We start from the raw sequence: 57,671 nt of genomic DNA on the forward strand, positions 1-57,671 counted from the left end.
CGTCGCTATATTCGTCGGATTACCGATCTCATTGCTGGCAGTGATGATGCAGCGAGCGAAACCATCCTTGCCGCAGCCATGCAAATGGCGATGTATGTTTTCGATGACAACGATACCCCCATCCACCAGCAATCCCAGCGACAGAATGAGCGCGAACAGGGTGATCCGGTTGATGGTCTGCCCGAGCAGCCAGCCTATGCCCAGCACCATACCCAAGGTAAGCGGCACCGTCAAAATAACGATACCCGCCTCCCGCCAACCGAGGAATATCATCAGGATAACCGCGACGACCGCGACGGCGATGCTGAGGTGCTCGAAAAGGGTACTGACTGCATCGTCGGCACGGGCGCCGTAATCGCGGGTGACAGAAACATGCACACCTTCCGGCAGCGCCTCCCGCTCCAGACGATCCAGTTTCGCCTTGATCGCGTCCGCGACGGTCACGGCATTGGTCCCCGGGCGTTTGGCGAGGGTAATGGTAACCGCCGGCATGGTCGTGCCCGCCGGCAGGCCGACCCGGTTTGCACGCCCAAGGGTATTGCTGGTCGCAATGTGATTTTCCGCGGCACCTTCTTCCACCCGGGCCACATCCTTCAGAAATATCGGTTGCCCATCATGGCTGCCGATAATGAGGTCACCGACCCCCCGCGCCGAACCTATCGCCCCATTGATGCGCAGGGGAATTTCCTGATTGTCATGCACCAGGTGGCCACCCGGAAGAATGACATTGCTCCCCTTCAGCGCCTGCTGGATATCCTGCAGACTGAGGCCGACACCGGAGAGCTTGGCCGGATTCAGCCACACATTGATGGCCAGAGGACTGCCGCCGATCACTTCAGCGTTTGCCACATCCGGCACACTCTGCAGCCGGTTCATCAACCGCACACCGACCTGGCGCAATGCCAAAGGCGTCATCTGGCTGGAGCTCAGAGTCACCGACATGATCGGAACATCATTGATGCCTATGGATTTAACCAGGGGCTGTTCCGTACCGGGGGGCATTTTGTCCATATTTCGGCTGAGCTGGTTGTAGACTTCCAGCAGGCTTTTTTCTTCGTTGGCACCGACCTGAAACTCGACGGTGACCACCCCCATATCATTGATTGCGTAACCATAGGTGTGATGGACACCAGGCAAGGATGCCATCAGGCCTTCCAGGGGCCGTACCACCAGATGGTGAATTTCCTCGCTGTCAGAGCCGGGCCGCATGATGAAAATTTCAGCAGCGGGCACCACGATTTCCGGGTTATACAGACGCGGCGTGACAAGAACCGCCAGGGCCCCGAACAGGGCAATGGCCACCATGATCAACACCGTGATCTTGGACTGATAAAACGACTGAGCGAGCCGCCCTGCCAGATTTTGCCGCTGCTCGGACTCAGCCATGGGTAGCTCCCTCTGGCTCGATGTGATCTCCGTTATTCACGGCGGCAAGATTGCCCACGACCACCGTCTCTCCCGCACTCAGCCCCGAAAGAATTTCCACACCCTCCGGCGTGCTCGGACCCGGTCGCACCATGCGATAATGCGCGACACCTTGCGCGTCAACGACAAAAACACCGGGGATTCCAGCCCGATCCAGCAAGGCAGCCGCTGGCACCGTCATCACCTGCCGCTGGGTGACCGGCACTTCCACGCTGACATAGTCACCAGCCTGTAGCGTACTGTCGGCGGGCAGGCTGAGTTTGACCGTATGGGCATGGGTCATCGCGTCCGCAGCCCCGACCAAATCCAGAACCGTTGCGGGAACACGTTTTCCATCGACGAGGACCGCGATTTTCTGACCGATCTGGAGGCTGTGATACAGCGTCCCGCTGACACTGCACTGGACTTCCAGTCGGGAAGTGTCCGCTAGGGCCAGAATGGGCTGACCGGGTGACGCGAGGTCTCCGTTCTGCAGGAACTTGCGTGTGATGATCCCGGAGAAGGGCGCCGTTACCCGGGCATAGCGCAGTTGTGACTGTGCCGTGCCGACCCCACCGCGGGCGGCTGCAACACGGGCCTGCGCCATACCATAGGCCGACTTTACCTGGTCCCACTGTTGCTTGGGAATAGCCTTCTGAGCGTACAGGACCTTGAACCGCTCATAATTGGAGCGGGCGTCGGTGAGCGCCGCCTGAGCCTCAGCCAGTCCCGCCTGCGCCTGCTGCACCTGCCCCACGACATCCGTCGGATCTACCTCAAAAAGCAGTTGTCCCGCCCGTACCGACTGTCCATCACGCACACTCATGGAGTGGATGTAACCACTCAGACGCGAACTGAGCTGCACCTGCTGATGGGCAACGACCGTACCCGGCACACGGGCGTAGGCAGCCATACCTTGATTCCGTATCTGCAGGACGGGCGCAGAGACTTTACCCTGCGCCAGGGGCGCCTCGGGAGGCGATTTACTGCAGGCGGCGAGGCTTGCCACAGCGAATATCAGGGCCGCGATCCGCGCGGTTTGCTTCCAGGTGTTCATTGGGAGACTCCTTCTGCGGCGGGCGCGCTGCCCACACCGACGATTTCCTGAGGGTTCAGTTTGCCGATGGCCAGCAACAGGGCGCCACGCTCTGTCGCTTCGGCATAACGGGCGGAGACAAGCTCGGCACGCGTCTGATCCAGCTCCGCCTGTCCGCGCAGCAGGCCCGTCACCGTCTCTATACCGTTTTCGTAACGCAGGCGCACCATATGCTGCGCCTCCTCCATCTGCCGGACCGCAAGCTCCCGCATCCTGACACGCAACGCAGCCTCCTGCGCACTACGCCAAACCTGCGCCACCTCCAAACGCAACTTATCCTGCGCCTCCTGTAACGCGGCCAGAGTCTGCTCGCGCTTCGCTCGGGCGCGATCCAAACTGCCACCCCGCGCGAAGTCGAGCACATTCCAGGTTACTTCTCCACCTACCGTGTAGGACGGCGCCGCATTGCCGAGAGTGCGGCCATTCCATTCCTGATTGGCCATCGCGTTGATATGCGGCAGATAGGCGGCGCGGGCGATGCCGATACCTTCCTGCGCCGCTTTGACCTGATGGCGGAGGGCGACGATACCCGCATTCTGAGCCATCGCATCGCTCTGCAGGCTGCTGAGCGGCGCCGCAGGCAATATGGGCCGGACAGGACCGTCCACGGTGAGCGTCTTTTCTTCCGGCCAGCCGATCAACGTGGCAAGATTATCCAGGGCGTTGGCCCGAGCATTCCGCGCACTTTCGACGGCCAGTTCCGCCTTTTCCAGATAGACCTCCGCGGATAACAGATCGCTTTTTATCAGTACCCCGCGCGCGAGCAGGGAGCGGCTGGTCTTGACATACGAAGCGGCTGCCCGCTTGGCTTTATCCGCCACCTCAATAGCCGTGTCCGCGGCGACCACGCCGTCATAGGCCTTGAGGACAGCGTAAACCAGCTTCTGCCGGGCCATGGTATTTCCGCTCCGGGCAGCCTCGAGCATGGCCCGCGCCTGATCGATGCGCCCCCGGATTTCCCCGCCATTCCAGATCGGAATTTCCATTTGCAGCTTGGTACCGAAATTATGGTAGCCACCCGGTTGATCCAGCCCTGTCGGCGCCACACCCAGCGCATTCGGGGCGAATTGTCCCGCGCCAAAATCGTTGAACGTTGCCTGCCGCTGCGACAGCTTCATGCCGAACACCGTCAGGGCATTGTTCGACTGGCTGGCAGAGAAAGAGGCCGCGAGCTTAGGAAGCAAGTGACCACGCGCCTCGGAAACTGCGCCCCGGGCCTCTGCTTGTCGGGCATGCGCCACGAGCATCTCCGGGTTTTGTCTCAGGGCAAGATCAACGCACTGATTGAAGTCCAGGGCTGCGGCGGGTAGCGACGCACCGGTACCCATGAGCAGGACGATGAAAATGGAACGTGTTTTTTTATGAGGATGAAAGGGCATATCTTTCCTCGCCGCAACAGACGACACCGAAGCTTGGACAACCCAATGCTGCAAAGTCCGCGCAACACCAGCATGAATCCCCACTGCGGATGAACCGTCGATCCCGACCGGGCATCGATGGCTGCGTCCACAGTGGCGCACATAAGAACATCAGAATATTATTCTATAATGTATCTTACGCGCATTCAAGCGCTCTCTAAGGGCCGGGGTTCCACCCTTCCTGCCATCCGGTACTATGTGGCAGTGTTCAACGGACGCTGCAGAAAACATCGCTCATCATGGAAATCAGGCGCAGGGTACGGGGGTCACCTACACGGTAATACACCTTGTTGGCATCCTTGCGGGCACGAAGAATGTCTTTCTCACGCAAAATAGCGAGATGTTGGGAGATGTTGCTCTGGGTAGTGCCGACGGCGGACACGATATCCTGCACACTCATCTCTTCCGATCCCAGCACGCACAAAACCTTGAGACGCAACGGGTGCGCCATAGCCTTCAGGGAACGGGAGGCCTGTTCAATATCCTCTTCACGGGTTGGTAACTGTTCCATAATCATGCCTCTTGGTGTATAGTATCTTATTGACTTCGCTTATAATTACCAAAAACCGCGGTGCTTGCGGTCACCTTGCCTTTTGTTGTCCATCCGCATAGAATCCACCACAAGCGGGTGTAGTTCAATGGCAGAACCTGAGCTTCCCAAGCTCATGGCGTGGGTTCGATTCCCATCACCCGCTCCACTACAAATCAAGGGTTTAGGCTAACTGCTTAGGCCCTTTTTCTTTGCCGTGGGGCACTTGGTGGGACACCAAGCCATAACAAATCGTAACCACCTATAATGAACAATAACTCTATATGCTGATTTTGGGAAGCGAATAGAACCGACTTTTTCACCCTTCTACTGTCCCATGAGTGCCCCATATCATGCTTACTGGTGAACTTACAATAACTATTTCATCTTGTTACGTTATGCATGCTTGCGCTTGCCTAGCTCATGTTGCGCTTTCTGCCGTGTTGCCATAACCCTACAAAAGCAGTTACGGTCCGGCAAGGGCTGGGAAAGCCCCTGATAGCGACCATGGTTTTTGGTAATTTGCGCGATGATGTAGCCGACGAGAAGTATCCAGGGGGAGCGTCCAAGGTACTGCTCCGCAGTCTGGCGGGCTATCCGTAATCCTCTGCGAACATTCTCGATTCCGCGCTCCACCTTTTTTGAGCCGCATGCATGGGCGTCAGATAAATCTGGGTCTGGCCCGCATGTTTCGTGCTCCGGCCTAAGGTAACAGCGGCATGCCCAGCTCTTTCAGAAATTCGTTGTGTTTCGCAGTCGCTTGCTGGATGGCCTTCTCGATGTTCACCAAGTTTGCGTGCGTCGCCGTCAGGTCAATTTCCTCCTCGTCTACTGCTGTGCTGATATACCGCGAAATATTGAGATTGAAGTCGTTTTTCTCAATCTCCGCCATGTCCACGCGGCGGGCGTAGCGCGGTTCTTCCGTGCGGAACTGGTAGGTTTCGATGATCTTGGCGATGTGCTCGTCCGAAAGATGGTTCTGGCGTTTGCCTTTCACAAAGTGCTCTGCGGCGTTGATGAACAGCACGTCGTCGGGCTTCTTGCACTTCTTCAGCACGAGGATGCAGACCGGGATGCCGGTGGAATAAAACAGGTTCGCGGGCAAGCCGATGACGGTGTCGATATGGCCGTCCTTGAGCAGTTTGGTGCGGATGCGTTCCTCGGCCCCGCCCCGGAACAGCACCCCGTGCGGCAGGATGATCGCCATCACCCCTTCGTCTTTCAGATAATGGAAGCCGTGCAGCAGGAAGGCAAAGTCGGCGGCGGACTTGGGCGCGAGGCCGTGGCTTTTGAAGCGCACATCGTCGGCCAGCGCGTCGGTGGGCTCCCAGCGGTAGCTGAAAGGCGGGTTGGCGACGACGGCGTCGAAGCTCGGCTTCCTGGCCGGGTTCTGCTCGCGCAGCATGTCCCACTCGTTGAGCAGGGTGTCGCCGTGGAAGATCTCGAACTCGGTGTCCTTCACCCCGTGCAGCAGCATGTTCATGCGCGCGAGGTTGTAGGTGGTGATGTTCTTTTCCTGGCCGTAGATTTTGCCGATGCTGCCGCCCGCCTGGTTCACCTTCTTGCGCACATTCAGCAGCAGCGAGCCGGAGCCGCAGGCGAAGTCCAGCACGCTGTCCAGCCGCTTCTTCGTCCCGGTTTTCGGCTCCTGGCTGTCCAGCGTGACGATGGCGGAAAGAATGTCGGAAATCTGCTGCGGGGTGTAGAATTCGCCCGCCTTCTTGCCACTGCCTGCGGCAAACTGGCCGATCAGGTATTCGTAGGCATCGCCCAGCGCGTCGATGTTCGTGGAGAACGCCGCCAGCCCTTCGGCGATCTTCTGGATGATGGTGCAGAGCTTGGCGTTACGGTCGCTGTAGCTCTTGCCCAGCTTGGGCGAGCTCAGATCAATTTCGGAGAACAGCCCCTGGAAAGTGCTCTCAAAAGACTCTGTCTCTATGTATTTGAAGCCAGCCTGCAAGGTGTCTAGCAGGTCCGGGTTCTGAGTGCGAGCCAGGTTAGCGATGCTATTCCAGAGGTGCGCGGGCTGGATGACGTAATGCACCTTGCGCCGCATCTGCTTCTCGAAGGCCGGAATGTCGTCCACGTTGTTCGCATACCAGAGCGCCAGCGGCACCTTGCGCGCGTCGCCGCCCACATCCGGGTAATCGCGCCCCAGTTCCTTCTTCGCCGCCGTCTCGTAGTTGTCGGAGAGGTAGCGCAAAAAGAGGAAGGACAGCATGTAGTCGCGGAAGTCGTCCGCATCCATCGCCCCGCGCAGTTGGTCGGCGATGCTCCAGAGGGTGTTGCCCAATTGTTTTTGATTTTGTTCGGTCATGGTTTGAGCGTTTTCTCGGTGTTTGCCTGTTGGCGAAGTTCATCTGCCGAGATGCGCTGCATCCGCCCGTCCTTGACGATCACAAGGTTCGTCTCAGTCTGGATCGCTGTCTTGCGCGCATGTTGGGCGGCCCGCCGCAACGCTCCCAAGGATGCGCGCAGGTCGGGGTCTTTGGCATTGGAAATGTCTTTAGTGCTCATCGGTTTTCTCCCCATTGCAAGAGAGTCGGCTCTTCGCCGACATTGTCATCCTCGGGTGCTACAGGAAACAGTTTCGGATTGAAGGGGTAGCGATTCAGGAAGGCGCGGAAAATTCTCCGAAAGTGCGCTTTATTCTCTTCCATCATTTCTCGTGGCTCGTAAAGCGAATAATCGCCGTGACTCATAAGGTCAATCATCCGCTTGGACAGCGCTTCGTCTAGATCGCCTGCCACCCTGATACATTCGGCCCAGTCCTCAAGCCCCAAGAAGATGGAAGTCTGCTCCATCACTCTGCGCATCATGTTGAAGTGATGTGTATAGAGTGCACCACTCTTTTGTGCTTCATCTAACTCAATAATGCTCGCCAAATGGTGAAGGAATGGCGTGGCAGATGTATCTACTAGCGAATAACTGCCAGTGGGGGCATTTCTCAGAAAATATCGGAACGCCTTCCCTTTAAATTCGTTGCACAGCACGTTGAAGAACAAGGTATGGTGCGTCGAGATCACCGTCTTGAGCTTACTGCCCGGCCGTTTGAGCAATTGCGCTAGATGGTTGGCTACCGCAATTGCGTTGTGCTCATCCAACGATGAAATCGGGTCGTCGATGTAAACATATTTCACCCACTGATAAGCCTCCGCACCATCTAGCGCCAGTTGCACGATGGCGAGGAAGAAGCACCAGACAAAGATGTTTTCTTCACCGCGCGAGACCTTGATATGGGTCTTTTCCTCAAACGCAAACCTTTGCATGAGTTTTTTAGAGCCTGGAACATAGTTCTCATTTTTGACTCTTCGCGAAAAAACAACATCCCATTTCTCGTAGTCGATGCGGAAATCGAAATCCGCATAGCGTTGCAGCAGCGGGCGGATGCGGTTGTCCATTTCCAACTCGGCTAAGCCGGCGAAAAAGCGCGACGCCGCATTGAGTGTGAGCCTGTGGTCGTTATCGCCTTCAAAGTCATTCTCCCAATGGAACAGGTCTTCGGTGAAGGCGTTGAAGTAGAGTGTGTCGCGAGCATCACCTTGCTTGCCGATGTCCTTGAAGGCCATCGACAGCCGCGTCTTACCGGTGCCGTTGTAGGCATAAAGCAGGATGGCTTTCTTGTTCTCCAGCTCGCCGCGCAAATGGGCGGCCAGCTTTGGCAAGTCGGCGAAGGGCTGGCCCGGCTTCATGCGGGCACCTCGTCCAGCATCGGGAATAGCTGCTGCATCAGCCATTTTTTACAGGTCTTGAGCATGGCCAGTTTTGTAGGTTGGTCGGCCATCAGTCCAGTGTCCCGTCCATGATCTGCCAAGCCTTACGATAGGTGCCACCGACCGGCCCCAAGGCCTGAAGCCAGTCCCGTTCCGTCAGCGCGGAGAGTCGCTGACGAATTGTCGGCAGAGACGTCGTGGCATCCAGTTTCAACACCTTGGCCAGTGGCGTCGCCGCCTTGCGCGGCACTCCAAGCAAACGCAAGGCGATGGCTTCGTCCGTGGCCACCCCGTAAAACACCTGCGATGGCAGGTTGGCCAGCCGGGTGTGTTCGTCGTCGGAGAGGTTAGATGCGGTAATCGCTAGCAGTGCGTTCAGGCCCCAGGAAGATGTCTGCGCAAGCTTGCCGAAGAGGTTCTGCCCGCATTTGGTGAGTGCTGTCACTTCGTCGTAACCCTCTTTGCGGAAATGGCGGGCGGCGATGGTGGTGATTTCCTCACCATTGACCCAATCCTTGAGGATGAGCGCGAGCTTGTCCCCGTCCGGTGCCCTGCCGCCCAGAACAGTTTCCAAATTCTCACGCAGCTCAGGAACACGCAGAAGCACGCCCATCATGTCCTGCAAGGTACGGTCGCCCTCACGGAACAGCCGCTCCCGATTCCACGAATCCGGCCCGATGTCGCCTTTATGCGTGAGAACAGTCTTGATGCTCTGCAATGAAAAGCCAGTGCTGTCCACCAGCTTCAACGGTTGTTGCGGGCGGACCATGTCATCGACATAGGTTCGAATCCCGTCCAGCAGATGACGGGCAAGCTGACTATCAGCGGTGCGCAACTTCTCGAAGCCCAGTGTGCCGCGCAGCACCTGCTCGATCTGATCGGCAAAGTTGGACGGCGCACCCATTTGCCGATAGGTGTGAACGAGATATTGCAAGAAGCTCGACCACTCCGGGCGGCTATAAACAATTCTTCCAAGATCAGACAACTCACCAGATGCAGCCTGCGCCAATTGAATCAGGGCGGAATTCAGATCACCAGTGTTGCTGTTGATGAATTCGCGACGTTGTGCCACTTCGCTTTCATCTTTGGCCACCAACGCCACTACCCCCAGTTGCCCCTGAGACACACGACCGGCGCGGCCAGCGATGTTCCAGAAATCCTCCGGAGGCATGGTTTGCCCATAAGGGTATTGCGTGGCGGCCATCACCACCCCGCTGACAGGGAAGTTCACACCCTGAGCAATGGTCGTGGTTGCAGCCAGCACATCGAGCTGCCCTTTTTCGAACAACCACTCCATGAGCATACGGATTTCTTCAGGCAAACCGCCGTGGTGCATGCCGATGCGATGGGCGAGCAAATCGACCAAGGGGTACTGCGCCCCCAGTTCGGCTGCCACATATTCCTGCACGAAGCGCACATCGTCGGACATAGCCCCGGCCTGCCCGGATTTAAGTCTCTCGGCAAGCTTCCAGACGTAATCTGGCCGGCTGTGCATGGCGATAACAGGCCCCCGCACCATGAGCTTGCGCGCGGTAATTCCGGCCAAAGCGCCTACATCCCTCGCTTCTGAAAGCGTACCGGCCAGTGTCTCGTCCTTGCCCAGCGAAAAGGCTTCATCCAGCACTATGCTGGGGCGCGTGGTATGCACCGTTTCGAAATCCAGCCGGTAGTCACGGCTGCGCCCGTTCTTGCGGCCGTCGTCCACCGGGCTGACGATGCCGATGGCCCGGTCGTTGGGTTGCCAGTCCACGCCCAGACTGATGTCCTCCGAATTTTGGCCGCCGAGCCAGCGCGCCACCTCGCGTGCATTTTGAATGAAGGGCGTGAGCAGTAGGAATTGCGCGTCTCGGCACTCCCGGTTGATGGTGGCCAGCAACAACTCCAGGCGCAGGCCACGCACCTTGTCCTGAATGGTGTGCGCTTCATCCACTACCACCAGAGTCAGTGGGCGCCCGATCTTTTCCTCCCAGCCCTGGCGCAGCATCAAATCGAACTTCTCGGGCGTAGCCACGAGGATTCGGAAACGCACCTCGTCGTTCGCCTCCGCCAGCACGCCGGCCTCGATGCCGTCGATCTCCATGGCCGGGCTGATGCGCTCCACCATCAGCCCTAGTGGCTGGAAATCACGGCGCAGTTGCCGCGTGACCTGATTGACCAGCGCCCGACTGGGTGCGAGATAGGCCACCCAGCCTTTGCGATCCTCGAACTGATTCAGCGCCTGCAACATGCGGAACTGGGCAATGAGGGTCTTGCCGCTGGAGGTCGGCAGACTCACCACCACAGCCTGTCGACTGGAACCCAGCAGTCCACGCTCGGCCAAGGTGCGGCGTTGCGGGGGCAGCACATCGAACAAAGCACGGTCGCCGCGTCCACGTTTCACTAGCTCGCGCACAAAGTCGGTTACGCGGGAGTTCACTTTCCGAGTCACCGTCCACAGAGCGTTGTCCACCATTTGCGCAGAAGCGCGGGCCAGCAGTCGCGTCATCGGCCCCAACTCAACGAGCTGCGCAGCGTCACAAGCATCGATGGCTCGGTCGAAGTGACTATCCAACAAAGGCTGCACTTGGAAACTGCCGTCCACTACACCGTCGGTGATGTAGTGGGCCAGTACGTCCGCTGCCTTGGCCAGGTGGTAGATCCCGATCAGCTCAAGCGCAGTACGCTTGGCTTCCAGCGGTGCGAAGGTGTGCAGGTAATCGCGCTCGAACTCCTCCTGCGCGCTACGCAGCGCCGCCACGCGCTCAAGCACCGCATCGCGGTCACTCCAACCTCTTTTGCGCACCAGACGCAGCCAGACATCGGTAAGGGCGGCCCGACAGCGTTTGCCCCAGTTGCGTGCCTCCAGCGGCAAGGCGGGCCAATGCCCCGCCTCGTCCAGTGTGCGTAGCCAGCGCGCGGCATCGGCGCCGCGATCACCCAACACGGCCAGTACCGATGCGCGCAGCAGGTGCGAGCCCGCCACCATGGGGTCGGCAGGCAAGGGCAACATGCGCAAGAGCCGGAAGGCGTCCGCCGCCGCCTGGCGCGACAATGCCAACTGCTCAGGTTCATCGGCTAGGCGATCCACCTTCAGGTCGAGCACGGCGATTTCCAGCGCGGCCGCCGTCTCGCGCAGCAGCGCCTCATCAAAGGCGGGGACCTCGCGCCCCATTTCCTGATGGAACTGCACGCGATCGGCCTCACGCAGCGCATGGCTGCGTCGTTCTGCCATTGCATCGAGCAGCCAGTGGTTCATGCAGCACCTCCCTGGCTGATGGCCTGCGGCAGTTGCGCAATGGGCCAAGGCAGATAGAGGGCGATAAGGAGGCAACTCGCCGGGGCTTGCAGGCGATCCGCCAGTTGTTGGCCTCGCGCTTGCAAATCAGACTCACGCGCCTCCTGGTCACGCACCAAAATGCCGAACAGTGCCAGATCGCGCAGATCGGAATTAAAGAAGCGGGTACATGCCGTGTTAAAGGCAGGTTCATGCGCCGTGTGCTTCACGCGCGGCAACAGCCATTTGAGCAACTGGCAGATCGTGCCGAGATTGCTGGCGAGATTGTCGATCTGGTGAGTCAAACCACCGCTTCTGCCGCTCATCACCTGCGGCGGCGACTTCGCCTCGGACGAGCACTTGACTTCGCCCAGGGCCAGCCTGTGTGAGCCGCCATCGCGCTGAAAGCCCACGATGTCCGCTCCCGGCAGGGAGGCAAAGGGATTGCGCTTGTCGCGCTCGGTGTTCCAGGGCAACACCACATCATGGTGTGCTTCAAGCACCGCCTCGGCGAGCGCCTCGCCTGCCGCCCAGTCGCGCGTCTCCGGCACTTCGGCGGCAAGTACTTCTTCAAGCGCACCCTGACCCATGCCGGTCAGACTCAAACCCCGCAAGTATTTATTGAATGCCTCACCGCCCTCCGTGTCGTTAAGGCGTACGGCAACCGGCCCTTGCAGAAAGCCATTGAGTTCGTCGCCTTCGCACGCGTGCTCACCCTGCCACGAGACGCAACCTTGTGCCGATTGATAGGCCGTTTGCCAGGTCATCCCTGCACCTCGTTGAGTACTGGGAAAAGCTGCTGCATCAGCCCTTTCTTGTGGGTCTTGAGGGCTTCGAGCTTTTGGGTCTCCAGGGTGATCAGGGCGTCGAGGCTGCTCAGGCAGGAGGCGATGCGGTGTTGTTCTGGCGGTGATGGGAATGCAGTGTCCCAGCCCTCGATGGTTCCCTTCGTAATGTGCAGAAGTCCCAATCCATTTGCTGAGTTGGATTTCATCCTCTCAGTTTCATTTTCGAGTGTGATGAAAAGGAACTGTCGGTCTATTCCACTGTGTTGTTCGACCTTCCAGATGTGGTAGTGATAAATCACTTTTACCCCGTGCCACATACGCGGCCCGAACGACGCCGACCATGCGTAAAGCAAATCGCCTTTGTCACAATACTTTGTCTCATCCAGTTCAAGGTCTGAGTAATACCAATTGTTGTTGGTGAAGAAATTTCCAACGCGGAGAACTGGATACTTTCCGGATTCAAGCAGTTCTTCCTGTTTGTATGCTCGGCCGTTGAAGAATGTCGCTGCTTCACCCAAGGTCGTCTTGTTCCACTCCCCGGCGTTTTGGAATTCGGGGAAGCGCAGGCGGGGTTGGGTTTCGCCCTCCGTGGGGAAAAGCTGCTGCATCAGCCCTTTTTTATGGGTCTTGAGCGCGTCCACTTTCCGCGCTTGCGCGGCCATCAGCGCGTCCACCGAACTCAGGCACTCGGCGATTTTTTGTTGTTCCTTCGGTGTCGGAACAGGCAAAGGCATGGCCATGAAATCGTCGCTGGAGATGGCCATTCGATCATGCCGCGCGCCTGTACTGGATGCCTGCCGCATGTAGGTGTGCCAGCCGGTTGTCTTGAAGTAGTGCTCATAAAAGTCATTGCCACCGTCTTTGAACTTGAAGACGGTGTAGAGCGGCGACATGACGCCAGTGCCAACTTTGTTCTTAGAAATGGGGCCAACAGGTGCTGTTGCAGAGATGCGCGGGTTGTAAACATAGCTGCCCAGCTCAACTACGAAATAGCTCTCGAGATTGCCTTGCGTGGCAATTTCTTTGTCGAAGAAGTCGCGCTGGTCCATCACGCCAAACTCGGCTGAGTTCGTCAGCACGCGAGTAATTTTTTCATCGCGGTTTTTCTGTTTGGTGCGAGTTGCCAATTGACTCAGCGGCGCGAGCTTCCACCCATCCGCCCCCCGAAACGCCGGAAACCGCAGCTTCGGCACTCGCGCGGGCTTTGTTTCTGCTGTCAAAACAGTGCTTGGTGCTTTGGGGTTCATGCTTGCACCTCTTCGGTGTCGTTCTTGTCATCGGCATCCCACATCTCGCGGTAGGCGAGGACATAACTCGCGGTGGCCTGCTGGTCCAACGTCCAGTAATGGCGGCAGAGGGCTTTGAAGAGGGCCTGGCCCTCTGGCAAGCAGGCGTGGCCTAAAAGCTGGTCGAGTGTGTGCTCGATCCGCTGAACATCGCGGCTGCCGCTGCGCACCATCTCTTGAACGCTGAGCGCCAGTGCTTCGACGGCCTGCTGGTGCAGTGCTTGCAACAGGGCGATGGCCGCTGACAGCTCAGCGAGCAAGTTTTGGTAAACGGCCGCGCCCGGCGTTGTGGTTTGCTTGTGGGGGATGGTCATTTCAACAAGACCTTTCCTTGTGCGGTCAGGCGGTATTTTTGTGTGGGGCTGCGCGGTGAGTCTGGCTGGGTCAGTTCCACAAAACGCTGTTGGAGGGCCGGGTTCAGATAGTCTTCCAAAAAGCTCGGGCGGTGTTTGAGGTTGAGCGACTGCATCAGCTCCTTCGTTCCTTTGGCCTCTTGCCCCAGAGCCACGCACAGTCGGCGAACTTGTTCGGTTACTTGTTCGGTGACTGGGGCCTCGACTTGTTCGGTGGCTTGTTCGCCCGCCCCCGCCCACTGCGCCTTGGGCCGTTGCACCCGAGCGGTGAATTGGTTGCCGCTAACTTCGTCGATCAGTTCGATCTGCGACCATTCATCCAGCGCACGGGGGATACCACTGCCCAGTCCCCGGTAGGGCAGCATCCGGAAGGCGTGCTCGCTCAGGCCAGTGATGATGCCGTCATCGGTCACACCGATCAGCAGCGTGCCGCCGCCGCTGTTGGCAAAGGCAGCCAGCTCGGCGGCCAGGGCATCAGGGTTGTGGAAGCTGCGTTTGAACTGCTGGCGGGTGTGCTCGCCCAGGGCGATGCGCGCAAGCAAAGTGGCTTCAGCCAGCGGCTGCTCACTCATAGGCGCTAAGCCCTGAAATATCGCGGCCCCCGGCGCGTTGGGTCAGCAGCGGATACAAATCTTCCATCAGCGCGATTTCGGCCTGGCTGCGGGCTTTCCAGCCCAGATCGAGCGGGGCCATGAGGTCGCTCAAGCGTTCGCCGTCGAAGATCATGCGCTCAAAAATGCCGTCCACGAAGCTTTGCAGGGCGGCGGTGGCCAGATTGTGCTTTGCGGCAATGGTGGCGAGTTCCTGGGCGTTCTTCTCCGCCTTGAAGCGGGTGTAGCCGTCGCGGATGGCGGTTTCACTCAGCCCCTCGCCGGCCTGGAGCGTGCCGATATATTCGGCGATGTCGTCGCGCTCGTTGATGAACTTGGCGTCACTGCTGATGAGGCCGATGAGTTGTTCGCGGGTCATCTTGGCCTTGCCCGGCTCTTTGGCCGAGAAGCTGGTCATCAGCTTCATGATGTAGTCGTAATCAATGACGGCGGAGGCGAAGAGGACGAACTCGAAGTCGAGCTGATCGGCAGGCTTGTCGGCGCCGGGCTTGTCCGGCTTGTTGCGCCCGTCGCGGAGCTTTTTGGCGGTGTCCAGATACTGGCCCTTGAAGCCGCGCAGGGTTTCTTCGGGCAGCACCTGCTCGATGGCGGCTTTGTTTTCCCCGGTGAGGTCGGTGTATTGGTCGAGCTGGGTCTTGAGCCGCTGCACTTCCTTGAAGCGCTCGATGAAAACGGTCTTGGCGGCATCGCCTTTCAGGTTGGCCACGGTGGAGGGCGTGCAATCCAGCCCCTGGGACTGCATGAAGGCGTCGAGCTTTTGCACGGCGGCCTCCAGTTTCTGGATGACCACGGGCGCCTTTTCCACCAGCCAGATTTCGCGCGCCTGCTCGCCGGTCTTTTCGCCGGAGAACAGCGCGATGGCGGCATCGACGGCATCCTGCTGCTGGCGGAAGTCGAGGATGTTGCCGTAGGGCTTGGTGGCGTTGAGCACGCGGTTGGTGCGCGAGAAGGCCTGGATCAGGCCGTGGTGCTTGAGGTTCTTGTCCACGTAGAGCGTGTTCAGGAACTTGGAATCGAAGCCGGTGAGCAGCATGTCCACGACGATAGTGATGTCGATTTTCTGCGCCGGGGGGTAGTCGGCATTCGGCCACTGCTGGTCTTTGATCCGCTTTTGCACATCCTGGTAGTAAAGATCGAATTCGCTCAGGCGATGGTTGGTGCCGTAGCGGGCGTTGTAGTCGGCGAGGATGCCTTCAAGCGCCTGCTTCTTCGCTTCTGGCTCGACCTTGTTGTCTTCCTGCTCTTGCGGGAGGTCTTCGGAGAGCTGGTCGATGTCCTTTTTGCTTTCGGGATTCTCCGCGAGCTGCGCAGGCGGAGAGAAGACGCAGGCGATATTCAGCGGCTTGAACTCGGGATCGGCGGCCAGTTTCTCGGCTTGCATGGTCTTGAACAGCGCGTGGTATTCGATGGCATCGTTGATGGATGCGGTGGCAAAGAGGGCGTTGAAGCGGCGCCCGCCGGTGGCGGCATCGTGCTTGGCGAGGATGGCTTCGATGACCGCGCGCTTGGCGATGGGTTCGCCGGGTTTGGGTGGGTTCTTTCCTTCCGGCTTGAAGTAATCGACATGGAAGCGCAGCACATTGCCGTCTTCGATGGCGTGGGTGATGGTGTAGGCGTGCAGCTGTTTCTGGAAGAGGTCTGCCGTGGTGCGCATGGAGGCCGTGCTGTCCTCGATCTTCTGCAGGCTGGCATTGGCCTCGAAGATGGGCGTGCCGGTGAAGCCGAAGAGTTGGGCGCGGGGGAAGAAGGCTTTGATGGCCTTGTGGTTCTCACCGAACTGCGAGCGGTGGCATTCGTCGAAGATGAAGACGATGCGCTCGTCCTGCAGTGCTTCGAGCTGCTCCTTGTAGGTGGCCTGGCCGTTTTTGCTGCGTTGCTTGTTGCGGCGGCTCGTTTCGTCGAGCGCGAGGCCGAGCTTCTGGATGGTGGTGACGATGACCTTGTCGGCGTAGTCCTCGGACAGCAGGCGGCGCACGAGGGCGCCGGTGTGGGTGTTTTCTTCGACACAGCCTTCCTGGAAGCGGTTGAATTCCTCCCGCGTCTGGCGGTCGAGGTCCTTGCGGTCGACAACGAACACGCATTTATGGATGTGCTCGTTCTCCTTGAGCAGGGTGGCGGCCTTGAAGGAGGTGAGCGTCTTGCCGCTGCCGGTGGTGTGCCAGATGTAGCCGTTGCCGTTGTCTTCATCGATGCACTTGACCATGTGCTGCACGGCATAGACCTGATAGGGTCGCATCATCATGAGCTTTTGCTCGCCCGCCAGCAGCACCATGTAGCGGCTGAGGGTCTGGCCGAGGTTACACTTTTTCAGGAAGCGCTCGGCGAAGGCGTCGAGCTGTCTGATCTTGCTATTGTCCTCGTCCGCGAACTCATAGACGGGCAAAAAGCGCTCGTCGGCGTTGAAGGCGAAATGGCGGGCGTTGTTGTTGGCGAAGTAGTAAGTCTGGTCGCGGTTGCTGACGATGAAGAGCTGCATGAAGCAGAGCAGCGTCCGGGTGTAGCCGTTGCCGGGGTCGTGCTTGTATTCGACGATCTGCTCCATGGCCCGGCGCGGATGGACGCCGAGGGTTTTCAGCTCGATCTGCACGCAGGGCACACCGTTGATGAGCAGGATGACGTCGTAGCGGTGGTGGCTGTAGTCGGTATTGATGCGCAACTGGTGGATGACCTCGAAGGTGTTTTTGCACCAGTCCTTGAGGTTGACGAGGCTGTAGTTCAGCGGCGTGCCGTCGTCGCGGGTGAAGGCATTGATGCTGCGCAGGGTCTTGGCGGCGGTAAAAACATCCGGGGTGACGATCTCATCCAGCAGGCGGGCGAACTCGGCATCGGTGAGGCGGACGCGGTTGAGCGCTTCGAAGTGCTGGCGGAAATTGGCCTCCAGCGCGGCGCGGTCGCGGATGTCGGGGCGATATTCGTACTTGAGGTTTTGCAGGGTGCCGATGAAGCCGTATTCGATGGTGTCCTCGCGGACGGCGAAACTCGGACTATCAGCGGGCCGACTGTAGGTGTCTGGGGCGTCGATTTGTTTCCGGGTGCGGCCTTCCGGTTTCATGCGTTCTCCAGCGGAATATTTTTGTGCATTCTACGCTGCGGAGCTTACAGGACAAAATTTTGCCCCATTCCAGGTAAGATGTTAGCCGATCATCGTCTGTACCGCTGCCGGAATGGCCTTTTGCGGGTGTTTTTCTTCTTCACCCATAAGGTGAGCCCCCATTGTCTGGGTAAACCTAATCCTATCAGATGGATAATGTCATTTCAGCAGAGGTAACTGCCGAATTTAGGATAATGATTAAGAATAACCCCATATGAGTATTTAAGGAACCCCGCACCCCTTCGATGCGCATTTAGAACAGCGGCCGATCCAGCGCCAGCAACAGGTCATCCACTCGTTGGCGCACCACGGCGGTCATCTGGATGGGGCGGCCCCATTCCCGGGCAGTCTCTCCGGGCAGTTTATTGGTGGCGTCCATACCCACTTTACCACCAAGTCCGGCAACCGGCGAAGCAAAGTCGAGATAATCGATGGGTGTATTTTCGACGGGGGTAATGTCGCGCACCGGGTCCATCCGGGTGGTCATCGCCCAGATCACATCTTCCCAACGGCGCACATCGATGTCTTCGTCCACCACGATGATAAACTTGGTGTACATGAACTGTCGCAAAAAGCCCCAGATACCGAACATGACTCTTTTTGCATGACCGGGGTAACCCTTGCGGATACTGACAACGGCCAGACGGTAGGAACAGCCCTCCGGCGGCAGATAAAAATCCACGATTTCCGGGAATTGTTTCTGCAGCAGGGGCACGAAGACTTCGTTGAGGGCCGCACCCAGTATGGCCGGTTCATCGGGGGGCCGGCCGGTGTAGGTGCTGTGGTAAACAGGATTTTCGCGGTGGCTGATGGTTTCCACGGTGAATACCGGAAAACGCTCGGCCTCATTGTAGTAGCCGGTGTGGTCTCCAAAAGGACCTTCCACCGCCATGTCATCCGGGTAAATATGCCCTTCCAGGACGATTTCGGCGCGCGCGGGCACCTGTAGCGGAACGCTCAGGGCATTGGCGAGCTCAGTACGCCCGCCACGCAGCAGGCCGGCGAATTGGTGCTCGGAAATGGTATCGGGGATAGGAATGACCGCCGCCAGAATGGTTGCCGGATCGGCGCCGTAGGCCACGGCAACGGGGAATGGCTCGCCCGGCTGCGCTTTCTGGAATTCACGCAGGTCCTGGGCCCCCCCCCGGTGCGCCAACCAGCGCATGATCACCCGGTTACGACCGATGACCTGTTGCCGGTAGATACCCATGTTGGCCCGCCGCTTGTGTGGCCCCTTGGTCACGGTCAGGCCCCAGGTCATGAGCGGCGCAGCGTCTTCTGGCCAGCAGGTCTGCACCGGCAGGGCGGCAAGGTCGACCTCATCTCCGCGCAGGATGATTTCCTGGCAGGGAGGGCGACTCAGGGTGGTCGGTGCCATGTACAGGATCTTGCGCAGGGTGGGCAATTTGTCCCAGAGGTCGCGCAGCCCGCGGGGCGGGTCAGGTTCCTTGAGATAGGCCAGTAACTGACCGATCTGCCGGAGATCTGCCAGGGATTCGCCCCCCATCCCCAGCGCCACGCGTTCCGTCGTCCCGAACAGGTTGCCGAGCACCGGCATGTCGTAGCCGATGGGCTGGGTAAACAGAATGGCCGGCCCTGCCGCCCGCAAGGTTCGGTCACAGATTTCCGTCATCTCCAGTTTGGGAGAGACGGGCACGCTCAGCCGGCGCAATAGATCGCGCTTTTCGAGAACGGCCAAAAAGGCGCGAAGGTCACGGTAGCTCATGGATACATTGTAACCACAGCCAGATTAGTTTGTCCCGCTATCGGGATCCTCACGGGCAACGACAAAGGCACTGTCATCGATGGCCAGAGACGAAGTCGTGCGCAGATCGATGGCCTCGTGGCCGCTGATGTATTCTTCGGTAAGCATGGTCAGGCACGCCACTTCTTCGGCGCTTACCGGCACAAAACCGGAAAAACCGACATCCTGCAATAATACCTGCCCCCGCGTCTCCTGGTCCATTTGGCAAAGTATCCGGGTAAGCAGATCCCGCTGCGCGGATAATCGTGGGCCAACACAGAATGCATGGAACGCGAAGGCATCGTCAGAACGGTCTATGATGCGCAGATGATCACGAATCAGGCTGCTTGCACTGGTATAGACTTCGTCAAACAAAAAACCGACATCCGCCTGCCCCTGTAGTATGGCCTTGAGCACCCCCTGGTAACTGCCCGTAAAGACGAATTCCAGGCGTGCCCGGTCGATCTCCGCTTTATCCAGCAGAAACAACCCCACCATGTGAACTAGTGTGGCGGGATGGGCGGAGGCTATGCGGATACGCGGCGACAAATCCGCAATCTCCCGTACCGGACCGACCGCTGCGGTGCATAAGTATACTTCATCAAAATGATCCCGGGGTTTGGCGATGGGTATAAAATCCCTCTTTTGTACGTATTGCACCCAGTCGAATGGGTTGGCGTAAACCAGATCGTATTGGTTGTCGAGCACTGCGGCGCGACAGGCGTCAAAGCCGTCATACGGCTGGAAATGCATTATCTGACCCAGATGCCGCTGCAGATAGGTGTTCATCAAAAACCATCCCGGGAGATTCTTTCCGGAGTAATTCGGATCTACCGTAAAGTTCAGGGTGGCCTCACTGGAGATTTTAGGAGACGGCATACGTTATTATCCTCAGATATCAAAATCTACCGGTATCTCACCGAGAATATTGAGGTGGATATTGAACGGCGTCATATATTTCATGGCCGTCATCATGGATCCCTTAAACTTGAGTCTTCGAGTCATCAAGGCCGATTTCCCGCTGATCTCTCCCGACAGGATCTTCTGCCAGTGGTCCATGCTTGTCCACATGATGAAGTCACGGCGCCGCCCGTCGGAAGGTCCGGCATAGATAACCTTCCCCGCCTTGCAGAACAACATGACGTGAGGGATATCAGGGCGATCTTCGATATAATACTCCCAGGTGGCATTGAAGTTTTTCAGATCTTTCTGAATTTCCGGGTGGGTATCCCATTGCTTGCCGACGAGACGAATCCACTCTGTACTCATAAATTTTGCTACCATAATCAGAGTCCCCGCGCTCAATACCTTGACCATCAAAGCATCCGATGACATCATCACTTTCCTAATATTAGGAAATATGAATTTCCCGGATGACCCCTACTGATTCCTATTTAGACGCCATTGGGGTTTTCGCCAGTTGCCAGCAAATGCTGGAGAACGATGCCGGACAATACTACCCCGAAGAGCGCGGGCATGAAGGAAATGGTGCCGTTGACCGTTTTTGCCCGCCCGCCCGCACTGGATACTTCCACGGGAGGGGCTTCCCGGCGCGGGGATTCATCGGAAAAGACGGTCTGCACGTCGAGGGACGCGCCATTCTTGCGCAGCAGCGCGCGCAATTCTCGGGCCAGGGGGCATTTTTCCGTCTGGTTGAGTCTTGCGACACGAACCCGGCGGGGATCGAGACGATTGCCCGCCCCCATGCTGGAAAAAACCGGTAAACCCAGAGTCTGCGCCGTCTGGATAAGAATCGCTTTGCAGGCGATGGCATCAATGCAATCCACGACCATTTCCGCACCACTGTCCGCCAGCAGGCGTGTGGCATTGTCCGCGCTGATGAACTCCTGACGGGTTTCAAGCACACAGTCGGGGAAAATATCCCGAATCCGCGCCGCCATGACCGCCACCTTGGGCTGATCCAGCGTGGAATGCAGGGCGACGATTTGCCGGTTGATATTGGAAATGCCGACCACGTCGTGGTCAATGAGCGTGATATGCCCTATCCCGGCACGGGCAAGGTTTTCCGCGACATAACCGCCAACGCCACCGACGCCGGCAAGGAGCACGTGGCGGTCACGCAGATTCGCGACAGCGGAAGCGCCCAGGAGAATTTCGGTACGAGCAAAAGGATGGGGCATTATGACACGTCCTGAAGATGAAATAAGCTAAGGGCATTTTGCGCGGTAATCCGGGCAATTTCCTGAACCGAAGTATGGCGCAACTGCGCTATATCAGCGATGATTTCGCGAAGATATGCGGGTTCATTGCGAGCGCCGGGATGCGCATGGGGCGGTTGCCACGGGGCATCCGTCTCTGCGAGCAGAAATTCCGCCGGCAGTGTGGCCGCTATCGCCCGCAGACGCCGGGCGCGGGGATGCGTAAGGGCACCACCGAGTCCCAATAAAAACCCCATATCCGTCAATCGCCGAGCCTGAACGGGGCTGCCTGAGAAGCTGTGCAACACCCCGCGCAACCGGGGGAAACGGCGCAAGATCAGGATCATTTCTTCCAGGTTCTGCCGCGCATGCAGAATGACAGGCAAGCCCAGTTGCTGTGCCATGGCGAGTTGGGTCGTGAAACCGGCACGCTGGCATGCAGCGTCAGGTGTGCCCGCGCTGGCGTCGAGTCCGATTTCCCCCAAGGCGACCGCATCGGCAAGAAAACTCGCCAGAGTCGCTTCCCATTGGCCATCCCGATCCTCCAGATAGAGGGGATGCACACCATAGGCCGGATAAAGCCCGGGCCAGCGGCGGCAGGTTTCCCTGAGCCGGCCCCAATACTTGGGAGTATAGGCAGGGAGGACCATTTTGCGGACCCCGGCCATACCCGCGCGGCACAGGACCGCATCACGATCATCGTCGAAGGCTGCGTCATCCAAGTGGCAATGACTGTCTATCAGTCCATGCATGGACAGGTCCGCGAACTTTTCGGCGCCAGCATCAGGGGAAGACATTTGCCGATCTTACGGTGGCAGAACTCGGGAGTAAATGTGCCCCTTTCTGGACCAGGAAATTCAGTACTTGCTGCAAAGGGCATCTTGGTCTTAAATGGCTGGATAAAGTAGAGACCATGCAGGGGGGGAATGATGCGTACGTTGACGGCAGACCTGGCCATTCTGGGTAACGGTCCAGTGGCGCGCAGTCTGGTTCTGGCCCTGGCGGACAGCCCGCTGCGGGTGCTGATGCTGGATACCTATCCTCTTGCCCAGGCACGACCGCGGCTGACGGAGCGAACCATCGCCCTGGCCCTGGGCAGTCACCGCCTGCTCCGCCGTCTGGGGGTGGCCATGCCTCTGGCCGATGCCGCCGCTATCCGGACCGTGCAGATCACCCAACAGGGCATCAGTGGACGGGTACTCCTGGAACACAGCCTGCTGCACGCGCCGGAGCAAAGGTTGGGGGAAGTGGTCGGTCTGGAGATCCTGACTGACGCACTGGCCATGCCACTGGCAACTTGTCGCACCCTTCAGCAGGAATCGCCGGGGCCGTTGCAGGCCCTACAGTGGTTTCCGGACCGGGTCCAACTGGACTGGCCGGATTTGCGGGTAGAGGCGGCACTGACGGTGGTTGCGGATGGCGGCCATAGCGATCTCGCACGGCTGGCCGGTCTGCGGCGCATGGGCTGGGATCACAACCGCCACGCCATCATCGCCACGGTGACTCCGCAGCAGCCCCTGCCCGGCATCGCGTTCGAGCATTTTCTGGAGAGCGGACCGCTGGCTTTCCTGCCCATCGGCAAGGACCAGTTCTCCATCGTCTGGAGTCTGCGCCCTGGGGATGCCAGTCGCATCCTGGACCTCTCCGATGCAGATTTCCTGGAGGCCCTGAACCGCCAGCGGCCTTCGTCACTACCGCCACTGGTCACAACCGGTCCGCGCAGTGTCTATCCTCTGTTTTTCCAGCGGTTCTGGGCCGATCCCGGCCAGCGTCTGGCATTGGCGGGGAATGCCGCACAAACCCTGCATCCTTTGGCCGGGCAAGGCTATAACCTGGGATTGCGGGATGTGCTGACTTTGGGCGCCCTGTTACGGGAGGCGGCTGAACGTGGTGACGACCCGGGGAGCAGGTCCCTGCTGGCCGATTACTCCCGTACCCGTCGCCGCGACCGGCTGGAGACCATTGCCTTTACCGAGACCATGAACCGTCTATTCAGCAGTCCACGTCTGCCGCTGCGCTTGGCACGGGCCGCGGCTCTGACTCTGCTGGACCAGACATCGCTGGGTAAGCGGGAACTGGCAGCGCGGCTGGCTGGCATTCATCTCCCGGTACAAAGCGCCATACCGGATCTGGTTACGGATGGCTACCATGTCCGATAATGCTCGTTATGATCTTGTCATTTCCGGCGCCGGCATGGTCGGTGCCAGCCTGGCCCTGGCCGCCCAGCAGGCGGGCTTGCGCATCGCCGTGTTTGAAAAGCGCAGCGCTGCGGCATGTGCCGCGGCGGACCCCTTCGACCGCGCCAGCTTGATCGCCACCGGGTCCGTGCGTTTTCTGACCAGCCTGGGTATTGATCCCGCGTTGCTCGGCAGTGCCGTGGAACGCATGCGGGTATGGGATGCGGAAGACTCCGGTGGTATTCATCTGGACGCCGAGGAAGGTGGGGAAGATCTGCTTGGGTATATTGTCGAGAATCGTCGCCTGGAGCAGGCCCTGCATACGGCGCTGAAAGAAGCCGGGCTATATATTCACTACGGGCAGGAAATCACCGGCGCTGCCCCCGATGGCAAGGCCATGTATATCACCGATGCCTCTGGAACACAGTCCCGCAGCACTCTGCTGGCCATTGCGGAGGGTCGGCAGTCGCCGTTACGCAAGGCGCTCATTCAGGCGCCGGTATTCCGGGAAAGCTATGGACAGGACGCCATCACCGCCACCGTCTGGATTGAAAAGCCTCATCGCCACATCGCCTATCAACGATTCCTCTCCACGGGCCCGCTGGCGGTACTACCTTTCAGTGACGACGCCCAGGGACGTGCCCGCGCTTCCATCGTCTGGAGTGCCAAACAGGCCCATGCACGCCACCTGATGGCCCTGAATGATGCGCGGTTTCTGCGCGAACTGCATGAGGCGTTTGGACCGCAACTGGGGCATTTCCAGGAGATCGGACGACGCAGCAGTTATCCCCTTTCTGGCCTGCACAGCAGCCGTTATATCGGGGAGCGCAGCGTATTGCTGGGGGATACCGCCCACGGTGTTCATCCATTGGCGGGTTTGGGGGTAAATCTGGGATTTCGTGATGCGGAACAACTGATAGCGGCCATCACCACCGCCCGTCAACATCACCAGGACTGGGGCGAAACCCCCGTACTGCGCCGCTATCAAAGCGTTCGGCGGCCTGATAATCTCGTCACTGTACTGGCTTGTGGCGCCCTCAGTCACCTCTTCTCCAACCGCAGTCGCGGCCTCGCCCGACTACGCGACCTGGGGATGCTGGGAACTGGTGTCATCTCTCCGGTCAAACGTTTTCTCATCCGTCAGGCCATGGGCCTTTAAGGAGATTGCAGATGCAACACCGTATTGCCGACGATATCGCCGCCGCCATTGGCGACACCATTGCCCGACTGGGGACCGTCAAGGAAGACGTGGACAAGCAGGCACGTGCCATGCTTGCCAATGCGCTGGATCGTCTGGATCTGGTCACCCGTGACGAATTTGATGTGCAGCGGGAACTGCTCTCCCGCCTCGCCGCGCGGGTTGCCGCGCTGGAAGCTCGCCTCGACGCCCTGGCACCCAAGGCCGCTTTGGACGAAGACGCCAGCAAGGATTGAGCCTTGCCGCTGGCGATAGTCCACAGCCGCGCCCTGACCGGGGTACAGGCAGCAGGCGTCGCCGTGGAATGCGATCTGGGCCCCGGCCTACCGACCTTTGCCGTTGTCGGTCTCGCTGAAACGGCGGTCAAGGAAGCCCGGGACCGGGTGCGTTCAGCCATTCAAAACAGCGGCTTCGAGTTTCCGGCACGACGGATGGTCGTCAATCTGGCCCCTGCCGACCTGCCCAAGGAAGGTGGCCGCTTCGATCTGCCCATGGCCATCGGCATTCTCGCCGCCAGCGGGCAACTTCCTGCGGCCGCACTGGAAAAGCTGGAGATGATCGGTGAATTGGCACTGGATGGGAGCCTACGTCCGGTGACAGGCACGCTCTCCAGCGCACTGGCCGCTGGACAGGCGGGACACGCCATTCTGGTGCCGCAAGGCAATGCCCGGGAAGCCGCTTTTGCCCAAAGTACGCCGGTCTTTGCCTGCGCGAACCTGGCACAGGCCGCCGCCCACCTGCGTGGTACGGATCGCCTACCTGAAGTCGTCTGCGATGCGGAAAGCCCCGAATCGGCCTTTCCGTACCTCGATCTGCGCGATGTGCGTGGTCAGGAATCGACCAAGCGGGCACTGATTGTTGCGGCGGTGGGTGGTCATCACCTACTCCTGTCGGGCCCGCCCGGCACCGGGAAAAGCATGCTGGCGGCACGACTACCCGGCCTGTTACCGCCCCTGCACCGCAGCGAGGCGCTGGAAGTAGCCGCCATCCACAGCCTTGCAAGGGAACGGTTTCGATATCCGTCAGTGGGGCAGACGTCCGTTCCGCAGCCCCCACCATAGTGCTTCTTCAGCGGCGCTGGTGGGCGGTGGTTGTGATTTCCACCAATTGTTGCAACATTCCATCAAATAATGCTACAAACATATACGGTGAGGCTGTCCCACGGCAGAAACTAAAGATTAGTAACAGAAGACAATCAAAGTATGAAAATTTTCGACTTCGAACCCATCGAGCCTCAATCAGATCTACTTGTGATGGATTCGCTAAGAGGTCATCCGTTCGCCGATCGTCAAAGAGCGGTTATGTGGTATGGTGCCATTCACCAAAATAAAAATGACCGTTCACAGCCCCTGGCAACTGTTCTTTTCCATGATGTTAATGATGGCAGATTCTATGGTGAATTCCGCTGCCGCAAAGTATCCGCACTGAATTTAGGGCTTCTCCCCATTGGTAGTGTTTGGTATGAAGGAAGGATGGTTTCACAGGCTAGATTCATGACAAAGCAATTCAAGGTTGATTTTTCACATCGCGGGTGGGAATACTACACCTTAAATGGAGACAAAGAGCCTTTAGTTCCACCCAATGTTTATCCTCTGTTCTACCCCTGCAAGAATGATCTTGCCGGAAGTTGGATGCTAAAGTTCTTCCTTGGCAACGATCAAATCCTTCTCATTCCATCTCTGGTGTTTTTTACGCGTTGCTATGGCAGTTCGGCTTTGCGCCGTCACTTCCTGACATTACCGTGGGCGGAGATAGAAAACAGACTGTTCTCTAAATCTGAAGAACTAAACGGTGAAGAAGCAAATAATAATTGGGCAATTTTCTTACCCAGCACAGCGCACAAGTCTGATGTTCACATTCTTGCTCATATCAAGTATGACAACTATGCTGCGCTTCAGGTAAAACATATTGCTGCACAGGCTTTATCAAGCGATGAAAACAATCGGATTTTTCTAAAGGTAGCACCCTGGTTAACCCAAAAAGGTAAAATAAGTGTTTCAGGTTTTTACATTAGGGAAACAAAAACATTTCTTGCATTAAACATACTTGGTATTGGCCCTGACAGATATCCGCCGTATCTAGTTTACAAGTACCACACAAAAACTACCAACTTACCAGAAGATGAATTTTCTTACCCATCTTCCTCGACCCAGACACCAAACGATGAATATTCAGATCCAGAACTACTTGATAACAAATCACCGAGCATAAATAGCAGGTTAAAGAAGTTTTCAGAGCCAGATTTTGAATGGATCAATGAACCAATTATTAAATCAAAAAAACTAGCGCGCGAACGTTTATCAAGGAAAAATAACAGCAAATCGGAAGATAAAAAATTAACAAACTTAGAAACTCCAACATCCGATGACACGTTTTCAACTAGCGAAGCTTACGGTTCTAGTGGCAATACCACAGAAGCACTAACACACAGCAAGCAACCAACAGAATCCATTGATAAATTATGGTCATTATGGAAAGCTATCAATGATATTGCTGAAAAAAACAAAGAACACATCACAGCCGTATATCACTACGACATCACAAACGGATTTTGCAATTCAGGTATCCCGAGACTCATAAATTTTCCTCTTAAAAGAGAAAATAATAATACCGCAAAAAACAACAACACCAAAGAACAGCACAACAGAACGCTCCCTCGTCGATTTCCGTTAACATATGGGAACCCCGAAAAAAGAAGAGGTTTATTGCTGATTAAATTATCATTAGCTAACACTGATATATATGTCATTGACATTCAACATCGCACGGATGTGTCCGGAGAATCATTTGCAGGTTTGGCTTTCACACTTACGTCAACCGAGAACCTTGACGATTTTTTGCGTTTGCTTATTGATAGTATCATAGCTAATAACGGACATGTAAGATCAATAGCTAAGAATTGGAGAAACGGGAAAGCATTTGCCTATTATCACGTAGATTCACCAGGGAAGAAGGTTACAATGCCAGAAAACACGGTGAGAATTATTTTAGTAAAAATGATGAAATTTCTTGGGATTAATTTACCTCTTAAATTCAGGAACAATTGAGCAGAAGATCCATGCAAGAGCAATACTAACAGTGAAACATACAATCCCTGCAGAAGGTCTGTACTGTCGGCGTTCAGGGATTATTCCCCCCCCGGTGTCAGGGTAGTTGTCGCCTCTCTGAAATGGAGCAAGGCATAGGCCGGGGGCGGAAAGTTGGTCGATATGAAGCATTATTCAGCAGAACGTAAGGCTGCTGTATTGCAGAAGATGTTGCCGCCCACCAGTTTGTCCGTGGCGGAACTGGCCAAACAGGAAGGGATTTCTGATGTTACGCTGTACCATTGGCGCAAGCAGGCCATAGCGAGTGGGGCGATGAGTGCAGTGACCAAGAAGACAGCAGAGGGTTGGTCTGCCGAGTCCAAGTTGGCAGCGGTGGTGGAAACGGCCCTGCTGTCCGAGGTGGAGTTGAGCCAGTATTGCCGGGAGAAAGGGCTGTATCCAGACCAGGTAAAAGCGTGGAAACAGGCATGTATCGTTGGACAGCAGACCGCCACCCAACAGAAACAGACAGCGGGTGCGCAAGCCCGTGCAGACCAGAAACGGATTCGTGAGCTGGAGCGGGAACTGCGTCGCAAAGACAAGGCCTTAGCCGAGGCGGCTGCGCTGTTGATCTTGCGAAAAAAATTGAACGCCCTCTGGGGGGACGACGCCGGGGAAGATTAACCCCGGTCCCGGAGCGGCAACAATTGGTCGCCTGGATACAGGAAGCTGCTGACGGCGGCGCCCGCCGGTCGCGGGCCTGCGCAGAAGCGGGCTTATCATTACGTACCGTCCAGCGATGGACAGAGGAGCAGGGAATGGTGAAGGCGGATGCCCGCACGACGGTCGAACGACCGGCACCCAGCAACAAGCTGAGTGAAGCCGAGGTGCAGGAGGTGCTGGACGCCTGTCATCGTCCGGATACCGCACACCTGCCACCGACCCAGATTGTGCCACGGCTGGCGGATGAGGGGGTTTATCTGGCATCGGAGTCCACCTTCTACCGGATCCTCAAGGCCGAAGGTATGGACGCACGACGGGGTCGTGCACACCCGCCCCGCAAGGAGAAGTTACCCACCACCCATACGGCCACCGCAGTCAACACCGTCTGGTCTTGGGACATCACGTACTGTACGCCCAGCCAGCGTAGCCCGCCCTTTTGGGGGTAAAGCTGCTTGAGCATGTTTGGAATGCAGAACTCAGTATGTTTTCTTTTGTAACTGGGCCTGCCCTTTCTCTGCTGCGAGAGGAAGTGAGCCGAAGCGGCGGTGACTTGCCGACACTGGCAAGGTGACGAAGTCCGTGGGAAACGGGGCTTGCGGCGAAGCGGTTACGCCAAGATGAGCTTCTAGGCTGAGCATGGGACGGTTGAGGAACACGAACCTGTTTACACGCATCTGAGGGTTGAAATGTCACCACTGCCTACACCGCTTATGAGGCAGGGCGTGGGCTGTCGCTGGGCACAAGTATGGCTCAGCGATGCGAATGCTGGCTGGACATGTAAGCCGGACAGCACGGAACCACGGGGAGCGCGCAGCTAGACCGTGGTGCCCGCGACGACTTGCGGCAAGCAAGGATAAAGACTGCGACAGGCAACCTCGCCCATGCGTTGAGTCCGGCATGTGAACTGGGGAAGGTCTGTACAGATGCCAAGGGAGTAGGTCCCCGATGCTGTGCAGATTGGCGGAGCCCCTGTAGTAGTCCGAGATCGGGAAAGCCGGTCACATGGCGAAGGGGGGCAGTTGAAGTGGTTTGCTGGGTGGATTAACTGATCATAGTGAGGTGAAGACCTTTGATAATCAGTGAAATGCAAAGCAAACTGGCGACATGGTCGACGGAGAACAAAGAGCGCAAGTTCAATCGACTCCTGAGACTGATTGCTGGCCAGGATTGGCTGAGTGAAGCGGCTCGCATTACGCTGGCCTCCAGCGGAGCCCGCACGCCGGGTGTGGATGGGGTCGATAAGCGCATGATGGAGCGGAATCTGTTAACGAACAATAGAGTTTCATCCCGGATAAAGTATCATCCTGGAGTGCGGCAAAAATGGGGCAGTAAGCATGCAACAAACGAATAATCAACGGCGTGAGTTATTATCAGGGTGGCACTTTATTGTTCTGCGCCCCGTCAGTGGCGCGTTTAGCGGGCAACTCAGGATGATACTTGCCCCGCTAGGCCGCCAAAGCGGCGAAGCATAATCAATAAGTTGCGTGCGAATCAGGATGATACTTTATTGTCCGTGAACAGAATCTCCAGCAGGAGCTGACGGCGATACGCGAAGAGCTGATGATGGGCACCTATAGCCCGCTACCGGCACGGCGCGTATATATCCCCAAAGCAAACGGCAAGCTCAGACCGCTCGGCATCCCGAGTCTCAGGGATCGCATCGTGCAACGGGCCATGCTGATGGCGATGGAGCCGATCTGGGAGAGCGACTTCCACCCGGCGTCATATGGCTTCAGACCAGCCCGAAGCGTACACCACGCGATCCGTACGGTGAAGCTGCAATTACAGGACGGTGATGAACAGAGTACCGCCGGACGGTGGGTCATTGAAGGTGACCTCTCCAGCTACTTCGACACAGTTCACCACCGTTTGCTAATGAGTGGAATCCGCAAACGGATTGCCGATCAGCGCTTCCTTGCCCTGCTCTGGAAGTTCATCAAAGCAGGTTGCGTTGATCGCGGTTTATTTCGTGCTGCCAGTGAAGGTGTTCCGCAAGGCGGTGTCATCTCACCGCTATTATCCAACATCATGCTGCATGAATTCGATGCGTGGATGGAAGCGAACTATCTGAACAAGAAGGTGCGGAAGGACCGGTGGGCGTGGAACTTCGGCATTCTCAAGCAACGGCCCATCGCTGCGAGAGAGAACCGGCAGTGGAAACCAGCAGTCTCCTACTGTCGGTATGCAGATGACTTTGTCATCGTGGTCAAGGGAACTCGAGCACATGCCGAAACCATACGTGAGGCATGCCGGGAATTCCTCGAAGGCGGATTGAAGCTCACGCTGAATATGGAAAAGACCCATATAACGCATGTGAACGATGGTTTCGTCTTTCTTGGCCACCGAATTATCCGCAAGCGCGGACCACGCGGCCGCATGCGGCCTGTGACGACCATTCCGTGGGAGAAGTATCGGGGTTTTGCCGCGCGGTTAACCAAACAACTGTCGGGCAATTACAGCATGAACCGGATGGATCTAGTGGAAAGCCTGAATCGGCAACTTGTCGGTTGGGCTGCCTTTTACCAATATACCGTAAACGTTTAGCCAACCCACCCTTGCAGCTTGTCTCAGATCAAGCTAATGCGGTTTTTTTCCAGTTCCACGGCAAGAGTTCGTGGAGTTTTTTGTTGGGCCAGCGGGGTGGTGCCGATCTCGCTGTGCCTACTACGATGATATTCCCGCTCCACCCAGGCCTGCGTCGCCCGGTTCAGGGCACCCAGAGTAAGCCCTTCCTCTCCCTCCAGCATCGGCAGCAGGCGGCCTTCGATCTGGCCCCAGAAGCACTCCTGCTTCCCATTCTGGTATTTATGTGGCCGACCACATAAATACCATTATGTGGCGCTTTAAAATATGTGGCGACCAATGAAAGTCCCCATATAGGTCAAGGCCTCATGTCAAATCTACGCCACATAATTTTGTCGACTTCATGGGATGATGACCGTCCATTTTGTTGAAAAAGGCGGTCGATCATGATGGAAGTACTTATCAAGCGCCCCACTACGTTGGCGCGTTATCTGGGGGCTCCGCTCGCAGAAGAGAGGGATAATTTTCTCAAACACTGTGCGCAGGTAGGTTACTCGCCCTCCATGCTCAAGAAGATTTCTTGGGTGATCTGGGCTGTCGCAGAGTACATTGGCATTGATCATGGCAAGGTGACTATGCAAGACATTAGGATTGCTGTAGATCACCGGACGCGCTTTAAACGCCAATCAACCCAGACCAAGGAATCGAAGAGCACTCGCCAGATGTTTATCCATTTCGCGACGGAATGGGCGCGACATATGGGTTGTCTTGGACAAGCTGCGAAACCTCAGGATAGTTTCGCGGTACAAATAGGGATTTTTGCTCGCCACATGCGCGAAGAACGGGGACTATCTCCCGTGACTATTGCAACCCGTTGTGAACGGCTTGGCTGGTTTTTCGCCGGATTAAATCCGCCACGAGGCACGCTGGATGCAATCACCATTTGCGATCTCGATGCCTTCGTCGAACTGAAGGGCCAACAAGGCTGGACGCGCGCCTCACTGGGCTCATTGGCCAGCTCCTTACGCAGCTTTTTTGCTTTTGCTGAAGCTCGCGGCTGGTGTGCCAAAGGGTTAACGGCGACCATTGAATCGCCGCGACTATATACCCGCGAGGGAATCCCGGAGGGCCCGGGTTGGGAAGATGTACAGCGTCTCTTGGTCAGTACTGCTGGCGATCATCCTGTAGATATTCGCGATCGCGCCATTTTGATGTTGCTGGCATTGTACGGATTGCGCCGTGGCGAGGTCGCAGCACTTCAACTCGAGCATTTGGATTGGGACGGGGATAAAATTTGCGTGGTACGACCTAAACAGCGCATCGCTCAGCGTTATCCCTTACTGCCCAGTGTGGGCGAAGCCATTGTGCGCTATCTGCGCGATGTACGTCCTCAGTGTGAACATCGGGCGTTATTCCTCACGATCGGTGCCCCCATGCGCCCACTTTCGGCGGAGAGTATCTCGCATGTCGCCCGCGCACGCTTAAACCAGCTTGGTCTCACGCTCTCTCCTCGCGGGGCGCACTGCCTGCGTCACGCCTGTGCCAGTCATCTCCTCTCTTCGGGTTTTTCACTAAAGCAAATTGGTGATCACCTTGGTCATCGCAACGCCAATTCGGCGCTGAGCTATACCAAGGTTGATCTGACGGGGTTGCGACAGGTCGCCGAATTCGACTTGGGGGGTTTACTGTGAACCTCTCAGAACTGATTTCTCTCTACATCGCCCATAAACGTGCGCTCGGATATCGGTTTCTAACAGAGGACCACTTGTTGAGATCTTTTTGCCGGGCAGTCGGTGATAGGCCAATAGAAACTATCGGTGCAGACGCCGTATCTATTTTTTTAAATGGCAAGGGGTCCGTTACGGCCTACTGGTACAAGAAATATCATGTGTTAACCGGATGTTACCGATTCGCATTGGCACGCGGGATGGTCACTGCAATCCCGCTGCCTCGCAGTGTACCAAAGCAGGACGGGCCCATATTTGTGCCTTATATTTATTCCCACGCAGAGTTGAAAAGACTGATTGATGTCCTTCCCGCTCTTTGCGCCGGACGCTCCAGAATCGACGATTACGTCTTCAAAGCCCTTCTGTTACTGATGTATGGTGCAGGACTTAGAATCAGTGAAGCGCTATCGCTCCATATCCATGACGTCGACCTGCAACAGACCATTCTATATGTTCGCGAGACGAAGTTTTACAAGACCCGCATAGTCCCATTAGGCAAGGATTTAACCCAAATTCTGAATGAATATATCGCCAAACGGAATAACCGCTACTCAGCAGCTACAGATGCGCCGTTCTTCTGCTTCCGTGACGGCACACCACTGAGTAGATCCGCCGCCCATGGTCTGTTTCGGCGCGTACGCGCTAAAGCTGACGTCCTCAAAGAGGGTGGCCCGAGGCATCAGCCACGCCTTCACGATCTTCGCCACTCAGCCGCTGTGCATCGCCTTATTGCCTGGTATCGCTGCGGTGCAGATTTGCGCGATTTGTTGCCCAAGTTGGCAACCTATCTTGGGCACGTCGATCTTTCGGCAACACAACGTTATTTGACCATGACACCAGAGTTACTTCACGAGGCGAGCCTGCGCTTCGCACACTATGCATTGGAGAAAGACCATGACTGACGTGACCCTGCTTGGCCCCTGGATACGGCGATTTCTACTGGAGTATCTGGTACGAGAGCGCAATCTTTCGATAAATACCCAGCGCAGCTATCGAGATATGCTGTCCCTTTTTCTGCCCCACGTGAGTAAACAACTCAACAAATCCGTGGACCGATTAACGGTATCTGATCTGTCGGCAGACCTTATCCGTCAATTCCTTAGTGATATTGAGGAAAGCCGCCACTGTCTCGCCGCCACCCGCAATCAGCGCCTCGGCGGCCTGCACGCGTTGGCTCGATTCATTGGTGAAAATAGTCCTGAGCATATCGAGTGGTGTTCACAAATCCGGCTGATTCCTTTTAAAAAAACGGCATATCCAGGCATTACCTATCTCGAAAAGCCAGAAATGGACGCCCTTTTAGAATCTCCAGATCGCCAGACCCCTCAAGGCCAACGTGATTACGCCTTATTACTGTTTCTCTACAACACTGGGGCGCGTGCCAGTGAAGCTGCCGATCTCAGGATCGTTGATGTGGATTGGCATGCTCAATGCGCCCACATTATCGGCAAAGGTAACAAGCGGCGTACCTGTCCATTGTGGCCGACCACTCTGGATCAATTGCGTGCGCTAGCAACGCAACGTGGGTTGGATCAACGAGTTTTTTTAAATCGCAACGGCCAACCCATCACACGCTTTGGTATCCATACGATGGTCGAACGACATGCTGCTAGGGCTTGTGTGCAAGTGCCATCAATGAGTACGAAGCAGGTCAGTCCACATGTGATCCGCCACAGCACGGCAACCCACCTTTTACGTGCTGGCGTGGACATCAATACCGTCCGAGCCTGGCTGGGACACGTTTCGCTCACTACGACCAACATCTACGCTGAGACTGACCTCGAGACTAAAACTCGTGCGTTGGCGACATGTGCTCCGCCCACAGCAGAGGGGATGGCAACGAAACATTGGCGTCAGCAGCCGGACCTGATGGCCTTCCTCCACGGCTTATAGCTGAATACTTATGTGGCGTTAATTTGATCCTCAGGCAGGTGGTATGCGGGTTTTAAATCCAATAGCCACATATTTTAAAGCGCCACATAATGGTATGGACTATAAGGCAGTGTCGTCTGATGCAGCACCCCCAGCAGGGCCAGTCCGTTGGTGGTTTCCTCGGCCACCATGGCGGCGCCATTGTCGGTCATCAGCGCCCGTGGCAGGCCGCGCTTCATAAAGGCCTGGCAGAGGCCGTGGATGAGGCTCTCGGCGGTTTCGTCCAGATACCATTGCAGGTGGCAGAGCAGCCGCGAGTGATCGTCGATGATCCCCAGCAGCATGGGTGTCTCCCAGGCGCCAGCACGGGTCAGCACCTGGCGGGAGCCATGGTGGAAATCCAGATGCCAGAGGGCGGCGGTATGTTCTACCTCATAGCTGCGCACTTCCAGGCGTTCCAGACGATCACGGGCGGCGATAGCGCCGGCGGTGGCGCGTTTCGGTCGCGACTGCCGGAACAGGCCCTGTGCCTGGAGATAGCGGCGGATCGTCGGGTAGGACGGAAGCGTCACATCCTGCCCCTGCAGGGCAGCCTTCAGATTGTCGTAGTGCAACTGGGCTGTCCAGCCCGGATGCTCCCGATATTGGATGGTCAGCGTCTCGATCGCCAGCGGCGTCAGACTCGGGAACTGGCCGACGTTACTGCGTAACCGGTTGCGCAGGGGGAGGACCGGATTCTCTGCCGCGCGTACCCGGTAATACCAGCGCTCCAGGGTGGAGAATCCAAACTGGACCGGTTCCCCGGTGAGCGGATGGCGCCAGATCCGGGCGGCCAGCGCCTCCAGTGCCGGAGCGAGTTCTCCCGGAGCGGGTGGTGCCGCCAGCAAGGGGCCAATGATCGCAAAGCGCAATAGCGCCCAGCGATCCCGTTGGGGGGAGTCGATACGGGTCTTCATCATTCAGTCTCCAGAGGGGGTGCTGCCCAGGGCAACACGGGAGACCCAGCTTACAAACCCTCAGTCAGGGTGACACTTGCCAAGTTCTGCGGGAAATCTGCAACCCTCATTCCGTTTGATGTTTACCCCTGGTTTACCTCTGGCGGATCGTCAGCGGCGTGAGCAGCGCCAAACCGTCCAGCACGGCGGCTATGGGTGGACCCGCAAACCGGGCCAGCAGGCTGAGTGGCAGATCTTCCCGGTGGACCGGCGGCAGATAGCAGGCGACTTCCGCCTTCCAGAGGGAGGTCAGCGGGAAGTCCTGCTTCCACCAGTCTCGCCAGCGTCGCAGGGTGCGGCCGGGCACGTCGAGCAAAGCGCAAACCTCCTGGGCACCCGGTGTTCTGGCGGTCAGCCGTCCGGCCATCAGCAGGATCACCAGGGCCAAATAGACCCGGCGCCCGAGAAACCGCACGGAGGGTGACGTTCTGCGCTTGCGGCAGTGGCTACAGCAGAAGCTGAAGCGCGAGGCGTACGGCATTCTGAAATCCCGTAAACAGCCTCTGGGCTTGCGAGGGTAGTCCGCCCGATGCCACTTCCCACCACAGACACACCGAATGCCCCTGGATTCTTCGGCAAGGGCTTCATCAACGCGGTACAACCACTGAAATATTTTGGGATCATGCAGAAGGTTATGGCACACTGACGGGGTCCTTTTCTTGGTCGGAAAGTGACACTCCCCCAACAGGCGCGTTTGTTCAAGTTCTTCGAGGGGGTTTACCCCCAGCCCCTCACGCTACGTGACCGTCAGCGTATCCAAAGCCATCAATATCTCTGACCGTACTCAATAACCCCGTGCAGCCATAGCCTCGGTTTGCTCTCGATCGGCAGGATGACCGTCTGAATGCCATTGCCCTGCCGCAACTCGCGCAAGTGGTAAGCATCCTCCAGCTTTGCCGCTTCCACCTGCTGAAGAAATGCGATTTCAGGCCAGGCCGGAGGAGGCGTAGGTCGCATCGCCAAAACCTCCTCACGATGTTCCTTCCAGAGCAGTCGGACCCGCGCGTATAGCGGCGACTTTCCCATGGCTTGAAGTTGGTAAACGGCATCCGGTTCGAAGGGGTCCTTGACCTGGGGAAGACGAAACCCGGATCCCGCCAGTTCGCGTTCTATACGTTCCGCGAACTCCTTGCGGCCGACTTGTCGAAGCGACGCTACCACACGGCTTATCCCCAGCCCACTGGTCTCTACCAACACCGCGATGGCCCCGGGATCTGCAAGCGTACCGAGCACAATCTGAATTTCTTTTTGCCAGGTTTGATAAAGCCTGGGTGGGAGCTTGATCAGACAGTAAGGTAGGGACATACATCGCAGGCCATCGATCAGGACAACCTGTTCTTCGGTGGGCATGGATTTTTGTCCGGGATACATCACCAAGCTATGCCCAAAGACCAGATCCTGAATCTGACTTTGGTTGACACCCAGAAGCACTTGGATCTGCCGTGGGATAACATTGCATTGGGAATGCCGTAGCAAGGAGGATTCCGCTGATAAGCAATATTGAGCGCCAAATCGATCTTCCAGGTAGTACGCCAGATATTCCCAGAAGTTTGCGTAAAACAGCGTGCTGTCGCCCTGGTGAGCACCCGGGTCTGAAACGAAGTACCACCCCTTGAGGATTTCCCGCAGAAAGCCCTTCTCTAGGAGTAAAACTCGCGTGGCATTCTTGATCTGTTGGCCGCGAACGACACCTTGGGTTGGCCCGATCTTGGCGTGCAGCTCTTCCAAGGCTAGGGCCAACTTTGTTGCTTCGCTTCGTTTCGGTCGCGCCATTCGATCGTCCCATATGTTTTGGTTAATTTAATATACATGTTTTATTTAATTTAATAAAGAGTTTTTCAGTTGAAACAGGGGTTAACTCCCATATTCTACCTCGTAGTAACCCCTTCCTGAACGGTCCACAGGGCCACCCACCCCCTGGCGAGCCGGGCATGAGCTGTACTGCAGGGGCACACAGCGGGGGGGGGGGGGGGGGCGCCTCGGATTTATGCTTAATTATCCATCGTTGCGTAATTTATCGGTTTGGCGATAATTGTGCGTAAGGTGGTTCAAGATCGCAGCGAAACCCAATGGTTCCCGCCGAATTGCCCCAGAGTTGGCCTACCGGGCACTGCTCGTGCCAGACGTTGAGGAGGTCAGGGTCACTCATCCTAAATTCGGCAGTTACCTCTGCTGATTTGACAGGATTCCTTTGATAGGATTGGTTTTTCCCTGTAATGGAGGCTCACCCTGTGGGTGATGACGAAAATCGGCCGCAAAAGGCCATTCCTGCGACAGTAAAGGCCATGGTCGTGGACACCCGGAGTGGTCGTATTCAGGTGTATCCTGGGATCAAGAATCGGCAGCCACCCCCTTTGGTCAGCTGGTATTCTTTGCCGAGTTTCAGGAAATCAGCGGTTTGTTTTCTGCTGCTGGATGTGGAAGTCACGGCTGGCAACACCACGGCCTCCAACCATGCCCAACCAGGGCTGAACCGCGTACTGGACTCCCTAAGTGCTGAACAGCGCCCTTATCTGGTACGTGGCGACTGTGGTCTTGGCAATGATGCCGTCATTCGCGAGATGGAGACCCGGCAGCAGCCCTACCTCTTCAAATTGCGTCAAACGCCTATTGCAGCGAGCATTTACCCGCCGCGACTGGATGAACGCCGGACAAAGCTGGGAAGACCGCAAGGACAGCATTCAACTTGCCGGGTGGCAGCAGAGCCATCGGGTGGTTATTCTCCGGCGTTTGCTGAAGCAAAACCTGATTGCCACCCAGGAACAGCAGGGCCAACTGGAATTTGCTTTCGTGGACCGGCGCCAGACCAAAGTCTACGAATACGCCGTGCTGGTGACGGATCTCACAGAAAGTATTCTGGGCATCGCGCAGCTGTACCGGGACCGGGCGGATGCGGAGAACGGTTTTGACGAGCTGAAGAATCAGTGGGGCTGGGCGGGTACAGCACCCGTGATCTGGCGCGTTGCCGACTCTCCGCCCGCGCCGTGGGGCTGATCTACAATTGGTGGAGCTGGTATACCCGACTGGCCTTTCCGGAATCCCGGCGAGAGGCCATCACCAGCCGTCCATTGCTGCTGTCCGCCATAGGCCGAAGCACGAAACACGCTGGACAGGCCCAGCTTTACCTGACGCCCATGCATGCCGCGCAGAAAAAGGTTGAACGCGGAATTGAGAATATCCGCCGAGGCTTACGGGCTGTTCGCCAGACTGCGGAGCGGTTGCTGGGGCACCAGCCATGGGACCTCCTCGTGCGCTACATCGTCGCCCAATTACCCAATCACCGTGGTTACCAGATGGGGCGATTCCTGTTCTGGCCGGGCCGTAACTGCTTTTTTAGGTTCAACAGCCTGCACAGGCCGCGCCGCCGATGCGTCTGCGCCCAATCCCGACCACGGACGGCATCGTAGCTTTGCCTGGTGCCGCCACGACGGCACTCCCTACTCAGAGTGCCGGGACTACGATTCATGATCCTGGACAAGGCTCTCAAGCTCTGCCCAGCATTCAGTCCTCTCTGCAGATGATTCCGCTCATCCACACTCAACTGATGGTACCTTTCGCCCATCTTCCACCTCCGGCCCCATTGGACCATAGGTGTTGCATGTATGAACGTCCCCGGTTTTGCAAGATGCCGTAGATGTAGGTTTGGTTCGACTGCAAACATGTATCCGGCCTGTTGATGGGCTTAGTGTCCTGGCCCCAATGGACTATCCGCGTATCTGGTCCTCATCACTTCACAGGCTTTTTTACTTCATTCTTGAGCGCGCCCCGGATGTTTACAATTATGCCGATATTTGCTACGCTACCTCATATTATCTTTATGATTATATTGATTAACTATAGTTGTTTACACATTTTTCCATACACAAGAGTTCATGTCATGAAAAGCCCGCTCGCTTTATATCGCGCCTTCAGGGCGGCCAATGTCCCTGACGACATCGCCAGGGACGCTGCCTATGCTGTGAGCGCTGATCTAAAAGCCATGATCGGTCAGTTCGTAATCGAGCAGAATCTTGATGTTGCCAATGCCAGGATTGGCCTGGCAGGGAAAAGCCGCTCCGCGGATGCATGAGTTCAAAAACCTTGCAAAAGCGACACATGAGATACGGGCTCCCAGGGTTCAAGGAGGACCGCTAAAAAATACGGAAACGTCACCTATTCTGATAGGCTTTCTGGCCAAACTTGAGGCGGTGGGATTCTGACTACCCTGCCGCAGCAGTCGCGATACCAATTGCGAACGCATGGCAACATCGCTTTTTTTCGCATTGATTGCGGCAATAGCGGAACAGCAGCCAGTCCTGGGGTAAAAAGACCTGCTATTATACCAACCCCCCATTTTCCCCTTTGCAAAGGAGGCCATGTCGGCGCAAAAAGTCCGCCGCCGCCATTGACCCCCGTTTTTCATGTTACTACAATAAGTTCGATAGTGAGACGCATATGTTGGGATGAGCGGAGACGCCAATCCAATCTACTGGCTCAAAAGCCATTCTCCGACGCGGGGCTCCTGATCATGTCATCGGCTGAATACAACTTGAGCATGCCAAGTTCCACGGTGGTCTTGTGACCGTGTTTTCCCCCATGACCGATGCAGACCTCAGGATAACGCCCGAGGACAAGGAGACCCGGCTCATTGGGCTAGGCGCAGAACACTTGGCGAGGTCCCTTGTGCTCATGGCTGCGGAGAACCCTTCGGTCAGCGAGTGGGTGGAATGCCTGATTGCCACCCCCACCGAGGCGTTGCAAAAATACCGGAGTAAGCTCAAGCAGATGAAGGACTTTGACGGCTTCATCCCTTGGTCTGAAGCTTCGGCTTTCGCCCACGAGGTGGGCGCGGTACTGGACCTTCTGCGGCAAGGGGCACCTGATCCCTGTAGTGGCGCTGCTCTGGTGGGCGAATTTTTTGCTTTGGACAAGGTGCTCATCGAGCGATGCGACGATTCGAATGGCTCCCTTGGTGACGTTTTCCGCGAGGATGCCACGCAACTCTTCGTCGAATATGCCCGCGATTGTTCTCATAAGGAGGCTATGGCGGATTTAACCGCGAAAATTCTCAAAGAAGATGACTACGGCGTACGGGGTGAGTTGCTCCAGACGGCCAGCCAGTTCTTGCCCGCTGATCAACTGCGGAAGCTGATCGCGCGGTATCAGGCCCAGGCGGACACAGCAGTTGACGAATACCGTCGCCGCGATCACCTGCGCGGGGTGGAATCCCTGGCGCGCCAGTTGGGTGACGCCCCTTTGTTTGAAAAAACCCGCATCGCCGCCTGGGGGGACCCTTCTCCCGCCGCGTGTCTGGACATCGGCCGGGTGTACTTCAAATGCGATGATCTCGACAATGCCCGTTCGTGGCTGGAGCGGGTCCCTCCAGATGAGTGTAGGGAATCCGTTCAGCGGGATGAACTGCTTCTCACGATCTATCCACGTCAAGGATGCGGAAATCTTGCGATTCCTGTGGCTTGGCGGGTTTTTCGAAGACACCGCAATACCAACACCCTGGATGTGCTGATCGCCCTTCTCGGGGAATCAGAGCGGGGGAATGTTATCGCCGAAGAGACGGCCAAGCTATTGGCAAGTCCCCAGTTCATTCTCGACAATGCGCAATTTTTGCTGCAGGTTGGGAGCCTGGACGACGCGGAGCAGTATGTGCTCACCCACGTCACAGCGATCAACGGTGATCACTACTGGGGGTTGCAGGATCTCGCTGAGGAACTTTTGGCAGCGGATCGTAACCTTGCCGCCTGCGTGATTTACCGTGCTCTGGTGGAATCCATCCTTCACCGCGGCAAACCCAAAACCTACCACCATGGCGTCCACTATTTACAGAAACTGGATCTTTTAGCAGCGCGCGTTTCTCGCTGGGGCGATTGGGAAGATCACACGGCCTATAAGCAACGCCTTTATCAGGAACACCAGAGAAAATACAAGTTTTGGGGGACCTATACCGGTAAATACGGATCATAGGCATCGCCCATGAAATCCTCGACGCCACAAAATCCTCACCTTGACGCTCCAGCCAGTACGATAGGCGAACAGGATTCGTTCGCGGCGTTAGGGGAGGAAAACGCCCGCCTGGTCGCGTTGCTGGAATCGCATGGTATCGCGTGGCGTCTACCGCCTGAGCCAACGCCGCCCGTGCCGGAGTCAGCCCCCTCCCATTTTTCAGCCGAGGCAAAGGTGGCGCTGTTTCGTCGGCTATTTCGTGGGCGAACAGATGTCTATCCCGTCCGCTGGGAGAGCAAGAGTACGGGTAAGTCGGGATACGCGCCGGCCTGCGCCAATGAGTGGCGCCCCGGAGTGTGCGACAAGCCGCGCATCAAGTGCGGGGAATGTGGTAATCGGCGGCTGTCTCCGCTGTCCGATTCGGTCATCTACGGTCATTTGCTCGGCAAGCATACGGTCGGCGTCTATTCCTTGCTGGAAGATGACACGTGCACCTTTCTCGCCGTCGATTTCGATGAGGCCGAGTGGCAGGACGATGCCCGCGCTTTCGTGCATTCTTGCGAAGCACTCAGCGTCCCAGCGGCCCTGGAGATTTCGCGTTCCGGGCAGGGCGCACATGTCTGGGTATTTTTTGCCCACAAGGTGGCCGCACGAGACGCACGTCGCCTGGGTACGGCCATCATCAGCCATACCTGTGCGCGCACTCGGCAACTGAAGCTGAATTCCTATGACCGACTGTTTCCCAATCAGGACACGATGCCCAAGGGTGGTTTTGGTAACCTGATCGCCCTGCCGCTGCAGAAAAAGCCGCGCGAGACGGGCTGTAGCGTATTCGTCGATACCGACCTGCGTCCGTACCCTGATCAATGGGCTTTCCTGGCATCCATCCAGCCGATGGCGCCGCAGGATATCGAGCCCACCATCCTACGCGCCACGGATGGGACCCATCCGTTGGACGTCACCTTTATTGATGAAGAAGACCTGGCGACGCCGTGGACGCGTTCAACGCCAGCAATAACGAAGTTATCCGGGGCAATGCCAAAGACGCTCAGGTTAACATTGGGCAATCTCCTCTACTTCGAGAAAGCCCAATTGCCCCCGCCACTGGCCAACCGCTTGATTCGCCTTGCCGCGTTCCAGAATCCAGAGTTCTACAAGGCGCAGGCGATGCGGATGTCGGTGTGGGACAAACCGCGCGTCATCGGCTGTGCAGAAAACTATCCGCAGCACATCGCCCTGCCGCGCGGCTGCCTCGACGCCGCGCAGGAATTGCTACGCGACAACGGCATCCGCTGCGAACTGCGTGACAAGCGGGTTCCCGGTGAACCCATCGACGTACATTTCGTTGGCACATTGCGCCTTGATCAAGAGGCGGCTATCACCGCGATGCTGAGCCACGACGCGGGCGTATTGTGTGCGCCCACCGCCTTCGGCAAAACCGTCGTGGCGGCCGCAATGATCGCCCGGCATGGCGTAAACACCCTGGTGCTGGTACATCGCACCGAATTGCTCAAGCAGTGGCAGGAGCGGCTGCAGTCGTTCCTCGGCGTGAGCAAGGGCGTGGTTGGCACAATTGGTGGTGGTAAAGCCAAGTCCACCGGCCAGATCGACATTGCCGTCATGCAGTCGCTGTCACGCCATGGTGAGGTAAATCCCATCGTCGAGAACTACGGTCACATCGTTGTGGATGAATGTCACCACGTCGGCGCGGCGTCTTTTGACGCCATCCTGAAGCGGGTCAAAGCGAAATATGTGCTCGGCCTGACCGCCACGCCGATTCGCCGTGATGGTCAGCAGCCCATCATCTTCATGCAGTGCGGACCGATTCGATATACGGCCGCGAAACCAGCCAGTGCCCCACATGATCTCGCGGTGATACCACGATTTTTTCATTCGCGCATCGACCTGCTGCCCGAAGCCGGGATTCAGGAGGTGTTCCGGCACCTTGCCAATGACCAGGCCCGGACGGGTGCCATTGCGACTGCGATCAAAAACGCTATCGTCCAAGGCCGCAAAGTGCTTGTGCTAACTGAGCGCAGTGAACATCTCGACGCCATTCGTGCGGCTTTGGGCGGGAAAGTGTCGCCACTATTCGTTCTGCACGGTCGGATGCCCAAAAAGGAGCGTGCTTTGGTCATCGCGGAGCTTGGCGCGCTGCCACCGCATGCCCCTCGTGTACTGCTCGCCACCGGCAAGTTGGTCGGGGAAGGATTCGACCATCCGCCACTGGATACGCTGGCCCTGGCAATGCCGGTGTCGTGGAAAGGCACGTTGCAGCAGTACGCCGGCCGGCTGCACCGGGAGCATGCCACCAAGACCCATGTGCGCATTCTTGACTTCATTGATACCGGGCACCCGGCACTATTGCGGATGTGGGATAAACGTCAGCGCGGTTACCGGGCGATGGGTTATCGAATAATGGATGAGGGTGCCACTGATTTGTCCATGCCGACACCATGATGAGTGGTCAGTGGAACGTCAGAATGGCAGCGTTATTCTGTCTTCGAAATCAATCGCTTCCATGCTTATACTATTGGTTGACAACGGCAGCTAATAAGCTGATTCGATGCCACTTTCTCGATCGTTTCGGTATTGGGTTCCGGGCAGGTCACGGGCTCAAATAAAGCCTTTTGGCCAGCGCAGGGACTCTAGGTACGAGGCGCAGGCCGCTTCATCTGGAAAGACACGCTGAAATTCTGGTAATGCCGTCGGAAAACCACGTTCATCCATAGGCCACGAATATGCGATCATCGGAGGCTTGTCAACTAATAGTATAAGCATGATTGCTTCACTAGTTTTTTTCGCCGGGTCGTTATGGAGACAGCATGAAATAACGCTATCGAACACTCCCACCATCCCATAAAAATCAGGACCGGAATCGTCCTGATACGTGGTCTTAAGAGCGCATTGGCTTAATTATTATTTTAACCAGTAAATGTGCTACCAATATGAACCGAAATTTTATTTTCACTATCGGCCACGTACTTTTTTCTCACCTAACATTGGTTGCGACCAATGCTCTTGGTCATGCGTACGCAATCGATGGCAAAGCCTCTAGGCGACGGATAGGTGCTAACGGCTTCCCCATTGAATCCGCACTTTCGGTAGAATGGGGCTGCATTAAGCGTGGAATCAAGAAAGATCTCGGTGAGTCCCGTCGAAAGTACTAACCCCTCAAGATGTGCCATCATTCTTCGCCCAATTCCATGGCCCATGTAATCGGGATGGATAAATACACCATCGATTTGTCCAGACTCTATATTTATGGCACCGCTGCCAACTATCGCAACATCATCCATAGCCACATAGAATGAAGATTCAACCCAGGCCATAAACTGATCTGAAATATCGCCCTTAAGGTCATCCGTCCATGCTTCTATAACTTCTCTCTCATAGAATCCATTGCACTGTGCGCGGATTGCCGCAATGCGAACATCCCATATCTTTTTTGTGTCCATCCTATTTGCTTTCCGTATTACCATATTAAGCTCCATATTAATACAAAATGTGTGGGGGTTTAGTGGTTTTTATTATCTACATTTACTGATAATAATAAGGCATTATGTATCATAATATCGCATAGTTTATGCTTACCTATAAAGACTTGTTTTGTGCGCCGCGTAAACTCACCACGCTCCGGATGGGCGCTGCTCAGTGTCCCCCGAGCTCTTGCGCCCGGATGCGTGCGCAAATTGTCGAGTACGTCGGCCATAGATCACCTGGCTATCGTATTAGTGCGACGGATTTTTTTCTGTAGCTGTATCAGGCCAAAAATCAACGCTTCCGCCGTCGGCGGACAGCCCGGCACGTAAATATCAACGGGAACGATGCGGTCACAGCCACGCACTACGCTGTAAGAATAGTGGTAATAACCACCGCCATTGGCACAGGATCCCATGGAAACGACCCAGCGCGGTTCCGGCATCTGATCGTAGACCTTACGCAAAGCCGGAGCCATTTTGTTGACCAAGGTCCCGGCCACAATCATCAGATCAGACTGGCGCGGACTGGGGCGAAAAAGCAAGCCGAAACGATCCAGGTCATAACGCGCAGCACCGGCATGCATCATTTCGACTGCGCAACAGGCGAGCCCAAAAGTCATGGGCCAGAGCGAGCCGGTGCGGCTCCAGTTGACTACTGTATCAATACTGGTGGTAACAAAACCTTTTTCGAGGATGCCTTCTATTCCCATTTCAGCCCCTTATTGACCTGTAAGATTCATATGCGATGCCGTCACTGTCCCCTGCCAAGAACTATATGTGACATTTTTAATGTGTGTCTTCACGTTCTAGGCAAATTACGGTGCCCTTCTGGCCATCCACTTCCAACAAGTCCCCGTCATTAAGCTTTAGAAAGACTCCTGGGAGATTCATTACCGCAGGGATACCAAACTCTCGCGCGACAATGGCACCATGAGACAGATATCCGCCTGTTTCCACTACCAGTCCGCCAGCTTTGAGGAATAGCGGTGTCCACCCGGGGTCCGTGGATGGGGCCACTAGAATTTCACCGGGAAGCAGTTTGTGTCCCTCATTAGGATGACGGAGCAAACGTGCTTTGCCCCTGATGCTTCCAGTACCGGTAGGCACCCCTTGGAAGTGTTCTCCCTTGCGTTCTGTCCCCATAGATTCCGGACCCTGTCCATGCTGAATCTGATGGTGTTTATCCTCGACGATCACCTCGGGCGGCGTTTCCCGTAGCCAAGACTGGAACATCTCGGTACGTGCAAGAACACGCGCACGGAGACCGGCAGATGGTATCTTGCCTGCTAACGCCTGGAATATTTCGGGCATGGTCAACTGAAGAATATCGTCAGGCCTATCCAGACCATCCACCGCAACCAAATGCGCCCCAGCGGCAAGCAGCACTTGCCGAATCGGCTCCAGATAGGCAATTACCGCGCTGCGGGCAGATTCCCGCTGGTTGCACTCTTTGCGGGCTGCACGGGTCAGCGCCGCAATAATAGGTCGCCACCAGAACGGAACGGTTGCAACAATGCGCCGCATGGCTTTGGATTCAGCGGATCGCTGTCTTTCCCGAAGGGCCGATTCATCGATGCTGGCCAACTGATCTAAAGATGCCAAAAGATAGCCGGGCTCCTCCCGCCAGCGGGGGTTACGCAGGTAAGTTTCGTACAAACCACGATGGCCATAACGTTCGATAAATTCGGTAAAAGCCCGACGGAATTCATTATATGGCGGTATGGTAGCGAACCAGTCGTCGCTGGCCGCAGCAGACTCGGGGAACGGCCCAACTTGGGGGTCGGTCCGGGCAAGCCGTGCGAGCGCCATGAGTTCGTAGCCCTGTTGGGCGGTGACACTCGGCACCCCGCCAGCCAGCAGAGCGGTGGCAAGGGCATACCCCTCCCCAGGAAAGTGTTTCTCCAGTTGCTGCACCAGGAAAGTCAGACTGCCGCCGCTGGACCCTTGCAGAAAAAAAATATCCGATGCCCCGCGCACCGTTCGCAACCAGCGGATCAACACATCCTTCAGACCATTGCCATCTTGTGGAAGCGCTTGCTGCCGCCAACGTTTCGCTTGGAGTATGGCGTCGCCAACGGCCTTATCGGCCCGCCGACGGCGACCTGGAGCCAGCGTCAGGTAACGTAGGATGCGGGCCAGTCTGGATAATCGGTCACTGAGTAACGGGGGCGCCAACTCGATTTCGGGCTGATGGCCGCCAACCAGGGTATTCATGGCCTTTGGCGATACCCCTAATGCGTCGTATGCCTCCCATTGAATAAGAGATAGCTCAAGATACAACCGACCATGGAATAATCCTGCGCGCTGAACCCCTTCTAACAGCGGGTAGCCGGCCATCGCATAACCCTGCTCAAGCAGGGCGTTGACCAGCTTGCGGGAATTGCTCCAGTCCACCGGCGAAAGGGGGTCGGGTACCACCTCGCAAGTATTACCCCGAGACCAATAGGTCGGCTGTTCCTGCAGGATCGGGTAGGTAAGACGCGCACGTGCGGTCACCGGTCGTGCCTGCGTCAACCAGAAACTCTGGCCATCCCAAACCCATTCCAAATCGTAGCACGGCATGGTGAAATCGAGGGCTAGGGCAGCATCCCGTAACAGGTTGGCAAGCACCATGGCCTGTGAGGGTGTTAACACAAAAGCTGCGGCTTCGTCGGAACCTGTGGCACGGGTTTCCGTGCCACCCGTTGCCAACGGGACTGTTTTTTGGCTTTTTCTGCCCAGCTTCCGGGCAAGCGGCCATAAATGGTCGTCTAATGGGTCTTCGGCGAATAGGTATTCATCCCCGGCGGCTTGCCCGCTCACCAGAGACTCACCCAGCCCCCATTGCGCATGGATAATCAAGCGATCATCACGGCCATCGATCGGGTCACAGGTGAAGGCAATGCCGGAAGCCGTAGCGGGTAATAGCGGCATGATAAGCACCGCCATGGCGGGCGCATCGCCGGTATGACCTGAGATATCCATATGTTGTCACTGACCGGCAATATGGCGCCACCGATGTGCGGCGTAATGGCGCCATTTCAAAGTGCCTGAAATGGGGTCTCGAACGGTGTTAAGAATGGGTGTTTTTGGCTCCTTTCGCAATGGTGTTTTTCGGGGATTCCGGGAGCGGTCGTGGGGCGCGAAAACTATCGCCTTCCAGGATCAGTCGATAGGCGCCGTGGCGTAGCCGATCCAGGGTGGCCACTCCGAGCATGCGGTTGGCCGGGAAGACGTCCCCCCACTCGGCGAAGTCGAGATTGCTGGTCAGCATGGTGGAGACTCGCTCATAGCGTTCGGCGATGAGATCGTGGAAGTCCTCATCATGGGGCGGGCGCATGGGTTTGAGGCCGAAGTCGTCGATGATCAGTAGCGTCACTTTGGCGAGTTGGCGGAAGCGCCGGTCAAAGCCACCGGTGGCCCGCGCTGCATGCAGGGAGCCCACCAGATCACCTTGGGTGATAAAGAGCACGTCCATCCCCTGGCGAATGGCACAATGCCCCAGCGCCTGGGCGAGATGGCTCTTGCCGGTGCCACAGGGCCCGACGATCAGGACAGGTGCCTGCTCCTGCAGGTAGCGACCCGTAGCCAGATCATGCACCAGAGAGCGGTTCAGGTTCGGTAACCGGTCAAAGGCGAAGTCTTCCAGGGTTTTGTGATTCCGGAAGTGGGCCTGACGCAGGAGGGTGTCGAATTTCCGTTGGTCCCGGCGGGCCACTTCATCCTGCAGGAGCATGGCGAGGAACTCGGTATAGGCCAGTTGGCCATCGACAGCTTGCCGGTTGCGGGCCTCCAGGGAAGCCAGGATGCCGGACAGGCGCAGGGCGCGGAGGTTACTGCTCCATCATTCCGTCCGCCTATCTCCATGTCCAACAATCTGTTATGCAAGCACGTTCCCGGAAATTGTCCGGCATGGCCGACTAAGGATCGTTTGACGGACACCAACCCGAGTGCCAAAGGTGGTGGACGCACACAACGGCTTTTCTTTGGTGTACACTTGTGCAATCATGAGGCATGAGATTCACCTGGAACGACAAAAAGCGGCAAACCAACCTGCGCGATCATCGCGTGGACTTTGCCGATGCCGTCGGGGTCTTTTTTGATGACTGCGCCCTGACCACGGAGGATGTGGATGCCGAAGGTGAGCAGCGTCTGGTGACGATGGGGCGGGACTTCTTGGATCGAGTACTGATCGTGGTGTACACCGAGCGCGGTGGAGATGAAATACGCCTCATATCCGCCCGTAAAGCCAGCCCAGGAGAACGCAAAGCATATGCAGGAGGTGCGAACCCATGAAAGCAGAGTATGATTTCAGCCAGGCCCGGCGGGGTGCCGTCGCCGTAGAGCAGGGAAAGACCCGCGTGACCATCCGCTTGGATAACGACGTGTTGGACTGGTACAGAAAGCAGGCGCAAGAACATGGCGGCAATTATCAGACCGCGATCAACGCCGCCTTACGGGAACAGATGACCGCGCAGGATGGGGCACTAGAACGAGTGCTACGAAGGGTTATCCGTAAAGAAATGCTGGTATGATCGTAATGTCTCAAAATAGCCCTCAACCGGCAGGCGGAGAACCCCGCAAAACAGGGCCATCCGCCCAGCGGGGATCAGCGCCCATCAGACAGAAGGATGCATTCTGTCTCATCTACAACCGACAGGAAAATCATCGCATGATATATGGCATATCTCCTTGTTACATGGCACCGACAGTGCCGTCGAATTTACGTTAGATTTTTCATCATGGCACTCACAAAAAAACAGCACGAAGCATTTGCCAAATTCTTTGAAAGCCCAACACGGAGCGCTCTTAGAGATTTGCTCAAAGGCAACATTGGCGAGACAGACTACCTAGATTTCAAGGAGACATGGCCTGAGCCAGTGAAGCTGGCAAAGCACATATTGGCTATGGCAAATAGCGGTGGGGGAGCAATTGTTGTCGGCGTAAAGCAATCCGAGGATAACGCCGTCGAAGCTATAGGACTTGAGAAATTGGAGGACAAATCAGACATAAGTAAAAAGATTGCCTCCTACCTTCCTAGCGAGATCGCTCTGGAAATCCTCGATTTCACTTACACCGAATCTGAATATGAAAAGATACGAGGAAAGTCATTTCAGGTTATGCTAGTTGAATACAACCCAAAAATTGTTCCTCTGCTACCGAAGAAGGAAGGGGATGGAATAAGACGAAATGCCGTTTATATCAGAAAGGGCACTAACACGGAGGAGGCCAACTATGAAGACTTACAGGAGCTAATTAACAAGCGCCTGGAAACTGGATACTCGACCCAAAAGAGCTTCGAACTTTACAAACACTTGGATCAACTAAAAGTTCTAGATATAAATCAGCCAAGGAACAAGTCAAGGAAAGGCCGATTTTTCGGGGACATGCGAACTTTGGGGGATATATTTGGCCCACACAACAGTTTAGAGTACGACAAGTTTTTAGAGGGGCTGTATGAGAAAAAGAAAAAAATCATCGAGCGCGAAATTGGGTTGTAAATCTAACATGGCGCTCAACTTCGGTCGCTGGGCGCTGCGCGATAAAGCCGCGCAGCGCCAGTTAGCTCTACGTTATATCGGTATCCAATAATGACGCTTTGCAAAATCTCCCAGAAGAAAGCCTCTTGGATTTGGTCCACACTCCGAAATGCACGTCGGTATAACTCAAAGATTGGTGAAGAGTCCATTACGGATTTCTTTGTTCTTGAGTTGAAGAAGGCCTCGAAGGGGGCGTACTTTATCGACTCATTTACCCGCCCAAAGGAAAAGATCACGGGTGCAGATTGGGAGCTTTGGTTCACAGGGCCAACGAAAAAATGGATTGGTCTTCGCGTGCAGGCGAAAGTCATTTCGATCAACGGAAAGCGATATGCCCAATTACACTACAAGAGAAAAGATGGTACTTACCAAATTGATCAATTGGTAGCCGATGCAAAGAAACATAAAGCCATCCCTCTTTACTGCCTGTATTCCTATTGGCGCAGTACGGAAGCCGGCAAGATCAATTGGCCATGTGTGACGATAAAGCGAAATTCGAGACTATTTGGTGCCAGCATTTTATCCATCAGCAGCGTGAAAAAACTGAAGTCCTCGAAAGACGACACGCTCAAAAGTGTGGCAAAAAACATCAATCCGTTGCATTGTCTTTTTTGCTGCCAGGGCTACGCCCAAGGTGATCTTCCAACCCGTGCGTATGCATTCCTAAGAGCAAGAGACTATCTCGACATAGATGCCCAGTTGCTGCTCGACGATCCGCCTGAATATGTAACTAAGATGCTTGATAGCTTATCCGGAGAAAGTCTAATTTGGGCCAAAGACGAAAATCTTTCTAGAGTAACGATCATCCGAGAGGAATTAGAGGGTCCCATTGTCATTTCAAGTAGGTAGGCTGATATCCAGATTGCCACAGATCAGATAAGCCATGTTTTGGTCCCTTCAAACCCCTTTTTTGAAGGGACCAAAACATGTTAATCTGACATAATCAAAAATGGGTACAGAAGCGAGTCGTTTACATGACCAAGTTCGCGTTTAAAACGGATGCCAAATACTGGGCCGCATTTGTCTGGTTTTTGGAGAATGCATCCATCAATGATTTGTGAGATGCAGTAGAATCAGATCTCCCTGGGATTTATCAGGCAACCATCCAAAAAAACCTTCGTGCGCAGTACGAAATCTACGCGAAAGGTGAAAGTTGTCCTTAGAATTAGGCGATATAATGAGACAGATTGGCAATATAAATGAGTTTCATGGTCGGGATTCATCGCGTTAATGGACGAGTTGTCGTGCTAATCTGCGCTTTTTCCAATCGCCTGCTCTGCAACAGCAAACAGTTGTTCCTGTTGCAAGTCTCCTGCCAACGCTACACCTTTTAGTGGTTTTGTGTGAAACGCCTATTTCGTAGACCATCGGATTACTAATCCGGGGGTCTGAAATGACAAAACCAGCAAATACCAGCATTGCAGCGCGGGGTGTGGCGTGGTTTTCGGGGAGTCGCCCAAATATCGCCCAGCCAACCTCAAAAAACGCTATTCCGTTATACGGTAACGGCCTGCACCGCCTTAGTACCCCGGCGTATCGCCGCGTCCCTGCCCCGTCATGATAAGCCGCTGTTCCGCCAACGCCTTCCGAAAACTCGCCATCGAGGAGGCCGATTCAACGGCTCTCAAGGTTTTGCCGCGATTCATAGACGCATTTTCGATACCCAGTATATGGCCCACATGGGTGCCGATGGTTTCCAGTCTCAGCTTGAGCTTTCGGTTTTCATCCAGCACCGAAGCATAGTTATCCAGCCGTTGTTCGCGTGTTTTCAAGGCGGCATCCCATTCCAGTAAACTGCTTTCCTTGTGCTGGACCTGGGCTTCCCGCTCTTTCACGTTCTCCTCACGCCTGGTCACGTTTTCATGGGCTTCCCGGATGGCGTTCCGCCCCATTTGCACCGCTTTGTCCCGAATATATTCGGCTACCTGTGCGTGGTAAGCATCCACGGCCTCCTGGGATAGAATCCTGTTTCTGGTCATCGGGATGATCTTCCCCTCCAGCACGGGCATGGCATCCCGCACCTGTGCCGTGACGGCTTTTTTCTGCTGGCTCTGGGCATCCAGCAGCGCCACCTCCTGCCGTTTTTTCGCAATGCCAGCATCCAGTTTTTCAAGGGCTTCACGATTGGCCGCAATGTCAACATCAAGCTTGTTTTTTTCATCATCAAGCTGACGCTGTTTTTCCTCCGCATCCTCTGCACGTTTTTTGTAAACTTCCAAGCGTTTTTTAACTTTTTCTTCATCGCCTTTCTTTTGCTCAAGATCAATTTGCGCTTGTTCAGCCAAACGGATATTTTTTAAGTACCGATCCAACGCTTCCTCTGCTTCAATTTCAATTTGCTTGCGCCGTTCCTCAACCTTGGCAATGTCGGCAGGAAGCGTTTCATGAAGCTGCTTTACTGATCGATGTATCCAGTTAGCGGGTTCTTCACCGTCTGCGATTCTCTTTTTTTTGCTCTTGCCTCTGGTGATACCCAAGTCGGACACTTCATTCCCGGCCACATCCTGCAACATCCGCAGATCAACGGCAGCCAAATTCATGGGGATTTCATGGCCCGTCTCTTGGTCATGCTTATAGCTTCTCAACATAAAATGAGCATGCGGTGCGGATTCATCACGATGCACAACCAGACTAATCAATTCACGATCGGCCAGCTTTGCAGTGCGTTCTGCGATCTTACGGAAAACTGCATTTTGTTTCTCTGGCGTCATGTCATTAATGATGGATTGCGCTTCTGTTCCAAATGTCACAATGCCAGAAAGCGCCAATCTTCCATCCTTGCGGAACCCACGCTGCTTCGCTTTTTTTCGATGCCGGATGATTTCTTGCTGGAGATGATCCGCAGATGGGCCTGCTATCAAAATGGAATTTTTATCGCTTCTATCTTTGTCCACGTACTTAGGAATGCGCTTTGCGTCGCGCATGTCATGCTGCTGCTGGCCGCCATAGGTCACACTATTCAAATGCTCCAGTCGCACACTAATCGTCATCGTCATGGTTCTATCCTCATGCATCGCGTGGGGGTTTCAAAAGGGGCCGCCCCTTTGCCTACTGCTTAATCGCCAGATTAAGCTTAATAGATTAAGGTTAGTCTCGACCTCTAACCACGCAAAACATGATACGCGCCGATAACCGACATCCGAAACACAGGCTGCAATGGCGCCAAAATGTCACCATCATGTCCCCATGCATGCTCCGACCCGACCCATGGCCACCATGGGGTCAGCTCACGAAACAGAAAAATCGTTTTGCTGGCAGGCGCAATAAGGTCTCCCCGGAGCCAGTGCGCATGGATGGGCCGGATCGCCTGTCTCCACCTGCAAGGTGGGATGGTCGATGCGAAAGCGCGCCTGCAATTCATCGCTGATTTGGTTCAGAAGCGCGTCCCCCGGATAGCCGTTCGGCATGACCAGATGCGCGGTCAGCGCCGTTTCCGTGGTGCTCATGGCCCAGATGTGCAGGTCATGCACCGCCGTCACATTCGGCAGAGCGGCGAGATAGGCGCGTACCACCTGGGTTTCGATCCCTTCTGGCACGCCATGCAGGGCCAATTGGGTGGAGTCCCTCAATAACCCCCAGGTGGCGATCACGATCACCGCGCTGATGAGCAGACTCACCGTGGAATCCAGCCAAAACCAGTGCGTAAAAAGCATCACGATTCCCGCGATGACCACGCCAAGCGAGACGACAGCGTCGCTTGCCATGTGCAAAAAGGCTGCCCGGACATTCAGATCGCCCTTGCGCCCCGCTATGAACAGCAGTGCCGTCCCGGTATTGATCAGCGTCCCGAAAGCCGCCACGCCGATCACGATACTGCTGTCTACCGGAGCTGGATGCAGCAGACGCTGAATCGCTTCCCAGGCGATCCCGCCAGTCACCACCAACAGAAATACGGCGTTGGCCAGTGCCGTCAGGATAGACGAACTGCGCAACCCGTAGGTGAAACGGACTGAGGGTGGGCGGCGGGCCAGGGCAGTGGCGCCCCAGGTCATCAACATGGCCAGCACGTCACTGAGGTTATGGCCGGCATCCGCCAGCAAGGCCAAGGAATGTCCCATCACCCCGAACACGGCCTCAACCAGCACGAAACTCAGATTGAGCGCCACCCCGATGGCGAAGGCACGGCCGTAGCCCGCCGGGCCATGGGCATGATTATGCCCATGCGCGTGGCCATGGGTCTGCTGGTGACCAGTGGCATGGTCATGATCATCATGTTGGTCGTATGCCATATATCATCCTTCCCCAAAAAAATCCGAATGAATGGCCATTACAAACCTTGTAGTCACTACATAGTCAAGGATTTATACTGCGCATTTTGGGGGAATAATATGCGAATCGGCGCACTTGGACAGGTGACCGGCGTGGATCCGGAGACCATCCGTTATTATGAGCGAATAGGCCTGTTGCCCGCGCCAACCAGGCGGGCGAATGGTTATCGCGCTTATGGCCCCGCGCATCTGGAGCGACTTGCCTTTATTCGCCATTGCCGGGCGCTGGATATGCCACTCGCGGATGTGCAGCGACTATTGCACTTGCTGGATCACCCACTGGACGATTGCCAAGACGTGGATCGACTGATCGATACGCATCTGGCGCACGTACAGGGAAGACTCCAGTCCCTACAAGCGTTGGCGCGGCAGCTTGAGCAACTGCGCGGACGTTGCCATGGGCAACATGCAACCGCCGAATGCGGTATCCTGCATGAGTTGGTGGCCGCCGCCCAAGGGGAAAACTGTATATGTCATGGCGGTTCGGTCCAGGCCCCCTTGAAGGATGTGCAGCGATCGGTAAGCCAAACAGGCTGACAAGGATTTTCCTTATTCCGTCTCCCCCGAAATGACTACCAGGCCGCCCCAGGGCAGCGTGTGGGGCAGCAGATGTTCCAGCGTTCGCGCCATCCCGTCCCCGGCAGGAAGAAATATGGCGGAATGCACCGCCAGTCGGCGTACCGGCAAACCGGAGAAGAAGTCGAGCAACTCGTTGGGACGATGCCAGTGCGCCCCATGGTAGGCCCCGCTCCCGCCGCCCTGCCCTTTCTGTCGATAAAGCAGGCTTGCCCGGTTGAGCCAGCCGATGACGAAACGCCGGCGCGCCACCCGCACGATCTCGGCCACGGCCCGCCGCTCATCTTCCACAAAACACAGTGCCGCAACCGAAACCACCTGGTCGAAACTGCGGTCGGGAAAAGACAGTGCGCGAGCATCTCCGGCTATCCAGCGGATCTCAGGGGGGCCCTTGGCACGGGCGAAGGCAAGCCAGTCCGGGTTGGGATCCAGGCCAGTGACGAGGAGGCCCTCTTCGGCAAAGCGGCGGGTGAACCAGCCGGTACCACAGCCCACGTCCAGAAGTGTGTTCCCCGGCTGCGTCTGCAGGAGCCTGGAAAGCAGGCGGAACTCCGCCATGCCGATCCAGCGCCCGCGAGGGGTATCATACCAGGCGTCATAGGCGGCGGCGTCCATCGGCCCCATACCCGGCCCGGAGCCGTCAATCCTCCAGTTCCTGCACGTTCACCTTCGGCACATTCTGCAAAGCCGGGCGCTCCCAATGATAATTGCCCGTACCGCCACCCCGTTGCTCCTGTATCTGGTAGCGCTGGTACGCATGCAATTTTGCCACTTCCCGCTGCAATTCCAGTTCGGCGCGGGCAAAATCCATCGCCGGAACCGCACGTTTCGCCAGCGTACTTTGTGCGTCCTTGATGCGTTCCCTGCTTTCGTGAATATCGATATCCGCAATCCGCAGGCTGGCATCGGCGAGGATGGTTACGATATCGGGTTGAATCTCCAGCATTCCACCCTCCAGAAAAAGAATCTGCGTCTGGCCGTCTGGCTGGGTAATGCGTAACTCGCCGGGCCGCAGCCCGGACAGCAGGGGCGCATGCCCCGGCAGAATACCGATCTCACCCAGTTCCGCCGGTACCGCCACAAAACGCGCCATACCGGTGTAGACTTCGCCATGGACATCGACAACATTCAAGCGGAATGTTCTATTGGGGTTTAAGGAGCCACGGAACGTAAAACCCGGTTGCCCCCTTGTCCAAAGCTGTTGCCTGATTTCTTTCGGTCATGGCTTGTCCGTGCAAGCCGAACCGCTGCACGGTTTAACGGGATGAAACGGGCGCACGTAGTGCTTTCAAGGATTGCCGCAGGACGTTAAGCGCGGAGCTGAGAAACACACCGGAGATAAGGGCACCGACGATGATATCCGGCCAGCGCGAGGCAAGCAGGTAAATGCTGCTGGCGGCTAGTAAAACACCGATATTGGCGATCAAATCGTTTCGAGAGCACAGCCAACTGGAACTCATGTTTAGGTTGTGGCCACGGGATCGGTACAGAAGAAAAAAGCACACGAGATTTGCGATGAGTGCCAGCACACCGACGATTCCCATCGTTTCGATACCCGGCATGGCGGGGTGAAACGCCTTGTAGGCTGCCGTCCCCAACACACCAAGCCCAAGGGCGAGCATGACGCCGCCCTTTACCAGGGCAGCAACTGTCTGCCAGCGCGCCGACCGTGCCAGCGCAAAGAGGCTGAGCCCATACACCAAGGCATCGCCCAGCATGTCCAGCGCGTCCGCCAGCAGCGAGATTGAATGGGCGATTAGGCCCGCCGAGCCCTCCACGAAAAACATGGCAGCATTGATGGCGAACACGATCCACAGCACACGTCCGTGACTGTCGCGCATGGCATCTATCTCGCAGCTTTTGTTTTCACAGCAATTAGCCATTTGTGGGATCCCTTGAGTTTTCTGTACCTGACGGTAGCGTAACCTCCGTACCGGCTGTTCAGTGAATATATACCCGAATACCTCACTAATATCTCTAAAATCCGTTATGGTGATGTCGTCTTACGCCAACAAGCGGCAACGCACGGCTGGCTGGATCCACAGGAGCCTTTACCTGATGATGGTGAGCTTGCGGCAGTACCGCAGGCACTCCGTGCCCATCCAGTATGTTTTCACCCCCAAGAACCATGAGGGTGGTCACCCAACTGGTGACCACTTCGCAACGAAAACCCCCGCCCTATCTGATGAACCTCTTGATTTCA

51 protein-coding genes, 1 tRNA gene and 4 pseudogenes (2 of these 56 only partly in view) are annotated in these 57,671 nt (G+C 56.4%); 24 read left to right on the forward strand and 32 right to left on the reverse strand.

Annotated elements, in window-relative coordinates; translation table 11 throughout:
* The 4 genes from AFE_RS10875 to AFE_RS10890 all read right to left on the reverse strand — a co-directional run.
* Positions 1–1,386 carry the beginning of an efflux RND transporter permease subunit gene (locus AFE_RS10875; protein WP_012537152.1) on the reverse strand. 1,893 nt of this gene lie to the left of the window's left edge, so 1,386 of the gene's 3,279 nt are visible here — the first part of the coding sequence; it begins with the start codon at positions 1,384–1,386; the stop codon falls past the left edge of the window.
* Complete coding sequence (locus tag AFE_RS10880) at positions 1,379–2,461, reverse strand: efflux RND transporter periplasmic adaptor subunit (RefSeq protein ID WP_012537153.1); 1,083 nt, start codon at positions 2,459–2,461, stop codon at positions 1,379–1,381. Before AFE_RS10880 ends, AFE_RS10875 begins: the two co-directional genes overlap by 8 nt.
* A complete protein-coding gene (locus tag AFE_RS10885) occupies positions 2,458–3,879 on the reverse strand; it encodes a TolC family protein (RefSeq protein ID WP_012537154.1) in 1,422 nt (473 codons plus the stop codon). The genes AFE_RS10880 and AFE_RS10885 overlap by 4 nt, the downstream gene beginning before the upstream one ends.
* Before the next feature lie 247 nt (positions 3,880–4,126).
* Entirely contained in the window at positions 4,127–4,429 is a 303-nt protein-coding gene (locus AFE_RS10890; protein ID WP_012537155.1) for an ArsR/SmtB family transcription factor, read from the reverse strand.
* Positions 4,430–4,542: 113 nt separating this feature from the next.
* On the opposite strand from AFE_RS10890, the gene AFE_RS10895 reads away from it, so the two are divergent.
* Positions 4,543–4,616 (forward strand) — tRNA-Gly (locus AFE_RS10895).
* 534 nt (positions 4,617–5,150) lie between these two features.
* Here the strand turns inward: AFE_RS10895 and AFE_RS10900 are convergent.
* The 14 genes from AFE_RS10900 to AFE_RS10965 form a co-directional block, all read right to left on the reverse strand.
* Positions 5,151–6,764, reverse strand: coding sequence for a type I restriction-modification system subunit M (locus AFE_RS10900; protein WP_012537156.1), 1,614 nt, complete (start codon positions 6,762–6,764; stop codon positions 5,151–5,153).
* The gene (locus AFE_RS10905) at positions 6,761–6,964 is read right to left on the reverse strand and encodes a hypothetical protein (RefSeq protein WP_012537157.1); all 204 of its coding nucleotides are present in this window, start codon (positions 6,962–6,964) and stop codon (positions 6,761–6,763) included. The genes AFE_RS10900 and AFE_RS10905 overlap by 4 nt, the downstream gene beginning before the upstream one ends.
* Positions 6,961–8,184 carry an AAA family ATPase gene (locus tag AFE_RS10910; RefSeq protein WP_225487175.1) on the reverse strand — a complete coding sequence of 408 codons (1,224 nt, stop codon included), beginning with the start codon at positions 8,182–8,184 and terminating at the stop codon, positions 6,961–6,963. Before AFE_RS10910 ends, AFE_RS10905 begins: the two co-directional genes overlap by 4 nt.
* 46 nt (positions 8,185–8,230) lie before the next feature.
* Positions 8,231–11,395: a DEAD/DEAH box helicase gene (locus AFE_RS10915; protein ID WP_012537158.1), complete on the reverse strand. Its 3,165-nt coding sequence runs from the start codon at positions 11,393–11,395 to the stop codon at positions 8,231–8,233.
* Positions 11,392–12,180 (reverse strand): hypothetical protein, encoded by a 789-nt coding sequence (locus AFE_RS10920; protein ID WP_009567106.1) that lies wholly within the window; start codon positions 12,178–12,180, stop codon positions 11,392–11,394. The genes AFE_RS10915 and AFE_RS10920 overlap by 4 nt, the downstream gene beginning before the upstream one ends.
* Complete coding sequence (locus tag AFE_RS10925) at positions 12,177–13,448, reverse strand: restriction endonuclease subunit S (protein ID WP_012537159.1); 1,272 nt, start codon at positions 13,446–13,448, stop codon at positions 12,177–12,179. The genes AFE_RS10920 and AFE_RS10925 overlap by 4 nt, the downstream gene beginning before the upstream one ends.
* Positions 13,445–13,801 carry a hypothetical protein gene (locus AFE_RS10930; RefSeq protein WP_012537160.1) on the reverse strand — a complete coding sequence of 119 codons (357 nt, stop codon included), beginning with the start codon at positions 13,799–13,801 and terminating at the stop codon, positions 13,445–13,447. Before AFE_RS10930 ends, AFE_RS10925 begins: the two co-directional genes overlap by 4 nt.
* Positions 13,798–14,412 (reverse strand): AlbA family DNA-binding domain-containing protein, encoded by a 615-nt coding sequence (locus tag AFE_RS10935; RefSeq protein ID WP_009567105.1) that lies wholly within the window; start codon positions 14,410–14,412, stop codon positions 13,798–13,800. The genes AFE_RS10930 and AFE_RS10935 overlap by 4 nt, the downstream gene beginning before the upstream one ends.
* A complete protein-coding gene (locus tag AFE_RS10940; RefSeq protein ID WP_012537161.1) occupies positions 14,405–17,503 on the reverse strand; it encodes a type I restriction endonuclease subunit R in 3,099 nt (1,032 codons plus the stop codon). Before AFE_RS10940 ends, AFE_RS10935 begins: the two co-directional genes overlap by 8 nt.
* A 292-nt stretch (positions 17,504–17,795) precedes the next feature.
* Positions 17,796–19,268 carry a 4-hydroxy-3-polyprenylbenzoate decarboxylase gene (gene ubiD, locus AFE_RS10945; RefSeq protein ID WP_012537162.1) on the reverse strand — a complete coding sequence of 491 codons (1,473 nt, stop codon included), beginning with the start codon at positions 19,266–19,268 and terminating at the stop codon, positions 17,796–17,798.
* Positions 19,269–19,292: 24 nt separating this feature from the next.
* Positions 19,293–20,165 carry a phosphate/phosphite/phosphonate ABC transporter substrate-binding protein gene (locus AFE_RS10950; RefSeq protein WP_009562226.1) on the reverse strand — a complete coding sequence of 291 codons (873 nt, stop codon included), beginning with the start codon at positions 20,163–20,165 and terminating at the stop codon, positions 19,293–19,295.
* Positions 20,166–20,177: 12 nt separating this feature from the next.
* The gene (locus AFE_RS10955; protein WP_041647435.1) at positions 20,178–20,570 is read right to left on the reverse strand and encodes an SCP2 sterol-binding domain-containing protein; all 393 of its coding nucleotides are present in this window, start codon (positions 20,568–20,570) and stop codon (positions 20,178–20,180) included.
* A 110-nt stretch (positions 20,571–20,680) separates the two neighbouring features.
* Positions 20,681–21,427, reverse strand: a complete 747-nt coding sequence (locus tag AFE_RS10960; protein ID WP_009562222.1) for a tRNA threonylcarbamoyladenosine dehydratase — start codon at positions 21,425–21,427, stop codon at positions 20,681–20,683.
* Positions 21,427–22,242, reverse strand: a complete 816-nt coding sequence (locus AFE_RS10965) for a TatD family hydrolase (RefSeq protein ID WP_009562220.1) — start codon at positions 22,240–22,242, stop codon at positions 21,427–21,429. Before AFE_RS10965 ends, AFE_RS10960 begins: the two co-directional genes overlap by 1 nt.
* A 129-nt stretch (positions 22,243–22,371) precedes the next feature.
* On the opposite strand from AFE_RS10965, the gene AFE_RS10970 reads away from it, so the two are divergent.
* From AFE_RS10970 to ltrA, 9 genes and pseudogenes are all read left to right on the forward strand, one after another.
* Positions 22,372–23,604 carry an FAD-dependent monooxygenase gene (locus tag AFE_RS10970; RefSeq protein ID WP_225487177.1) on the forward strand — a complete coding sequence of 411 codons (1,233 nt, stop codon included), beginning with the start codon at positions 22,372–22,374 and terminating at the stop codon, positions 23,602–23,604.
* Positions 23,594–24,781, forward strand: coding sequence for an FAD-dependent monooxygenase (locus AFE_RS10975; protein WP_012537165.1), 1,188 nt, complete (start codon positions 23,594–23,596; stop codon positions 24,779–24,781). The genes AFE_RS10970 and AFE_RS10975 overlap by 11 nt, the downstream gene beginning before the upstream one ends.
* Before the next feature lie 11 nt (positions 24,782–24,792).
* Positions 24,793–25,056, forward strand: a complete 264-nt coding sequence (locus AFE_RS10980; RefSeq protein WP_009565782.1) for an accessory factor UbiK family protein — start codon at positions 24,793–24,795, stop codon at positions 25,054–25,056.
* Positions 25,057–25,059: 3 nt separating this feature from the next.
* Positions 25,060–25,881, forward strand: coding sequence for a magnesium chelatase domain-containing protein (locus tag AFE_RS10985; RefSeq protein ID WP_009565783.1), 822 nt, complete (start codon positions 25,060–25,062; stop codon positions 25,879–25,881).
* A complete protein-coding gene (locus tag AFE_RS16835) occupies positions 25,817–25,951 on the forward strand; it encodes an ATP-binding protein (RefSeq protein ID WP_229129733.1) in 135 nt (44 codons plus the stop codon). Before AFE_RS10985 ends, AFE_RS16835 begins: the two co-directional genes overlap by 65 nt.
* 71 nt (positions 25,952–26,022) lie before the next feature.
* A complete protein-coding gene (locus AFE_RS15745; protein WP_012537166.1) occupies positions 26,023–27,867 on the forward strand; it encodes a hypothetical protein in 1,845 nt (614 codons plus the stop codon).
* A 162-nt stretch (positions 27,868–28,029) separates the two neighbouring features.
* A pseudogene (locus AFE_RS15750) lies at positions 28,030–28,976 on the forward strand (transposase); the annotation flags it as partial.
* Between the two features lie 662 nt (positions 28,977–29,638).
* Entirely contained in the window at positions 29,639–29,920 is a 282-nt protein-coding gene (locus tag AFE_RS16610) for an RNA-directed DNA polymerase (protein WP_009565786.1), read from the forward strand.
* A gap of 155 nt (positions 29,921–30,075) precedes the next feature.
* Positions 30,076–31,113 (forward strand): group II intron reverse transcriptase/maturase, encoded by a 1,038-nt coding sequence (ltrA, locus tag AFE_RS11005; RefSeq protein WP_080513203.1) that lies wholly within the window; start codon positions 30,076–30,078, stop codon positions 31,111–31,113.
* An 89-nt stretch (positions 31,114–31,202) separates the two neighbouring features.
* Here the strand turns inward: ltrA and AFE_RS16180 are convergent.
* Positions 31,203–31,373: pseudogene (locus AFE_RS16180) on the reverse strand (IS481 family transposase); the annotation flags it as partial.
* A 165-nt stretch (positions 31,374–31,538) separates the two neighbouring features.
* Here AFE_RS16180 and AFE_RS11015 point away from each other — a divergent pair.
* The 3 genes from AFE_RS11015 to AFE_RS11025 are packed head-to-tail and all read left to right on the forward strand — an operon-like array spanning position 31,539 to position 34,712.
* Entirely contained in the window at positions 31,539–32,783 is a 1,245-nt protein-coding gene (locus AFE_RS11015; RefSeq protein WP_012535982.1) for a tyrosine-type recombinase/integrase, read from the forward strand.
* Entirely contained in the window at positions 32,780–33,721 is a 942-nt protein-coding gene (locus tag AFE_RS11020; RefSeq protein ID WP_012535983.1) for a tyrosine-type recombinase/integrase, read from the forward strand. Before AFE_RS11015 ends, AFE_RS11020 begins: the two co-directional genes overlap by 4 nt.
* Complete coding sequence (locus tag AFE_RS11025) at positions 33,714–34,712, forward strand: tyrosine-type recombinase/integrase (RefSeq protein WP_009561339.1); 999 nt, start codon at positions 33,714–33,716, stop codon at positions 34,710–34,712. Before AFE_RS11020 ends, AFE_RS11025 begins: the two co-directional genes overlap by 8 nt.
* A gap of 92 nt (positions 34,713–34,804) precedes the next feature.
* Here the strand turns inward: AFE_RS11025 and AFE_RS11030 are convergent.
* The 3 genes and pseudogenes from AFE_RS11030 to AFE_RS11040 all read right to left on the reverse strand — a co-directional run.
* Positions 34,805–35,647: pseudogene (locus AFE_RS11030) on the reverse strand (DDE-type integrase/transposase/recombinase); the annotation flags it as partial.
* A 133-nt stretch (positions 35,648–35,780) separates the two neighbouring features.
* A complete protein-coding gene (locus AFE_RS11035; RefSeq protein WP_225487178.1) occupies positions 35,781–36,167 on the reverse strand; it encodes a hypothetical protein in 387 nt (128 codons plus the stop codon).
* Positions 36,168–36,451: 284 nt separating this feature from the next.
* Complete coding sequence (locus AFE_RS11040) at positions 36,452–37,426, reverse strand: hypothetical protein (protein WP_041646443.1); 975 nt, start codon at positions 37,424–37,426, stop codon at positions 36,452–36,454.
* An 870-nt stretch (positions 37,427–38,296) separates the two neighbouring features.
* On the opposite strand from AFE_RS11040, the gene AFE_RS16840 reads away from it, so the two are divergent.
* Positions 38,297–38,680, forward strand: a complete 384-nt coding sequence (locus AFE_RS16840; protein WP_225981800.1) for a hypothetical protein — start codon at positions 38,297–38,299, stop codon at positions 38,678–38,680.
* Entirely contained in the window at positions 38,611–39,093 is a 483-nt protein-coding gene (locus AFE_RS16845; RefSeq protein WP_225487687.1) for a hypothetical protein, read from the forward strand. Before AFE_RS16840 ends, AFE_RS16845 begins: the two co-directional genes overlap by 70 nt.
* 26 nt (positions 39,094–39,119) lie before the next feature.
* On the opposite strand, the pseudogene AFE_RS17110 reads toward AFE_RS16845, so the two are convergent.
* A pseudogene (locus tag AFE_RS17110) lies at positions 39,120–39,347 on the reverse strand (helix-turn-helix domain-containing protein); the annotation flags it as partial.
* 216 nt (positions 39,348–39,563) lie between these two features.
* Between AFE_RS17110 and AFE_RS16185 the strand changes: the two are divergent.
* From AFE_RS16185 to AFE_RS11065, 3 genes are all read left to right on the forward strand, one after another.
* Entirely contained in the window at positions 39,564–39,755 is a 192-nt protein-coding gene (locus tag AFE_RS16185) for a hypothetical protein (RefSeq protein ID WP_012537173.1), read from the forward strand.
* 488 nt (positions 39,756–40,243) lie between these two features.
* Positions 40,244–41,644 (forward strand): DUF6880 family protein, encoded by a 1,401-nt coding sequence (locus AFE_RS11060; protein ID WP_012537174.1) that lies wholly within the window; start codon positions 40,244–40,246, stop codon positions 41,642–41,644.
* A gap of 9 nt (positions 41,645–41,653) precedes the next feature.
* Positions 41,654–44,083: a TOTE conflict system archaeo-eukaryotic primase domain-containing protein gene (locus AFE_RS11065; RefSeq protein ID WP_012537175.1), complete on the forward strand. Its 2,430-nt coding sequence runs from the start codon at positions 41,654–41,656 to the stop codon at positions 44,081–44,083.
* Between the two features lie 536 nt (positions 44,084–44,619).
* On the opposite strand, the gene AFE_RS11070 is transcribed toward AFE_RS11065, so the two are convergent.
* From AFE_RS11070 to istB, 4 genes are all read right to left on the reverse strand, one after another.
* Positions 44,620–45,081: a GNAT family N-acetyltransferase gene (locus tag AFE_RS11070; protein WP_196491152.1), complete on the reverse strand. Its 462-nt coding sequence runs from the start codon at positions 45,079–45,081 to the stop codon at positions 44,620–44,622.
* Positions 45,082–45,338: 257 nt separating this feature from the next.
* Complete coding sequence (locus tag AFE_RS11075) at positions 45,339–45,815, reverse strand: NuoB/complex I 20 kDa subunit family protein (RefSeq protein ID WP_009561179.1); 477 nt, start codon at positions 45,813–45,815, stop codon at positions 45,339–45,341.
* A gap of 76 nt (positions 45,816–45,891) precedes the next feature.
* The gene (locus AFE_RS11080) at positions 45,892–48,069 is read right to left on the reverse strand and encodes a PEP/pyruvate-binding domain-containing protein (RefSeq protein WP_012537178.1); all 2,178 of its coding nucleotides are present in this window, start codon (positions 48,067–48,069) and stop codon (positions 45,892–45,894) included.
* Between the two features lie 88 nt (positions 48,070–48,157).
* Positions 48,158–48,907, reverse strand: coding sequence for an IS21-like element helper ATPase IstB (gene istB, locus AFE_RS11085; protein WP_049756721.1), 750 nt, complete (start codon positions 48,905–48,907; stop codon positions 48,158–48,160).
* Between the two features lie 191 nt (positions 48,908–49,098).
* On the opposite strand from istB, the gene AFE_RS11090 reads away from it, so the two are divergent.
* From AFE_RS11090 to AFE_RS11105, 4 genes are all read left to right on the forward strand, one after another.
* Entirely contained in the window at positions 49,099–49,380 is a 282-nt protein-coding gene (locus tag AFE_RS11090) for a BrnT family toxin (RefSeq protein ID WP_012537180.1), read from the forward strand.
* Positions 49,377–49,619, forward strand: coding sequence for a BrnA antitoxin family protein (locus AFE_RS11095; protein ID WP_009567395.1), 243 nt, complete (start codon positions 49,377–49,379; stop codon positions 49,617–49,619). The genes AFE_RS11090 and AFE_RS11095 overlap by 4 nt, the downstream gene beginning before the upstream one ends.
* Positions 49,620–49,826: 207 nt before the next feature.
* Positions 49,827–50,585 (forward strand): AlbA family DNA-binding domain-containing protein, encoded by a 759-nt coding sequence (locus AFE_RS11100; RefSeq protein ID WP_012537181.1) that lies wholly within the window; start codon positions 49,827–49,829, stop codon positions 50,583–50,585.
* Positions 50,586–50,675: 90 nt separating this feature from the next.
* Positions 50,676–51,473, forward strand: coding sequence for a DUF6615 family protein (locus AFE_RS11105; RefSeq protein WP_009567396.1), 798 nt, complete (start codon positions 50,676–50,678; stop codon positions 51,471–51,473).
* Positions 51,474–52,144: 671 nt separating this feature from the next.
* On the opposite strand, the gene AFE_RS11110 is transcribed toward AFE_RS11105, so the two are convergent.
* Positions 52,145–53,620 carry a plasmid recombination protein gene (locus tag AFE_RS11110; protein ID WP_012607413.1) on the reverse strand — a complete coding sequence of 492 codons (1,476 nt, stop codon included), beginning with the start codon at positions 53,618–53,620 and terminating at the stop codon, positions 52,145–52,147.
* 231 nt (positions 53,621–53,851) lie between these two features.
* Positions 53,852–54,853, reverse strand: a complete 1,002-nt coding sequence (locus AFE_RS11115; RefSeq protein ID WP_012537183.1) for a cation diffusion facilitator family transporter — start codon at positions 54,851–54,853, stop codon at positions 53,852–53,854.
* 99 nt (positions 54,854–54,952) lie between these two features.
* Here AFE_RS11115 and cadR point away from each other — a divergent pair, with 99 nt between their 5' ends.
* Entirely contained in the window at positions 54,953–55,429 is a 477-nt protein-coding gene (gene cadR, locus AFE_RS11120; RefSeq protein ID WP_012537184.1) for a Cd(II)/Pb(II)-responsive transcriptional regulator, read from the forward strand.
* 12 nt (positions 55,430–55,441) lie between these two features.
* Here cadR and AFE_RS11125 read toward each other — a convergent pair whose 3' ends face one another.
* From AFE_RS11125 to AFE_RS11135, 3 genes are all read right to left on the reverse strand, one after another.
* Positions 55,442–56,092, reverse strand: coding sequence for a class I SAM-dependent methyltransferase (locus AFE_RS11125; protein ID WP_012537185.1), 651 nt, complete (start codon positions 56,090–56,092; stop codon positions 55,442–55,444).
* Between the two features lie 16 nt (positions 56,093–56,108).
* Positions 56,109–56,600, reverse strand: coding sequence for an ATP synthase F1 subunit epsilon (gene atpC / locus AFE_RS11130; protein ID WP_012537186.1), 492 nt, complete (start codon positions 56,598–56,600; stop codon positions 56,109–56,111).
* Positions 56,601–56,724: 124 nt separating this feature from the next.
* Positions 56,725–57,309 carry a cation transporter gene (locus AFE_RS11135; protein ID WP_225981802.1) on the reverse strand — a complete coding sequence of 195 codons (585 nt, stop codon included), beginning with the start codon at positions 57,307–57,309 and terminating at the stop codon, positions 56,725–56,727.
* A 217-nt stretch (positions 57,310–57,526) separates the two neighbouring features.
* Between AFE_RS11135 and AFE_RS11140 the strand changes: the two genes are divergently transcribed.
* On the forward strand, positions 57,527–57,671 hold the 5' portion of the coding sequence (locus tag AFE_RS11140) for a hypothetical protein (RefSeq protein ID WP_012537188.1). 68 nt of this gene lie beyond the right edge of the window; only the first 145 of its 213 coding nucleotides appear in the window; the start codon lies at positions 57,527–57,529; the stop codon falls past the right edge of the window.

The organism is Acidithiobacillus ferrooxidans ATCC 23270 (assembly GCF_000021485.1).
GTDB lineage: Bacteria > Pseudomonadota > Gammaproteobacteria > Acidithiobacillales > Acidithiobacillaceae > Acidithiobacillus > Acidithiobacillus ferrooxidans.

What these genes read in the sequence shown, in the direction of transcription:
- AFE_RS16185 (WP_012537173.1), top strand. Translation starts at nt 39,564, where the DNA reads ATGAAAAGCCCGCTCGCTTTATATCGCGCCTTCAGGGCGGCCAATGTC.
- AFE_RS11035 (WP_225487178.1), bottom strand. Translation starts at nt 36,167, where the DNA reads ATGCCGTACGCCTCGCGCTTCAGCTTCTGCTGTAGCCACTGCCGCAAG.
- AFE_RS11105 (WP_009567396.1), top strand. Translation starts at nt 50,676, where the DNA reads ATGACGCTTTGCAAAATCTCCCAGAAGAAAGCCTCTTGGATTTGGTCC.
- AFE_RS10890 (WP_012537155.1), bottom strand. Translation starts at nt 4,429, where the DNA reads ATGGAACAGTTACCAACCCGTGAAGAGGATATTGAACAGGCCTCCCGT.
- cadR (WP_012537184.1), top strand. Translation starts at nt 54,953, where the DNA reads ATGCGAATCGGCGCACTTGGACAGGTGACCGGCGTGGATCCGGAGACC.
- AFE_RS11070 (WP_196491152.1), bottom strand. Translation starts at nt 45,081, where the DNA reads ATGGACACAAAAAAGATATGGGATGTTCGCATTGCGGCAATCCGCGCA.
- AFE_RS10965 (WP_009562220.1), bottom strand. Translation starts at nt 22,242, where the DNA reads ATGTCTTCCCCTGATGCTGGCGCCGAAAAGTTCGCGGACCTGTCCATG.
- AFE_RS10910 (WP_225487175.1), bottom strand. Translation starts at nt 8,184, where the DNA reads ATGGCTGATGCAGCAGCTATTCCCGATGCTGGACGAGGTGCCCGCATG.
- AFE_RS10955 (WP_041647435.1), bottom strand. Translation starts at nt 20,570, where the DNA reads ATGGTAGCAAAATTTATGAGTACAGAGTGGATTCGTCTCGTCGGCAAG.
- AFE_RS10925 (WP_012537159.1), bottom strand. Translation starts at nt 13,448, where the DNA reads ATGAACCCCAAAGCACCAAGCACTGTTTTGACAGCAGAAACAAAGCCC.
- AFE_RS15745 (WP_012537166.1), top strand. Translation starts at nt 26,023, where the DNA reads ATGAAAATTTTCGACTTCGAACCCATCGAGCCTCAATCAGATCTACTT.
- AFE_RS11110 (WP_012607413.1), bottom strand. Translation starts at nt 53,620, where the DNA reads ATGACGATGACGATTAGTGTGCGACTGGAGCATTTGAATAGTGTGACC.
- AFE_RS11125 (WP_012537185.1), bottom strand. Translation starts at nt 56,092, where the DNA reads ATGGGGCCGATGGACGCCGCCGCCTATGACGCCTGGTATGATACCCCT.
- AFE_RS10930 (WP_012537160.1), bottom strand. Translation starts at nt 13,801, where the DNA reads ATGACCATCCCCCACAAGCAAACCACAACGCCGGGCGCGGCCGTTTAC.
- AFE_RS10905 (WP_012537157.1), bottom strand. Translation starts at nt 6,964, where the DNA reads ATGAGCACTAAAGACATTTCCAATGCCAAAGACCCCGACCTGCGCGCA.
- AFE_RS11100 (WP_012537181.1), top strand. Translation starts at nt 49,827, where the DNA reads ATGGCACTCACAAAAAAACAGCACGAAGCATTTGCCAAATTCTTTGAA.
- AFE_RS11115 (WP_012537183.1), bottom strand. Translation starts at nt 54,853, where the DNA reads ATGGCATACGACCAACATGATGATCATGACCATGCCACTGGTCACCAG.
- AFE_RS11075 (WP_009561179.1), bottom strand. Translation starts at nt 45,815, where the DNA reads ATGGGAATAGAAGGCATCCTCGAAAAAGGTTTTGTTACCACCAGTATT.
- AFE_RS10880 (WP_012537153.1), bottom strand. Translation starts at nt 2,461, where the DNA reads ATGAACACCTGGAAGCAAACCGCGCGGATCGCGGCCCTGATATTCGCT.
- AFE_RS10960 (WP_009562222.1), bottom strand. Translation starts at nt 21,427, where the DNA reads ATGCCCCATCCTTTTGCTCGTACCGAAATTCTCCTGGGCGCTTCCGCT.
- AFE_RS11090 (WP_012537180.1), top strand. Translation starts at nt 49,099, where the DNA reads ATGAGATTCACCTGGAACGACAAAAAGCGGCAAACCAACCTGCGCGAT.
- AFE_RS11080 (WP_012537178.1), bottom strand. Translation starts at nt 48,069, where the DNA reads ATGGATATCTCAGGTCATACCGGCGATGCGCCCGCCATGGCGGTGCTT.
- AFE_RS10935 (WP_009567105.1), bottom strand. Translation starts at nt 14,412, where the DNA reads ATGAGTGAGCAGCCGCTGGCTGAAGCCACTTTGCTTGCGCGCATCGCC.
- AFE_RS11065 (WP_012537175.1), top strand. Translation starts at nt 41,654, where the DNA reads ATGAAATCCTCGACGCCACAAAATCCTCACCTTGACGCTCCAGCCAGT.
- AFE_RS10885 (WP_012537154.1), bottom strand. Translation starts at nt 3,879, where the DNA reads ATGCCCTTTCATCCTCATAAAAAAACACGTTCCATTTTCATCGTCCTG.
- AFE_RS11015 (WP_012535982.1), top strand. Translation starts at nt 31,539, where the DNA reads ATGATGGAAGTACTTATCAAGCGCCCCACTACGTTGGCGCGTTATCTG.
- AFE_RS10970 (WP_225487177.1), top strand. Translation starts at nt 22,372, where the DNA reads ATGATGCGTACGTTGACGGCAGACCTGGCCATTCTGGGTAACGGTCCA.
- AFE_RS10920 (WP_009567106.1), bottom strand. Translation starts at nt 12,180, where the DNA reads ATGACCTGGCAAACGGCCTATCAATCGGCACAAGGTTGCGTCTCGTGG.
- AFE_RS10975 (WP_012537165.1), top strand. Translation starts at nt 23,594, where the DNA reads ATGTCCGATAATGCTCGTTATGATCTTGTCATTTCCGGCGCCGGCATG.
- AFE_RS10950 (WP_009562226.1), bottom strand. Translation starts at nt 20,165, where the DNA reads ATGCCGTCTCCTAAAATCTCCAGTGAGGCCACCCTGAACTTTACGGTA.
- AFE_RS10915 (WP_012537158.1), bottom strand. Translation starts at nt 11,395, where the DNA reads ATGAACCACTGGCTGCTCGATGCAATGGCAGAACGACGCAGCCATGCG.
- ubiD (WP_012537162.1), bottom strand. Translation starts at nt 19,268, where the DNA reads ATGAGCTACCGTGACCTTCGCGCCTTTTTGGCCGTTCTCGAAAAGCGC.
- AFE_RS10980 (WP_009565782.1), top strand. Translation starts at nt 24,793, where the DNA reads ATGCAACACCGTATTGCCGACGATATCGCCGCCGCCATTGGCGACACC.
- AFE_RS11135 (WP_225981802.1), bottom strand. Translation starts at nt 57,309, where the DNA reads ATGCGCGACAGTCACGGACGTGTGCTGTGGATCGTGTTCGCCATCAAT.
- AFE_RS11025 (WP_009561339.1), top strand. Translation starts at nt 33,714, where the DNA reads ATGACTGACGTGACCCTGCTTGGCCCCTGGATACGGCGATTTCTACTG.
- AFE_RS10900 (WP_012537156.1), bottom strand. Translation starts at nt 6,764, where the DNA reads ATGACCGAACAAAATCAAAAACAATTGGGCAACACCCTCTGGAGCATC.
- AFE_RS11095 (WP_009567395.1), top strand. Translation starts at nt 49,377, where the DNA reads ATGAAAGCAGAGTATGATTTCAGCCAGGCCCGGCGGGGTGCCGTCGCC.
- AFE_RS10940 (WP_012537161.1), bottom strand. Translation starts at nt 17,503, where the DNA reads ATGAAACCGGAAGGCCGCACCCGGAAACAAATCGACGCCCCAGACACC.